Raw genomic sequence first — 57,671 nt, forward strand, 5'->3', positions numbered from 1 at the left:
CATCGGCATGACAACCTTCGGCGAATCTGCACCAGCTGGTGAGCTGTTCAAGATGTTTGGTTTCACAACTGAAAACGTAGTCAACACAGCGAAAGAGCTTCTAGCTTAATTACTTTTTGCTAAGCACATAAAATAGAAAACCGAGCCAAAGTGGCTCGGTTTATTTTTAGAAGTCCTAGTTCCTCGATTCTAGAAATATACCTTCTCTAGATATTCGGAACTCGCATCTAGGAACTCACTCAGTTACTATCTGTTACACGAAAATATTGTAAGGTGAAGGAAGCATGCTAAAGGTTGCAATCAATGGATTTGGTCGTATCGGTCGTAATGTACTGCGAGCAGTATATGAAAGCGGTAAAAGCCAACAGATTAAAGTGGTTGCGGTCAATGAGCTTGCTCAGCCTGATGCAATGGCACACCTACTGCAGTACGATACTAGTCATGGGCGCTTTGGCAAGAAAGTGACCAATGATCAAGAGCATATCTATATTCATCACGACAGTAGTGAGTTTGACTCCATTCGCATCCTTCATCTAAGTGAGATCGAGCTATTACCTTGGCGCGATTTAGAGGTTGACCTTGTTTTGGATTGTACCGGTGTGTTTGGCTCTCAAGCTGATGGGCAGGAACATATTAAAGCGGGCGCGAAGAAGGTGCTCTTTTCTCATCCTGGCGCCAGCGATCTCGACAACACTATTATCTATGGCGTTAATCACGATACACTTAAAGCTGAGCATAAAGTCGTTTCCAATGGTTCGTGTACCACTAACTGTATCGTTCCTATCATTAAAGCGCTCGATGACGCTTTTGAAATCGAATCAGGCACCATTACTACCATCCACTCGTCGATGAACGATCAACAAGTCATTGATGCTTACCATTCTGACTTAAGACGAACTCGTGCAGCGAGCCAATCCATCATTCCTGTTGATACAAAATTGCATAAAGGTATTGAAAGAATTTTTCCGAAATTTTCCAACAAATTTGAGGCTATTTCGGTTCGCGTACCGACTGTTAATGTAACTGCGATGGATTTAAGTGTCACAATTAATACAAATGTGAAAGTTAATGACGTAAATCAAACCATTGTTAACGCATCTCAGTGTACATTACAGGGCATTGTTGACTATACTGAAGCGCCGCTCGTTTCTATCGACTTTAATCACGATCCCCATAGCGCGATTGTTGATGGCACACAAACACGAGTGAGTAACGGGCATTTGGTGAAAATGCTGGTTTGGTGTGATAACGAATGGGGCTTTGCGAACCGTATGCTGGATACTGCGATCGCAATGCAAGCTGCTGAATAAGCCGTAAAGCAGCAGTGGAGAAAGATTTATTTTTAGCCTTGAAATAAATTAATTAGTTCTCCATATTAAGACCAGTTTGAAGAATTATTGAGCTTAGCAAGGGTTGCTGGGCGACTGAAAACTTTACTTATTGAATATTTGAGAGGACACATCATGTCTGTAATCAAGATGACTGACCTGGATCTAGCAGGTAAACGTGTATTTATCCGTGCGGACCTAAACGTACCAGTAAAAGAAGGCAAAGTGACTTCTGATGCACGTATCCTAGCTTCTTTACCAACCATTAAGCACTGTCTAGAAGCTGGCGCTAAAGTTATGGTTACTTCTCACCTAGGTCGTCCAACTGAAGGTGAATACGCAGAAGAGTTCTCTCTACAACCTGTTGTTAACTACTTAAACGACGCTCTAGATTGCGAAGTTAAGCTAGCAAAAGACTACCTAGATGGCCTAGAGCTAAACACTGGTGAACTTGTTGTTCTTGAAAACGTTCGTTTCAACAAAGGCGAAAAGAAGAACGAAGAAGAGCTATCTAAGAAATATGCTGCACTATGTGACATCTTCGTTATGGATGCGTTCGGTACAGCTCACCGTGCACAAGCGTCAACTCACGGTGTTGGCATGAACGCTCCTGTAGCATGTGCTGGTCCTCTTCTAGCCGCTGAACTAGAAGCACTAGGCAAAGCAATGGACAACCCAGAACGTCCACTAGTTGCTATCGTTGGTGGTTCTAAAGTTTCTACTAAACTAACAGTTCTAGAGTCTCTATCTAAAGTTGCTGACCAACTTGTTGTTGGTGGTGGTATCGCAAACACATTCATCGCGGCAGCTGGCCACAACGTAGGTAAGTCTTTATACGAAGCTGACCTAGTTGAAACTGCACAGAAGCTAATGAAAGAGTGCTCTATTCCAGTAGCCACTGATGTTGCATGTGCAAAAGCATTTGATGAGAACGCAGAAGCTGAAATCAAGAACGTTGCTGACGTAGCTGACGACGACATGATCTTCGACCTAGGTCCAGATTCAACTGCTGTTCTAGCTGAAATCATCGCTAACGCTAAGACAATCCTATGGAATGGCCCTGTAGGTGTATTCGAGTTCAAGAACTTCGAAGCAGGTACTAAAGGTATCTCTGAAGCAATCGCTCAGTCTGCAGGCTTCTCTGTAGCGGGTGGTGGTGACACACTAGCTGCTATCGATAAATTCGGTATCAAAGCTGACGTTTCTTACATCTCTACTGGCGGCGGTGCGTTCCTTGAATTCGTTGAAGGTAAAGTACTACCAGCAGTGGCGATGCTTGAAGAGCGCGCTAAGTAATTAAGTGAAAGCGGGGGAGTGATTCTCCCGCTTTCTTGTTTGCTGCACATCACATTTTTTTGCTAGAATAGCGCACGTTGTGAGCAAACGTTTGCATGAATTTAAACTTAACAAGTTTTATTTTTAAAACGACAGATAAATAGGATTACATCCATGTCTAAGATCTTCGATTTCGTAAAACCAGGTGTTATCTCTGGCGATGACGTACAGAAAGTTTTTGAAGTTGCAAAGGAAAACAACTTCGCTCTACCAGCAGTAAACGTAGTTGGTACTGACTCTGTAAACGCAGTACTGGAAGCAGCAGCTAAAGTTAAAGCTCCAGTTGTAGTTCAGTTCTCTAACGGCGGCGCAGCTTTCTTCGCTGGTAAAGGCGTTAAACTTGAAGGTCAAGGTGCACAAATCCTTGGTGCTGTAGCGGGTGCTAAATACGTTCACGCGGTAGCAGAAGCTTACGGTGTGCCAGTAATCCTACACACAGACCACGCTGCTAAGAAACTTCTACCTTGGATCGACGGTCTACTAGATGCTGGCGAAGAGTTCTTTGCTCAAACTGGTAAGCCTCTCTTTTCTTCTCACATGCTAGACCTTTCTGAAGAAACACTAGAAGAAAACATCGAAACATGTGCTAAGTACCTAGAGCGCATGGCTAAAATGAACATGACAATCGAGATCGAACTTGGTTGTACTGGTGGTGAAGAAGATGGCGTTGATAACTCTGATATGGATGCATCTGAGCTTTACACTTCTCCAGAAGATGTTGCATACGCTTACGAGAAACTAAGCGCAGTTTCACACCGTTTCACTATCGCTGCTTCTTTCGGTAACGTACACGGTGTTTACAAGCCAGGTAACGTTGTTCTTACTCCAACTATCCTACGTGATTCTCAAGCATACTGTGCAGAGAAGTTCGGTATTGCACCTAACGCTCTAAACTTCGTATTCCACGGTGGTAGTGGTTCTACAGAAGCTGAAATCCAAGAGTCTATCGGCTACGGTGTTATCAAAATGAACATCGATACTGATACACAGTGGGCAACTTGGGATGGTATCCGTCAGTACGAAGCGGAAAACCACGATTACCTACAAGGTCAAATTGGTAACCCAACGGGTGAAGATGCGCCAAACAAGAAGTACTACGATCCACGCGTATGGCTACGTGCAGGTCAAGCTTCAATGGTTGCTCGCTTAGAAAAAGCCTTCGCTGACCTTAACGCGGTAGACGTACTATAATTCGTCTTTACTGAGTTTATAGAAAACCCGCTCGTTGAGCGGGTTTTTTTATATCTGCTAATCAGAGGCTCGATTGATATTTACGGCTGTGCTCGTTTGGTACTGCTACACTAACTAGAAATCAGCAACTCCGCGAAACTTTTTCATGCTGTTCGCAAAAACAGCGCTTTAAGCGCAGTCAAAAATGGTATATCGTGCCAAAAAGCTGACATTGTTTCAGTGAATAGATTAATACTAGGACCTAATGGCAGTAGTGCGCAGTTGGGTTCATGCAGTCTTTAATTAGGATAGAGGATACATATATGTCAGGTGAGTCAGTAGGGATTGAAACCCCTTTGGTGGATGGCTTAAGCCACGCAGAAACATGGTTAACGAATAATTCAGATTTGTTAATTCAGTACGGTGTCAATATTTTCTCGGCACTGGTCATTCTGTTTATTGGTAACATTATCGTTAAAATGATTGCCAACAGCGTAGCAAAAGTGCTCGACAAAAAGAGCATGGACAAAGCCGTGGTTGAGTTTATACATGGCCTAGTGCGTTACGTGTTGTTTGTTATCGTTCTGATTGCGGCACTTGGTCGAATGGGCGTTGAAACGGCCTCTGTTGTTGCGGTTATTGGTGCGGCTGGCCTAGCCATTGGTCTTGCGCTGCAAGGTTCTCTATCAAACTTTGCCGCAGGTGTTCTGATTGTTGGTTTCCGTCCATTTAAATCAGGTGACTACGTAGAAGTGGGTGGTGTCGCTGGTAGTGTTGAAGCAATTCAAATTTTTCAAACCGTGCTAAAAACACCTGACAATAAAATGGTTGTTGTACCTAACGCGGGTGTAATTGGTGGTCCAATTACAAACTACTCTCGTCATGAAACTCGCCGTGTTGATCTTGTTATTGGTGTTTCTTATAAAGCGGATCTTAAACAAACTAAGCAAGTCATTCGCGATGTGCTAGAAAAAGATCCTCGTATCCTTAAAGATCCAGACATGACGGTTGGCGTATTGGCATTAGCTGATTCGTCAGTAAACTTTGTTGTGCGCCCTTGGGTAAAAACAGCTGACTACTGGGGTGTTTACTTCGATTCGATGCAATGCATTAAAGAAGCGCTTGATGAAGCGGGTATCGAAATCCCATTCCCACAAATGGATGTTCACTTGAACAAAGTGGAAGATTAATCCACTCAGATAGAAAAGCGAGGCTAACAGCCTCGCTTTTTACATTTCCAACACCTGATTGTCCAATTGATTTAAAACGGCGGGTAATTGAGCTGCGGGGATGGCGAACGTGACGTCCGGCTTGCCCGGTGTATAGAGTATTTCACTGTGCTGATAGAGCTGAGTATCAATAATAATATCGATTTCAGTTGGTAAGCCAAATGGGCAGACCGCCCCTGGGACACAGCCGATTTTCTCGGTCATCTCTTCATTGCTAACAATTGAGGGTCTTTTTCCTGTTCGCGCTTTCACCCCTTTGCTGTCTAAACGACTATCTTTGTCGGTAAGCAAAAGTGCATAGCCTGCGCCTTTCAACTTTAGGAATAGGCTCTTGCTATGGGTGCCGGACCAGCCCAGCTCCTTCGCAATCCTTTCATCAGTCTCAAAATCTAATATAGGTTCGTGCTGCCACTCTTGGTAATCGATGTTTAGCTGCTCAAGCAACCGTTTATTAAACTGATAAATTTCTTCTAGCTTATTCATGTTTTCCCTAAACCACTTGATTGTATAACTCTTTCGCCAACATTAAGGCAATCACAAACATCATCAAAGCGACAAGAATATCAATGCCTTGCTTCACTTTGGGTTGTGATAATGTTGGGCCTAGTTTTGCGGCGCCTATCGAGAGTGAGAAGAACCATACCAAGGATGCCATCATGGTGCCGATGGCAAAAGCGATTCGGTCTTGGCCACTGAATTGGCCGCCAATCGATCCTAAAATAACCACGGTATCTAAATAGAGATGCGGGTTTAGGACGGTAACGGCTAAAGCACCGAGAATCACGGCTCGTTTCCCTCTTTGCGTTTGTTTGCTCTTTGTCTCGTCTTGTTGTGGTGTTAGCGCACTTTTTAGCGACAGAGAGCCATAGAAACATAAAAACGCGATACCGCCAATGGTGACCAGCATAAGCAACACTTCATTCTGAGAGAGCAAAGCGCCGCCACCGAAGATGCCGAGTGAGATAAAAACAATATCCAGCATGCTGCAGATTGTCGCGGTAGTTAAATGATGGTGACGCTTAATGCCTTGATTGAGCACGTAAGCGTTTTGTGCACTAATAGGAATGATCATACTCGCCCCCAGCCCAAAGCCTTGTAGCATTAACCAAAGATTCACCTTATTTCTCCCAAATGGTTATTGATGCTTCAAGATAAAGAATCAAAATAAATAAGTATATTTAATGATTTTTATCCTATATAAGTTTGCCTTATATAGTGAGTATAGGGGCGAGTAATGCGTGGACTAGATTATCGTTGGATCGAAGCGTTGGAAGCTGTGGTTAAGTCAGGCAGTTTTGAACGTGCGGCGCAATCTTTGTATGTTTCTCAATCCGCGGTCTCGCAGCGAGTGAAACAGTTAGAGAGGTTCCTTGCACAACCAGTATTGATTCGTGAGCAGCCACCCAAGCCAACCCCGATAGGACAAAAGCTACTTGGCTTTTATCAACGAGTCCAGTTGCTGGAAAGTGAGCTAATTCCGGAGCTTAGTTATTCAGATGAAGAAAAAGTACAGCGTGTTTCTATTGCGACCAATGCCGATAGCCTAGCGACTTGGTTACTGCCCGCCCTTGCACCTGTAATGAAAGCACATCGAGTGGAGTTTAACTTTGTAGTGTTTCCCGAAGCTCGGACGCTACATAAGCTTAAAAACGGTGAAGTTGTTGGTGCGTTAAGTATGGAGCCCAAACCCATGGTGGGGTGTGAAGCGCCGTATCTTGGCCGTATGGACTATGTCTGTGTCGCCAGTCCTCAGTTTGCAAAAGCGTATTTCTCTAACGGTGTGAATAGAGCCGCACTACTGCGTGCGCCTGCGGTTTCGTTTGATCAATATGATCTCCAGCATCGTGAATTTCTGACCGAGCATTTCAATATTGATCCAGATGTGATTGTCCATCATCACGTCGCAAGCTCTGAAGCGTTTGTAAATCTTGCGCTCATGGGGTGTGCTTATTGCTTGATCCCTAAGTTGCAGATTGAGCAAGAGCTTGCAGCAGGCCAGTTGGTTGATTTGATGCCGGGCTTTTTCATGAGTTTTCGTATCTATTGGCACCATTGGCAACTTGAGACGGGTTTGTTGCAAGAAGTCACTCAAGCGATTACTTCCTATACTGCTGATTTACTGCCTAAATAGATTGAAGCTTAGATCATAGACTCAGTTAAATCTCTGTCAGAACTGGGTGATGTGTGTTGGTCTCTTGGCACTCTGTGCCTATGATGTATACAGTTAATGGCATTGGATAATTTAATATGAAAGTGATTCCTACCTTAGTTACGGCTTTAACGCTGTCGTTAAGTAGTGTTGGTGTGTTGGCCAATGGTCCCGATTTTCCTCATTTATCCACAACAGGTTATGGTGAAGTCGTTGCCACACCGGATATGGCTCAGTTTTCAGTAAAAATTGTTGAGTCAACCATGACTGCCGAACAAGCAAAACTGGCGGTAGATAAGGTGGTACAAGATTTTCTCGACGCACTGAACCAACAAGGAGTAGAGAAGCAAAATATCTCTAGCTCGAACCTCTACATTACCCCTCAATACCACTATCCCAAGAATGGCAAACCAGAACTGGTCGGCTATCGTGCCTCTCGCAGTATTAGTGTCACGGTTGACGATCTCGCCAATTTGAATCAGTACTTAGATCTGGCGTTAAACTCTGGTATTAACCAAGTCGATAATATTCAGTTGCAAGTCAAAGATCAGGCCAAGTATCAACAGCAAGCTCGCATGGCGGCGAGCAAAGACGCCAACAGCAAAGCGGAATCATTGGCACAAGGTTTTGGTAAAGATCTCCAAGGCGTGTGGCGTATTGACTACAAAATGTCGGGCCAGCAGCCTATTTTAATGCGCTCTATGGCAATGGACGCACGCAGTGAATCAAATGGCTACCAAGACTCAGCGATTATAATTCGTGATAGCGTTGATGTGATTTACAAGCTCGACTGAGTTTAAAAGCAAGAGGGATAACCATGCCTCGCGAATGCACTTTTGCGAGGCGTTGATATATTCAGATGGATGGACACTTGAAGTGAGAGAGTAAGAACGAGGATTTAAGCCGCCGCCGCTTGCTGCTCAATAACTGCATGAGTTTGCTGCCGATTGAGATCTAAATGCTCATCAAGTTTCTTTATTGCCTGTTTGGTGTCTTTGGCCAAAACAAGTTTCATAATGATCTCATAATCATCAAGAGTCGAGCTCATCTGTGTTAGGCCATTCGTCAGAGCATAGCATCGATAGCGTTTGATCTGAGTAAGCAGCGTGTTGAAGAAGTCCAACATATTAGGTGATTGAGAGCCTTCCATCAGGGCAATGAGAAATTGATGCTGGCGCTCTTCCCACTCGCGTGAGTCAACACCCTCTTTAGCATGATGCAGTCGCGATAACTTATGGTAACAAGTCAGTATCGCCAATTCCCAGCTTTCATCTTCACTTTCAATCGCTTGTTTGAGTAATACTGCGGAGACAAAACGCAAGCTTTGGTAAAGGTCATTGAGCTCATCAAGGGAGATAGAGGCAACACTGCACCCTTTTTGTGGTTGCAAGTTAACGTGCTTGCTCCAAGACAGTTGCACCAGTGCTTCTCGAATAGGTGATGCACCGACATTGTATCTCTGTTTGAGGTCAGCCACGACAAGCTTTTCATCCGGTTGAAGTAGGCCATTCAAGATATCTTGAACAATCATTTCAGAGACTTTATCTGTTAATGTCGGGCTAGGCACACTGAATTCCTTATCAATTGACGCTGCATTTTATGACCACAAAAATCCACTTAAACAGTATGTGGTACTGAGATTCTCAATGATGATACAACCTACCAATTAGCCCGGCAAGGCAAAAATAATCAAAAAAAAGAGGACCTAAGTCCTCTTTAATAGAATGCAATTGTAAGCGCGTAATTATAGTACGTGTACAGATGCAGTGTTTGTTGTACCCGAAGCAACTAGCGCGCCAGATACCATAACAACGATGTCGCCTTTCTTACCTAGGCCAGACTCTAGAGCAAGTTCTTTACCCGCTACGTAGAATGCGTCAGTGTTTTGGATAGACTCAACAACAACTGGAGTTACACCTTTAGTTAGAACTAGCTGTGCAGCAGTCTTAGTGTTAGTTGTTAGTGCTAGGATGTTTGCTGTTGGGAAGTACTTACGTACAGAACGTGCAGATTTACCACCTTCAGTTGCCACAACGATTAGAGGAGCTGCCAGCTTCTCTGCTGTGTCTACTGCGCCTTTACATACTGCTTCAGTGATGCGTAGACGTGGGCTATCTAGACGATCACCTAGCTCGGCTTTTAGTACTGAATCAGTACGTTTTGCGATTTGAGCCATGATAGTAACAGCTTCAACAGGGTATTTACCTTTTGCTGTTTCACCAGAAAGCATTACTGCATCAGTACCGTCCATTACCGCGTTAGCAACGTCGCCCGCTTCTGCACGAGTAGGACGTGGGTTGTTGATCATAGAATCAAGCATTTGCGTTGCTGTGATAACCATCTTACGTGCACGGTTACACTTCTCGATCATCATTTTCTGAGCGAAGATTACTTCTTCAGCTGGGATTTCAACACCTAGGTCACCACGAGCAACCATGATGCCGTCAGAAAGCTCTAGGATCTCGTCGAAGTTATCAACACCTTCTTGGTTTTCGATCTTAGAGATGATGTGGATGTTCTCGCCGCCGTTTGCCGCTAGAACTTCACGGATTTCTTGAACGTCAGAAGCTTTACGGATGAAAGAAGCTGCTACGAAATCAACGCCTTGCTCACAACCAAATTTAAGGTCATTTTTATCTTTTTCAGATAGTGCAGGTAGGTTTACAGATACACCAGGAAGGTTAACACCTTTGTTTTCGCCTAGAGCGCCATTGTTAAGCACTTTACACTTAACTTCAGTTTCAGAAGTTGCGATAACTTCCATCTCGATTAGACCGTCGTCTACTAGGATAGTGTTACCAACGCTTAGGTCTGCTGCGAAACCTGGGTATGTTACTGCTACTTTATCTTTGTTACCTACAACTGAAATGTCAGTTGTGAAAGTGAACTCTTGACCAGCTACTAGATCAACGTCGTCGCCGTTTTCTAGTTTGATAGTACGAATTTCTGGGCCTTTAGTGTCTAGAAGAATCGCAAGTTGCTTACCTGACTCTTCCATTACTTTGCGGAAGTTTGCGATACGTGTGCCGTGCTCTTCGTAGTCACCGTGAGAGAAGTTCAGGCGCATTACGTTCATGCCTGCGTTTACTAGTTCAGTTAACTTCTCTACTGATTCAGTTTTAGGGCCAATCGTACATACGATTTTGGTCTTTTTCATGGAAGATACTCTCCGGTCGATATAGTTACAATTTGAAAGTCGGTTGTTGCTCTGAAACCAAGGCTGTCATCTAGGCATTTTGTGCCTGCCAACTCGTGAAACAGCAATACAACTGGTTGGCTCCAGAACTGAAAGTCTTTCACTAAGTTTAGTCATTTTATGACCAACTTGATGACGTGATAGGCCGCATTTATGTGACAACACTAGGATATAATGGCTAGATTGCAAAAAAATAACGGTCAATTCTGTAATTTTTTTTCTTTTAGGGTGCGAATTCTACCACCTAATGATTTCAATATCACTGGTTAAGAATTGTCTTAGGACAAGGTTTTTGCGCTATTTATTAATTTTTTGGTTCAAAATAAATGGACATGAATCTTTCGTTTTGACTATAATTGCTTTCAGTTCGAAACTTGAATGTTTAAATTAAATGTCGAAACGAAACACTCAGATCAGAAGACACGCAATTTCCAGCCTAGTAAATGAAAAAGGTGAGGTTAGTGTTGATGCTCTATCACTGCAGTTTGAAACTTCAGAAGTAACGATTAGAAAGGATCTTGCTTCGTTAGAGAAAAATGGTCAACTGCTGCGCCGCTATGGTGGAGCGATCGCACTACCGAAAGAAGTCGTAAGTGAAGAGTTGAATGAAATTGTTTCGGTTCGGAAGAATGAATTGGCAGAAGCGGCTGCTAAGTTGATCAGAGAACACAACCGGATTGTGATTGATAGTGGTAGTACCACGGGCGCACTGATCAAGTTACTTGATGGCATGCGTGGATTGGTGGTGATGACCAACTCACTCAATGTTGCTAATGCGCTGAATGAATTAGAGAGTGAACCTACCTTGTTGATGACGGGAGGAACGTGGGATGCCCACTCTGAGTCTTTCCAAGGACAGGTTGCTGAGTCTGTTCTCCGATCTTATGACTTTGATCAGCTATTTATTGGCGCGGATGGGGTCGATTTAGAGCGTGGTACAACAACCTTCAATGAGCTGGTTGGCTTAAGCAAAGTGATGGCCGAAGTATCACGTGAAGTGATTGTGATGGTCGAGTCAGAAAAAATAGGCCGCAAAATACCCAACTTAGAACTTGCTTGGGATGCTATCGATATTTTAATTACGAATAAAGACTTGAAGCCTGAGTATAGACAAAACATTGAATCTCATGGTGTCAAAGTGCTTTGTGCATAACGTTAAACAAATCTTTTAATATTACTTATCCGAATCAGGCCTTTGCTTGCTGCCTATCGGAACCGATAACTTGGAGTTAATTATGTGTGGAATCGTCGGTGCAGTAGCACAACGTGATGTCGCTGAAATTTTGGTTGAAGGTTTACGCCGTCTAGAGTACCGCGGCTATGACTCGGCTGGTGTTGCAGTCGTAGATAGCGAATCAAACCTCACTCGTGTTCGCCGTCTAGGTAAAGTACAAGAACTGGCAGATGCGGTTGACGCTGCGAATGTTATCGGTGGAACAGGTATTGCGCATACCCGCTGGGCAACGCACGGTGAACCATCAGAAATCAACGCACACCCACATATGTCTGGTGATATTGCTGTCGTGCACAATGGCATCATTGAGAACCACGAAGAGCTACGCGAACTGCTGCAATCACGTGGTTATGTGTTTGAATCTCAAACTGACACTGAAGTTATCGCGCACATGGTCGAGTGGGAGCGTCGCACATCGGAAACCTTGCTAGAAGCGCTACAAAAGACGGCAAAACAACTTGAAGGTGCGTACGGTACCGTGGCAGTTGATCGCAATGATCCTTCGCGTATTGTCGTGGCACGTTCAGGTAGCCCGATCGTGATTGGTTTTGGTGTGGGTGAAAACTTCTTGGCATCGGATCAATTAGCACTACTGAGTGTTACTCGCCGCTTTATGTACCTAGAAGAAGGCGATGTTGCAGAGATCACCCGTCGTGACGTGACTGTATTTGATGCAACAGGTACTAAAGTTGAGCGTGAGATCGTTGAATCAAACGCGGAGCATGATGCCGGTGATAAAGGCCAGTACCGCCACTTTATGCAAAAAGAGATCTTTGAGCAGCCAACTGCGCTGATCAACACCATGGAAGGTCGTATTTCTGACAAAGCAGTGGTTACCAGTGCGATCGGTGTCAACGCGGAAGAGATCTTAAGCAAAGTGGATCACGTACAGATCATTGCTTGTGGTACTTCATACAACTCAGGTATGGCGGCGCGCTACTGGTTTGAATCTATCGCGGGTGTCAGCTGTGATGTCGAGATTGCTTCTGAGTTCCGTTACCGAGACTTTGTGGTTCGTCCAAACAGCCTATTGGTCACACTGTCTCAATCGGGTGAAACTGCAGATACGCTAGCGGCGCTGCGTTTGGCAAAAGAGAAAGGCTACATGGCCGCGATGACCATCTGTAACGTGGCTGGTTCGTCATTGGTTCGTGAGTCGGATTTTGCTTTCATGACGCGTGCAGGTACTGAAATCGGGGTTGCGTCAACTAAAGCGTTTACCACTCAACTTGCTGCAATGCTGATGATGGTAGTATCAATTGGTCGTTTACAAGGTCGTGTTGATCAAGCGCGTGAAACGGAAATTGTCAAAGCGCTGCATGAGCTGCCTTCTGCGATTGAACAGGCACTGGCATTTGATAAAGAAATTGAAGCGCTTGCTCCTGACTTTGCCGATAAACACCATACCTTGTTCCTCGGTCGTGGTGAGTACTACCCAATTGCGATGGAAGCGTCGTTGAAATTGAAAGAGATCTCTTACATTCACGCTGAGGCGTATGCGGCGGGTGAATTGAAGCATGGCCCTCTTGCCTTGATTGATGCCGATATGCCAGTAGTGGTCATCGCGCCAAGCAATGATCTACTTGAGAAACTAAAATCGAACGTGGAAGAAGTACGTGCTCGTGGTGGCTTGCTGTACGTCTTCGCGGATGCAGACGCTGGTTTCGAAGGTGATGAGAGCATGAAGATCATTAAGATGCCTCACGTTAACGAAGTGACAGCACCGATCTTCTACACAGTACCAATGCAGTTGTTGTCGTACCATGTTGCCTTAATTAAAGGTACCGATGTAGACCAACCGCGCAACCTAGCCAAAGCGGTGACGGTTGAGTAAGGCTCATTTCTATTGATAAAAAAGGTGTCGGTAGACATTAAAGTCTGAAACTGTGACACTAAAGTTTGAAACTGTGACACTAAAGTTGAAAACTTTTTAAACCCGGTTAAACTGATTAAAAGTTGACCGGGTTTTTGTTATGGCAAAATCAAAGTACGTTTTAACTGAAAAGCAAATCATCAAGCGAATAAATGAAGGCCGAGGTGCAGGAAGGCTTTCTGACTATAAGCCGTGGCTGTATGTTAATGAGGTCCCTTCGGAAGGTCGATCTCAGAGAGTCTACTCCCACCTAACGGGCCGGATTCATCATGTACTATCGGACCTTGAGTTCGCAGTCTTTCTCCTTTTAGACCATAACCCTGCGGTAACAGATATTCGTGAGCAGTTTCCACTCAACAGGGATGATACTCTCAATATTTCCAAGGAAGGTCAGCTTTGGCACCCTTCTCAAGGAGGGGTAAACCTTGTAATGTCCTCAGATTTTTTGGTTAATACCGCTTCTAAAACTCAGCCCCAGTTTGCAATTCAAGCAAAGTACTCCAAAGATTTAAAAGACCCAAGAACCATTGAAAAGCTTGAAATAGAACGCCGTTATTGGCAGCTAAAAAAAATCCCCTGGTTCCTCGTAACAGATAAAGAGATAGACAAAACAGTCGTATCTAATATTGAGTGGTTATACGGGGTTAAGGGCTACTTTGATGAAGTAATAACGGATGAGCTATCGCTTACGTTTGAGCATATCAGTGCTTATTTTGTTCAACACCCAGAAAGAAAAGTCGTTGAGCTGTGTAAAGAGTATGACATGGCATACCAGCAAGATCTTGGTCGGTCGCTTTATGATATTCGTTTAATGTGTGCAGCAAGGCTTATAACGTTCGATATTCGTTTACCATTTCATAGTTTGAAAGCGAAAGAAATTGCGTTTAGAAGCGAATCTTTGTTCGGGGGGCATTGTAATGTGGCCAGTTAACGAAACTCTAGAGTTTGACGGTAAGGCTTACCGTGTGCTTTTTACCGAGACAAGTTACTTCTATTGGATTGCTATTGAAGAGGATAAAGGTTTACCGGAAAGAGTTTATTTTGATGAATGCCGCAACTGGGTCGATGAAGGGCGTATAGACAAAATTCCTGACCCTTATTCATACCTTCAAGGAGAGTCTTGGACCAAAGAGTCAAATGCATATCAGAAAAGGCAGAACGACTTTGATTTGATTAAGCCTATCGTAGAAGGTGAAGGAGCGTTTGACAAAAGGGTTCGAGCCAAAAGGGTTAGTCATGCGGTTGCTAATTCAAATAAAACCAAATCGACCATCTATCGTTTAGTTCGGAGATATTGGCAGCGTGGGCAAATAAAAAATGCCCTAATACCAGATTACAAAAACTCAGGCGCTGCCGGAAAGAGAAGAAACTTCACAACAAATAAAGCTGGGAAGTCTAGGGTTTACGGTGTCGGTGATGGCAAACAAGTCACTGAAGAAATTAGAAAACAGTTCCGAATTATTTGTGATAAATATTTGATGAATATTGAAGGGAACTCCGTTGCTTATGCACATAGGAAGTTTTCAAAAGCATATAAGCTAAAGAACCCAGATGTTGAAGAGCATGAAATTCCAACACTCCGCCAATTTAGGTATTTCTACAAAACCGAGTATAGCAAGGTCACAAAGCTTACCGTTCAAACACCTCAAGGCAATTACAATAAAGATGTTAGGCCACTACATGGAACTGCAACCGAGCAAGCTTTAGGCCCAGGTAGTCGATATGAGATTGATGCCACCATTGCAGATATTTACTTAGTAGATGATGACGATGCAGACAAGGTTATCGGTCGGCCGACGATTTATATGGTCATTGATGTTTTTAGTCGTATGGTTGCAGGGTTTTATATTGGTTTCGATAACCCATCTTTCCCCGTTGCAATGAAAGCACTGATATGCAGCTTTAGCAGCAAAATAGAAACTTGTGCAAAATATGGTATCGATATTTCAGAAGAACAGTGGCCATGCATAGGTATTCCCGATGTGTTGCTGGCTGACCGCGGTGAATTGATGAGTCACCAAGCAAATTATTTGGTTGATGCTATTAGTGTTCGACTTGAAAGTGCTCCACCTCGAAGAGGCGATGCTAAAGGCATTGTCGAGAGATCATTTGGCACGCTACAGGCTAAGTTCAAGCCCTTTATGCCAGGTGTCGTAACTGGTAACAAGGTTAAGAAGCACGGTGAAAAAGATTATAGGGTTGAGGCTGCTGTCGCGAGATCTGACTTTGTTGAGATATTGCTTTATTCAATACTTGCTCACAACTTAAATAAACCTTTAGAAAAGTACGATCGTGCTCCTGATATGCCAGAAAGCCTTCCATCGCTCCCTATTGAGCTTTGGAGGTGGGGCCTACAGAATCGTACTGGGCGTTTACGAGCTATTGATACGGATATTGCAAAAATACTGCTGTTACCTCGTCAAAAAGTCACTGTATCTGAATTGGGCATAAAGTTATGGGGATTAACCTACACAGGAAAAGAAATTATTCAGACAGGTTGGATGCACCGTTCTTCGGAAGTATCTAGACCTAAAAAACTATTTGCAGCCTATGATCTTGGTTCTGCTAATCACATATATCTGTTTCCTGAAGAAGGCAAAAATACATTTTGGGTTTGTGATCTTTCTAGTCGAAGTAGAGAGTTCCGTGATCTAACTTGGTATCAAGTATGGGAACGTCAAGCAGCTCAAAAGCAGATTTTAGCTGAAGCTAAGTATCAATTTGCACCCGTAGAACGAGATTTTGATGATCTTCTTGAAAAGAAACTGAAGAAAGCTACAAAGAATCGTAAAACCAGTACATTGAGCAACGCGCAAAAGATAAATGACATCAAAGGCAATAAACGGAATGTTCGAGAGCAAGAGAGAAAGGAATTAGCAATACAGCCAGTTAGGGCTAAACAAGAAGAAGTCGCGTCGGTGATACCTTTAAAGGGAGAGGAGGAAAGTTATCAACTGCCTGACTTCATACCGGAGCTATTTGACGATGAGGATGATAACTGATGAAGAAAAGCCAAGATCATCGTGTAGTAGCCGTCTATCAAAGTGCTACGCTCTCAGCTTATCGAAATAACCCGTTGATAGAGGCATTACCACCGATAAATAGTTTCCTAGACGACTCGATTGCTCTGAAGGGCTCGTTAAGGTGTACCGCAGAAGATATCCATCGAAATGGCACCGAAAGAGCGCATAGTATCTGCCGTGTTATTGATGATTTTTTCCAGCCCCTCAGTCAGCACATACAGTTGCATGAACGACTTTCATTGATGATACGGCGTGGCTATGTTGGAAGAAATCCCGAAACAGGTGATTGGGCAAGACATATACAAAATGGTTACGAGCGTGTTTTATCTGGTGATTTGAAGGCGATAAAGTTCACGGAAGTTAGTTCTACAGCCCAAAGCATGACATTGATTGGATGTAGCGGAAATGGCAAAACAACGGCGATCAAGCAGCTTTTGTCGTTATACCCTCAAGTTATTTACCACCCTGACAGAAATCTTGAGCAAGTCGTTTATCTAAAAATTGACTGCTCCCATGATGGATCACTGAAAGAGCTGTGCTTGAACTTTTTTCGTGCGATGGATAGAGCATTAGGGACATCCAACTACGAAAGACAATACTCGATGAGCAAAAGACCGAGTATTGAAACACTTTTAGCTGCAATGGCTCAGGTTGCAAATGCTCATGCAGTAGGTGTTCTTATTATTGATGAAATACAGCACCTTAGCCGTTCTCGCTCTGGTGGCTCTGAGAAAATGCTTAATTTCTTTGTAACATTAGTAAATACCATTGGCCTTCCTGTGATTTTGGTTGGAACACCACGAGCCCGCGAGATATTTGAGGCTGATATGAGATCTGCAAGGCGAGGCTCTGGTCTTGGAGCGATTTTTTGGGATCCAATGGAAGAAGGAAGAGAATGGAAAGCGCTCACGGATAAGTTATGGACTCTTCAATGGCTACAAAAACGTGATGAGGTGTTGTCGGATGACATTCGTTCTCTATGGTATGAGCTAAGCCAAGGTGTCTTGGATATTGTGGTTAAGCTATATGTCTTGTGTCAGCTGAGAGCAATCGCGACAAAAGTAGAAAGGATCACACCTAAATTAATGCAACAGGTTTACAAGGATGAATTAAAACCTGTTCACCCAATGCTAGCTGCTCTTCGCTCGGGTGATGTCGAAGAAATGATTAAGTTTTCAGACCTTAAACTAAGCAACACTGATAAACGGTTACTTGAGTTGCAAAAACAGGTAGCAACAACTGTTCAGCAGACACCAGAGGAGTTTGCATATCAACAGCTCAGAACCGATGAAGAGCGACGTGTATATATGGCCCTAAAAGATGAGTTTGACTCAACGCTTTTAGCTCCTGTAATACGACAGCTATTTGATCAACATCCTGATTTGACATGGATAAGCTTACTCCCATTGGTACATGAGCAACTTGCCAATCCTGAGCCGTTAAAATCTAAAAAAGAGGCTAAGCCAAGTAAGGGCAAGAGGGCATCCGCAATCAAACAGACTCAGTGGCATACCCTTGATAGTGAGGATTTGAGGTTTGTTCACTCTCAATCTGATTCTGATAATGAAGTGTACACAGCAATGTCAAAGTCGGGTTTGATTCTAGACATTCAGTCACTGTTAGAAAAGGTGGTTTAATATTGCACTGCTTCCCTGTCCCTTATCCAGATGAATTAATCTATAGCTTGGTGGCTAGAGCTGGAATTCGCAGTGCGATTACAAGTTCTAAACAGCTACTAGATGAAGTGTATGGTGACAGAAAAGTGATTGCGACAATTGATCTGCCTAGTCATTTGTCTTCGATATCAGAGCAGCTAGTTAACACGGGACGATTTGACGTCCAACAGCTTATTTATGAACATACAATGTTCCCGATTTACGCTCCTTTTGTTGATGAAAGCATTAGGATTAGAGCGATGGAGCGAATGGAACATTGCGCTAAGGGCTCTGTTCATCTAATGCTAGGAGCCCCAGCTTCTATTGTAAAAACGTCGGATAACTTTTGTGTTTGCCCAGCTTGTGTCGCGGAACAAAAGCAAAAATATGGGGAAAGTTATTGGTCTAGATTGTGGTTTTTGCCATCTTTACCTCACTGCCCTAAGCATGGACTTCTAAGTCAATCGACAGCCTCTTACCATGATAGTAGGCACACGTACCATGCATGTGGCCGAATACAATGTCAGCCCCTTTTAAGTAATACCACGGATAAAGCGGAGCAGCAGGTTGCTTATTTGGCCAACAAAGCTAAAGAGGTAATGTGCTTACCAGCCCAAGACTCTCCGACTCAGCGTCAATGGAGTCTTTTCTACAATCATCTAGCACTCGACTTCGGGTGTAGAAAAGGTACTAAACAGATAGCACACGATAAGATTGCAGATTTAGTTGTAAGTAAAATCGTTACCCCTGAGTTAACTATCAATTCTGATAGAGATACTAACTGGCTTCGAACGATATTTCGCCGCCATCGTACAGCTTTTAGCTATCTACAGCACTTAACGGTTTGGTCTGCTTTTATTCCTGAAATATCGGCTAGTGAAATCATTAAAGAAGTTAAATCAAAAGAGAAAGTGACGATATCCTTCCCTAAGGACAATGCTCACCTTACGCCAAATTCAAATGAGGAAAAACGTAAGCAGTGGCGTTATTTAATAGACAAGACTTCGATTAAGAAAGCACGCAAACTTCCAGGTGGTGGTGCACTGTATGCTTGGCTGTACCGAAATGATAGAGATTGGCTATTAGCTTTCAATCGAATCCATCAATCCCAATCTCATGTAAGGCAGAAAAAAGTAGATTGGAGCGCAAGAGACCGATCACTAACTAAGCAGCTTATTAGGATTGTCGAACGATTAGATACCGTTATTGATGGCTCTCGAAGAAGCAAAAATTTCTTACTTAAGCAGCTAGATGATTACGGCTCGGTGAGCAAAAAACTGAACTTATTACCCTTGCTATCTCTTACTTTGAACCGTTATCAAGAAAGCGTCTTTGAGTTTCAAGCTCGTCGGCTAGTCATGGCAGTAATCGCAAAATCAAAAACAGGTTCAGGAATGAGTCGCTGGCAATTGATGCGTTCAGCAAGCCTTCCCGACGAAAGAATAATGCCAGTTATCGCAGATTTACTTGGCTGGGTAACTACAGGATCAGATTACAAATAAGGACATGATATGGGAGCTAGGTTTTACAAGTGTGACGATGATGTACGTATAGTCCATACAGGTAAAGTATTAGTACCAATAAGTGATTCGTCTTACCGGCCTTCAATTGAAGTTTGGTGCTATCCCCCACAGCAGAAAAATAAATTTCATGCTACTGCATTTTCTAACGTTCCTGCTTTGTATCGAGGAAAAATAATTAATCAAAGAGGGTTATCAGAAAGTTACGCTAAACGAGGGCGTCACAAATTTAGAAGTAATGAGTTCCTTCGATACAGTAGCTTGAGTGAGTTCCCCGACTCAGAGTCAGCAGAATCTTTGAGAAAGAAAGAGTCAGAGCAACATGCATTTATATTAGACCGAGGCGCTGTCCCTACACTGGTTATTCCGCAGCTTGAGCTAGCAAGGGTTCTATTTTATGCCAGCTCGTACTTATCGCGAGCGTCATTAATGTCTTCTCGTTTGCTTACAGACTTTAAGGTCGAAGTAAACACCAAGGAGGACCATGCCAATATCGAAGTGTTGCAAACATCAAACTTTCCTCCTTCGGCATTCAATGATTCAGCAACGAGAGCAATGTTGAGCTGGTTGCTTATTGATAGCAATGCAAAGCGTTCATTTGAGTCGATTTTTAGATATTTCAACATCGAAAAGGAACGAGATGTGTCTGCGGGGTATAAGCGTTGGCTATTTCACTTTGACCCGCCGCAAATGTCTGGGTGGTCTTTCTCATATGACGGCAGACTTGATACGAGTGGTCGCTACTTTCTGGTTGAAAAGATCACGGATATTGAAATTAATGCTCAAATGCCGTCTAGGGTCTATTTCCATAACCCTTCTTTTACGCATCCAGATGAAGGACAAGAGCCAACCACTGGTGGAAAATGTCCTGAACCATACGAGCGCCCAGAAGAACATATTATCGATGATGATCGTGAGGCTTCCGATGCTAACCATGCTTTCTTACTAGGTGAAAATACCTGCTCTGTAAGGTTTAAAAATCGTTTTTCAACGTCGAAAGCAACAACGCCCAAAAGGAGTCATCGGCCAGATAGAGGCAAGATGCTGCTAAGAAAGCTGGTGATAAGGTCAGTACCAATGAGCCTGGCAATAATGGTGAAATACCTTGTGCAGATATGGGCGGGGGTATACAAGATTGTACTGATAGATCAGAGGAGTATGCCTCTCGTTTTACGGCTTTTAACATGATGGTGCAAATGCTAGAGGAAAAATATGCCTGCACAATCATCGATTCTTATACTCATGAATTAGACCAAGTTGGACGCAGTAAGTGTCACTTGATTGACTCTGGTGCAAAGAGAACGATACGTTGCGTTGTCGTGGAACGAAATGGGCATGTGAATTACTTACTTGAAATTGACGTAACAGGGCTGAATAAATGGATCTCAACCAAATGCGTGCGACAGATTGATACACGAAACTGGAAAGAGCAGTTTTCTCTAATCAAAAAAGGTGTGGTGACAAAGTCTCTGGGATGGCCAACACAAGAAATGGACGCCATGTTTGGTTTTAAGAAGCATATTGGTATTTCTCACCCAAAATCGATCGAAGGAGAGTCTACGGGAATCCCTAAAGAGTCGATATTGGATTGGGCAGCCAGAGTAGTGTCCAAACTTTGATTGAGATATAGGTGATTGCTTAACCTGGTGTCTATGTCTAAATGATGATAAAATACCTTACAAAATAACGATGTAGATACATTAAGATCTTTATCATTCACTTAATTTGAGTTCGACCTAAATGCCTTTAACAGTACATGACAAAACAATTATCAATAAAATCAAGGCTTACTCATTAGCAGATGACTCGTACTGGTCTTTCAAAGGTCGTTCAAGTCGACAACACTGCCATGCTCTTATTCAATACCCAGCGATGATGGTTCCTCAAATGCAGGGCGAGCTTATTGATGCGATTTGTAGTGAAGATAATGATATTAAGACTGTATTTGACCCATTTGTGGGTTCCGGCACCACATTAGGTGAAGCGATGATGCGTGGGCTTGATTTTGTGGGCCATGATATAAACCCTCTCGCAATCTTAGCTTGTGAAGTTAAAAGTGGCCCTCTATACATCAAAAAGCTTCAAGAGAAAGTAGCTAACCTTCTTTTCACTATTGAAACAAGCAAAGCAGATGTTGTTGCCGTAAATTTCACAGGTATAGATAAATGGTTCTTACCGAATGTTCAAATTGAACTGAGTACGATCTATTTGGCAATTAAAGCCGAACCTTCAAAATGGGCGCGTAAGATCTTCTGGCTAGCACTTAGTAACACAGTTCGCTCTACGTGTAACTCCAGAAGCTCAACATATAAGCTTCATATTAAATCTGAAGAACAAATTGAAAAGATTGGATCGCCTGAAGAAATCTTCAAACGTAATGTTCTGAAAAGTGTTGAAAACATCAAAGCTCAAAAGCAACTGCTTGGTGACAACGGACATTTAGTCCGTTCAAAAGGTGTAAGCAAAGTTAGCATTAAGAATGTCGATGCAAAAGCTCGCACGCGCTCTAAAACGAAATACGACCTGCTAATTAGTTCACCACCATATGGTGATAATGCTACTACAGTGACATATGGCCAGTTTTCATATTTACCATTGCAATGGATAGATATGAACGACATTAATGAAAGTACCCAACCGCAGCTGCTGAGCCAACAAAACACGATTGATAGTTCTAGTTTAGGTGGTTCGTTGAAAGAGTCAGCGGAGAAGCATGAAGCACTTAAAGATAAGTCCCCTTCATTAAATCAATGCATCGAGACTATTCATCTAGTGAATCCAGACAATACAAAAAAGCTCATTAGCTTTGTTTATGATCTCTCTCTAGCTCTTGAAAATGCAGTTGATGAACTGCGTGATAATGCATATATGATTTGGACCCTAGGCAATCGAAGAATCTCAAATATTGAAGTACCACTAGACAAAATTATGCGTGAAGTACTTGAAAGTTTTGGCTGTAAATTTGTTTACCAGCTTGAAAGAGACATACCCGCTAAACGAATGCCTTCAAGAAACAAAGTCGCGACAACGATGGGCAAAGAAACTGTCCTGATAATGCGGAGATAATATGGCAACAACGTCAGAAAAAGAAAAAAAAACAGACCCACTAAAGCTTAAAATCGATGCTCATGTCATTCAGCAACTAGGTGCTGAGTTAATCAGTGGCCCAGATATAGCTCTAGTCGAACTTATTAAAAACTCGCACGATGCTGATGCGAGTTTTTGCTATATAGAAGTTGATACTGGATATACCGAAACCGTTGAACACATCACAATGGTTGAGGGTAAAGAAGTAAAAGAGAAGAAGGTTTATAAAGGTCGAATTTCTGTAAAAGACAATGGTCACGGTATGAACAGAAACCGGATAGATCGCTCTTGGCTTACAGTTAGTTACTCAGAAAAAAAGGCAGCAAAAGAACAAGGGGTTGTAACCAAAAAATACGATCGAACTTTAGTCGGTGACAAAGGCTTAGGTCGATTAGGTTCTATGCAACTAGGTTCTCTATGCCGAATTTCAACGCACGATCAAGCTAACCAACCTGGTATTGCCGTTTCGTTTAATTGGGACGACTTCTCTCACGGTAAAACCATCGACACAATTCATATTGAAGAAAAAACTCTTGTACCAAAGCCATCAAGTGGAACGACTATAGAAGCGATTGGGCTTAGAGATGTAGATTTCTGGGAAAGCCAAGAATCAAACTCTGTAAAGAACAAGATAGCTTCTATGGTATCCCCTCACGGTCAAATTTCAGATTTCAAAACATTTTATGTCTGTAATGGAGTCAACGAAGAATTAGAAGTCGTTTCGAATAAACTACTAGAGCAGGCGTCCAGTATATTTGATTTTGAAGTTACTGAAGCCGAGGCAATTGTAAAGGGCAAGATAGACCTTCTACCTTATAAGCCTAAGTCAACTGATGATCGAAGATCCCCTTTTGACAATCACGTTCTATCAGATAACGGAATTGCACTTCTAGACTACATAAAAAAACAACCTCGCTTACAAGACTATGAGTGCACTCACTCTGAAAGTAAGTATTTCCTGAATTTTGAACACAGGATTTCGTTTGATGAACTGAGTACAGCTTTAATAACAGAAAGTTTTCCTGGTATTTTTAAGGCAAAAATATTCAATTTTGTATTAGATAAAGAAGCTCTCAATGTCGAAGAAATTTCTCTCAAAGCAATGCGAGAATCAATAAAAGCGATTTCTGGTGATATCTCCGTTTATCGCGATGGCTTTAAAGTTGGGTCCGGTGATAAAGACTGGCTTGGATTGTCGAAAGACATGACATCGGGTGCAGGTGCCTATTCTTTAAGACCTGCAAACGTCACAGGATATGTCAACTTAAGCTGGTATGACAATAAACTCTTAATCGAAAAATCTGACCGTGAAAGCTTTGTAGATAACCCTCAATATCGTGCTTTTTATGTTCTCTGTCGTCATTTCATTGAGACAGTGAACCATTTTTTAAACAACAGTAGAAGAAGTACACACAAGTTCTTAGATGAAATGATTCTAGAAGATGCTGGTAAGCCCAAAGGCTACTCGGCAAAACAAGCGACTGTTGAGCTCGATAATATTGTCAAAAAGAGTATAAAGCTTCAGCCGAAGGTGACTAAATCTACTTCACGCATTCAGAAAACATTTACCGAAAAGCGCGCTGAGATTGATAAAGCGATAGATGAAAACCAGCAAGATATGTTTAGTGATCCTATCTTAGCGGAGAAACTAGCGTCCATTAAAGATCTGGTGACATCTTTAGAGTCTGAAGTAAATTCGAGTTTAAAGCAGTACAAAGCCTTTACTGATGACTTAGCTAGCCACATTCACTCGACTACAAAAGTTATTGGGGAAATTAAAAGCTACGAGAATCAAATTAAGAACTTTTATGATCACGTAGCAATTGGTTTATCTGCACAAACATTGGCTCACGAAGCTAATGAGCAGATCAGAAATACGCGATTACACCTAAATGCAGCCAAAAAACGAGTAGAAGATTTAGGTATTAAAGATGTTCCATTGACCAAAGAACTTAACGGTATTAGGGGGGACACTCAAGTTCTGTCAAAAGCTATTTCATCACTTAACCCTCTAGTAAAAGCTCAACGACAAGTAATGGAAGAAATTAGTATCTCTGATTTCGTTCATGACTATTTTGAGTTACGAGAGAGTTACTTTTCAAGTAAAGGGCTTGAAATAAAATTAGACGATAAGAAAAATTCCAAATCAGTATCATATAACCGAGGTAAGCTATACCAAATCATCGATAACATTGTGCGAAACTCTGAGCACTGGTTAACGGTGTATAAAGCTCACTACCCTCAAGACGAACATTCAATAACGATTTCTGTAGACAATAGCATCATCACAATTTGGGATAGTGCTAAAGGCGTTAGACCTGCATTGGAAGACGTGTTATTTGATATGTTCGCATCAGATAAAGAGTATGGCCAAGGCTTAGGACTATATATTGTACAGACTCTCCTAAAAGAAAGAGGGTGCTCTATCAAATTATTAGAAGAAAGAAATAAGTTTGGTAGAAGATATAAGTTTGAAGTTAATTTAATCGAGGCGTTGGTGTAATGGCTGTAGAACAATTTAAACAAAGCGTTTTCGACGCAATTAAACTAGATAATGTCATTTGGGTGGATGATAGATTTGCCCCTAATAGTGGTGACTTTAAAGATGAATTTTTAGCAGAAGTTAAAAACCACTATGAAGTCGCCCCAACTTTGGTTCAGGAATATGAACCTTTTTCAACTATAGCAGAGTTACAATCGAATTCTCCTTTTGATATATGGCAAGACCAGTTACCAGAAGATGAGGATAGTATTGAAAAGTTCTACAAATATATCGAGAAAGATCTTCCCGATTTCACTCCAGAAGAATTTCAAAAGCTCAAAGATATATTTGAAGATCACACAAATAAAAGAGTACACACATTAAGTAATAAAAAATGGCAACAAGAAAAAGAATTTTGGCTTAATAATTCTGATGAAAACCTTTTCCTCATTGACTATGATTTCTCTCGTGAAAACCTTCCTAAAGATCATGGTAAATTAATCGTACTTGATGTACTTAATAGCGAGTTAAGTAATGTTTATTGTGTTTTATTTACCAGCGAAACAAAAAACGGTTCAGAAGAAGAAAATGAGCGATTTAAAATAACAAAAGAAATACCAAATCATATTAATTCTCAATACTTTTCTGTTCTATCCAAAGACATCATGGAAGATGACAAAAAGATATGTATTAAATTTAAAGCATCTGAGTTTGTAAAACGAATATTTCTTAGAAAATTAAGCTCCGAAATGGTTGAAAGTGTTTCGGAGAAACTTATTGAATCAATTAACAATTTAAAATCAGATTTGAGTCAACAATCTATTTATGAAGTTGATTCTTCAATTTTTAAGAGTTCACTTGATGAAGGTGCTTCTGAAATTGATTTACTACATCGATTATTTTCAATTAAGCAGTATGAAGCTATTAGTCAATATTTGAATGAACAGAACTCTATCCTAGAAAAGATAGTGGCTTACCGTTCTGTACAAACCTCTCCTATTTTGAGGGATGAAGCGTATGTGGAATATTTAAAAGGATTAATTTTACCCAATAACAACTTTTCTAAACTTCGTCACCAAGAAGTTTTTGATGAAACAATAAACATCACACATACACCTATACGTTCTGGTGATATATTCGATATAGGTTCGCAGAAATACATTCTCTTGGAACAAGCCTGTGACCTAATGGTAAGGGGAAAACCGGATGAATTGGGGGAACGGTCAGTTAATGAAGTGTTATTAATTCCATTTAAAACTGAATTAGTTAGTAATACAAAGAAGCGTAAGGATGCTCATGAGCGTCAATTGAATTCACGTGAGAGTTGTGACTTTATAGTTCTACCTAAAGATAGTAATAATAATATTTACTATACATTCAATTTTGGTAAAGCGATTTCTGCAAATATCAATTGGTTAGACTTGTGTGTATTTAATTCATCCGGCCTTATTAGTTTTGATTATAACCAGGAATTACCGCCGTTAGTATTCCTACCAGGGTGGATCAAAAAGTTTAACCAACTCAAAGAAGCTCTCAGAATGGCAAAGAGTGCTCAAGTAGAACCCTCTCATTATTCTCCAGTCGCTCCATGTGTTTTAACCAACGAGCCATTAAGTGAAATAATAGTTCAACAATATTCTTCATTTACATTGAGTAACGCTCAGAACTTTGATATCAAGGTACTCAGCAACAAACTGTTAATGAACGGTCAACGTGTGTCCCACCTTCGTGAAACCTTCTCCAATAAGTTGCTTAGAAGTTATTTCGTAGGATACAAAGCACGTATTGCACTTGAGAAAGATTTTTCAATTTAACTATTTTGTATAATACGTTTGCAAAATTATTGGTTTTGGGTTGAGTCTGATGACGATGATTTAAACTTGTAGCGAGGTATATATGCCTATCTTTGACAAGTACCTAGGTAGGGACAAAGTCCTTGAGCGTATTGAGTAGATCTGATCTTTTGAAAGTCTCAAACTTTATTGTCATACATGCAGCCTTTAGAAGGTAGTGAGTTTGACTTAGTTTCAAACTTTATTGTCACATCAGTCTCTATTTTGTTACCTAATGATAAGGTCTATAGGAAAGAAAAGTTTTAAACTTTAATGTCCATCGACAAAAGGCGGTTCACGAGATGCGTGACCGCCTTTTTTCTTATCTCTTATTGGTGCTTTATCCTTGCTTCAAGGCAAGATTACTGTGTCTGCTGCCTGATCTAGCTTAAGGTCAAATCAGGCACTGTCGGCATTTTTTTACTCTGGACTAAAAACAGTTCATCACAGGCCAATGCATCGCTTGCCGCAGAGTGTGATAGATAACCTGGAAGATTATAGTGGCGGCGCAAGTCATCCAATTGATAGCTAATATAAGCACCACTTTTACCCGCATAACTCAACGGCTTTGCGACTCTCAGACTATCAATATAGTAGGCAGGCAGTTCATCAGTGCCATAGCGGGACGCCACATAGGCATCAATAAAAGCTTTCTCAATACAACAGCCGTGGGCGAGAATAATTTTGCCTCGTATCCTCTCAAGTAAGTGATCCATTCCTTCATCGAGTGGCAAGCCAGCTGCCAAGTCTTGTGGTTTTAAGCCGTTGATTTGGGCTGACTCAGGTTTAATAAACTTGCCATGGTTAATGTACTACTCTTCAATGCCGAGATGAATCTTGGGCTTTTCTGAATGCAATGATGAAGGTATTGCTGAATTTGGTCGACAAACTCGCGGTTGCCGTGAATAGCACGCACTTCGAGGAAGGCGCTGATACTCACTAGTTTGTCGTATTCTGTATTGGCAAGCCATTTCTGATAGTAGTCTTTCCAACACTGAACTGGCTGACACCATTTCGGATTCGCAGCCATACATTTGCCATCACACAGCGGGAAACTGCAGGCCGCTAAACCATTGCAGACACGCATTACCAGATGAGTAAAGTAGAGCAGCCCTCTTCAGTGGCGCCGTAAGAAAGAACAATCGCGCGTCTTGGTCTTACAGCATGTGGACTTCATTGCTCGCATGAGATCCAGCAACCATCCATAATCACACTGAGATGGGCCAAGCTGCTCTTAACATCGTATGTCACAGGATTAGGGGGGGGGATTCATTTAGCCGCAGGTGACTATTTCAACGCGGGTTATCTCGCAAAACTTATTTTAGGCGGAGAGCTTGCTGAGTCTGCGCTGGCGGGTCACACTGTGGCTGGTACTCTTATTCAATATCGTGGATGTAATCATCCCAAGCGACGCGATGCCTACTATTTAAGGAACGATGAAATGAAAGATCTGAATCAACAACTTTCTGAGATTAAAGTAGTCCCTGTGATTGCGATCAAAGATGCCAGCAAGGCAGTTAAGCTTGCTCAAGTATTGATTGAAAATGGCCTACCTTGTGCAGAAGTTACTTTCCGTACTGAAGAGGCCTCACTAGCGATCAAAAACATACGTGAAGCTTACCCAGAGATGCTGATTGGCGCAGGTACTGTTTTGACAAGTGCTCAAGTTGATGAGGCAATTGACGCAGGTGTTGACTTTATTGTTAGCCCTGGCTTTAACCCAACCACAGTGAAGTATTGTCAACAGCGTAACGTTACCATCGTTCCGGGTGTTAACACCCCAAGCCTAGTAGAGCAAGCTATGGAAATGGGTCTAAGTACGCTTAAATTCTTCCCTGCAGAGCCATCAGGTGGCGTGTCAATGCTCAAAGCACTAACAGCGGTTTACCCAGTGAAATTCATGCCAACAGGTGGCGTGAGCCCAAGTAATGTTAAAGATTACTTGTCAATTCCTTCAGTCTTAGCGTGTGGCGGTACTTGGATGGTGCCTGGCGATTTGATTGATAATGAGCAATGGGATTACTTAGCTAAGCTAGTTCGTGAAGTTGCGAGAATTATTGAATAATTCCTAGCTCGGTTAGCACCGATTAATGTCTAGTTAGTCGAAAGATTTTGAGCATTTTGCCAACGCCAACTGCTTCATGTAGTCGTTCTATGTCTAAGTTTTCACCTAACCTGCCAATGAATAGGGGAAATGAAAGCATCATCCGATTGGCTTTAAAGGCCCTCTTAAAGGAGGCTGGATGAATCAAAGGAGGCTGGATGAATCAATCGTTCGTGCTGAACTTACCTTAAATTTACTGATTAGCTTGTTGTCACTTTTGCTTGGTTTAAGCAGGAACAAACTGAACAATAAAATGATGCCACCAATCGCTTTGCCGTAGCGCTAAGAGCACCTTCTAGTGCTACCAGCGCTATGAGAAGCTATCTAATATCTCGATCACTTGGTGTAAATTGTCGAGTTGAATAATCCTATCTTGCCACTCTGGCAGCGGCGGTAATAAATCCGGGATCATCACAGCGTGGCAGCCAGCAGTGAGGGCGGCGCGAATACCGTTATTTGAGTCTTCTAACACCAAACACTCATCGGGTGCCAAACCTAATCTTTTGCATGCCTTCTGATAGCCTTCTGGGTGTGGTTTGCTTCTTACGACATCTTCAGCACTGATGACGAGTTCAAACTGGCTCAGATAGTCGGTAGGGGAAAAGTTGAATTTGACGTCGACCAAAGGGGAGGAAGTCACTAGCGCTGTTCTAAGACCTCGTTGTTTGATAAATGCCAATAACGCTGCAAAGCCCGGTTTTATTGCGATGCCTTGCTGGCGAAGCTGTTGATAGTGCGCATCTCTGGTTGTTCTATAGCGTTCAATATCAAGGGCACTCTGAAAATGCTTAACCAATAAGCGCTCACAGTCTGGATCTTGTACACCGATAAACTGCTGATAGAAGCCGTCGCTAATGGTGAGGTGTTGTTCTGTAGCGGCATATTGCCAACTCTGCTTATAAACGGACTCGGTATCAAAGATCAGTCCATCCATATCAAAAAGTATCGCTTTGAGCATATTACTCACTTTTACCGTTGTGGTTTAGCGCCTCTAGTTTAACGTCAAAATAGACCGAAATTCTTTTGTAATTTTATTACACTTAGTGGTTGGAAATAAAATTAAGGCTATTTGTTGACCCAATATCGAGCGCTTTATGAACTGTTTTGGTGAGGTTATTACGTTTATATTTCGCAAATGTGATTCTTATCACTAATTATTTTTTATTTCCTAATTATTAATTGTGACCAAAGTCACTACTGATTGATAATCATTTTCACTAAATTGCGTTTGTAATTTACATACAGTCCATTTGTGTGAAATTGGTCACTCAAAAAATGAAGTGTTAATTCTTTGTGTGTGATTTTTGTCACTAAATCTAGGGTTGGAGTGCGTTTTCGATTTGTTGTGATACATTTTAATCGACTTTTAAACAAACATTTTGGGCCAGATTGGCCATCCAATAAAACTGAGGTCTCCCTATGTTATCACCAGAAGCTAAGATCAAAGTGCAAAACTTTGGTCGTTTTCTATCCAACATGGTAATGCCTAACATCGGTGCATTTATTGCCTGGGGTTTCATTACCGCACTATTTATTCCAACCGGTTGGTTGCCAAACGAGACGTTGGCATCACTTGTTGGACCAATGATCAAATTCTTGCTGCCACTACTGATCGGTTATACCGGTGGTAAAATGGTGGGTGGAGACCGCGGTGCGGTTGTTGGTGCCATCACAACCATGGGTGTGATTGTCGGTACTGATATCCCAATGTTTATGGGCGCGATGATCGTAGGTCCACTTGGCGGTTACGCAATCAAGAAATTCGATGAGTCTGTTCACGGTAAAGTGAAGAGCGGCTTTGAGATGCTAGTGAACAACTTCTCTGCCGGTATCATCGGTATGATTCTAGCTATCTTAGCTTTCTTCATCATCGGCCCAGCAGTGAAAGTGCTTTCAAGTGCATTGGCAGCAGGCGTTAACGTGATGGTTGAAACAGGCGCGTTGCCACTGGCTTCTATCTTTGTTGAACCAGCAAAAATCCTGTTCCTAAACAATGCGATTAACCACGGTATCTTCTCGCCATTAGGTATTCAACAGTCTGAAGAGCTAGGCCGCTCAATCTTCTTCCTAATCGAAGCGAACCCAGGTCCTGGTCTAGGTCTACTACTTGCGTACATGGCATTTGGTAAAGGTAACGCTAAGCAATCTGCTGCGGGCGCTTCTATCATCCACTTCCTCGGTGGTATTCACGAAATTTACTTCCCATACGTGCTAATGAACCCACGTCTAATCCTTGCGGTAATTGCAGGTGGTATGACTGGTGTGTTCACTAACGTAATGTTCAGCTCAGGTCTAATTTCTCCAGCGTCTCCTGGTTCTATCTTTGCTGTACTTCTGATGACACCTAAAGGTTCTTATCTAGGCGTGGTGCTATCTGTTATCGCTTCAGCAGCTGTTTCGTTCCTTGTTGCTTCAGTGTTATTGAAAACATCGAAAGCAACGGGTGGTGACGAAGAGTCTCTAGAGAAAGCGTCAGCAGCAATGCACGACATGAAAGCAGCATCAAAAGGCCAAGCAGCGGCGCAAGTTAACCTAGCTGACGTAAGCGCAATCTATGTGGCATGTGATGCAGGTATGGGGTCAAGCGCAATGGGTGCAGGCTTACTACGCAAGAAAGTTCAAGCGGCTGGTCTAGACATCGATGTCTCTAACCTTGCGATTAACAATCTACCTGGTGATTCTCAAATCGTAGTCACCCACAAAGACCTAACCGATCGTGCACGTACCCATGCACAAGGTGCGATGCATATTTCACTAAGTAACTTCCTAGATGGCGGTGTATACGACAACCTAGTCGAGCAGCTTCTTCAAGCAAGGAGTGGCGAGGCAAAAAAGCCTGAAGCACCTGCAGCGCAAGCCGAGGAAAAGGACTCAACACTGACGTTAACTAGTGACAGTGTGTTCCTCGGGTTAAAAGCCAACTCCAAGGAAGAGGCGATTAAGTTTGCAGGTGAGCAACTGGTTAAATTAGGTAATGTTTCACCTGAATATGTTGACGGTATGTTTGCTCGTGAAGAGCTTGTCTCTACCTACCTAGGTGAGTCAATCGCAGTACCGCATGGCACCATCGAAGCAAAACAATACGTTATGAAAACAGGCATAGTGTTCTGCCAATACCCAGAGGGTATTCAATGGGGCGAAGATGAAGATGATGTAGCAAAAATGGTCATCGGCATCGCTGCTCAAGGTGATGAACACAATATGGTTTTGATGGCGATTACAAATTCACTTGATGACGAAGAGGCGGTTGAGCGTTTACAGAACACATCAGACCCACAAGATGTTCTGAATATCCTCAATGCCTAGTAGTACTTTTGTCTAGCTCCTGAGTGAACGAGGCCAGCAGTCCCCCCTCTGGCCTCATTTTTAGTCTGGATAGCTGAATGCTTAGGCGTGTGTAGTAAAGCCCTCAGCTATACAGATTCAACATTTGAAAGGTTACTATTATGAAAGCGTTACATTTTGGTGCAGGTAATATTGGTCGTGGTTTTATCGGTAAATTGCTCTCCGATGCAGGCATGGAAGTAACATTTGCAGACGTTAACGAAACCGTTGTGTCTGAACTTCAAAAGCGCAACCAATACCCAGTAAAAGTGGTAGGCGAAGAGTGTGTTGTTGAAACCGTAAACAATGTAACGGCGGTGAACTCGGCAACGGATGCGGTTGTAGATTGTATTGCTGAGGCTGATCTTATCACCACGGCAGTCGGCCCTACGGTGCTAAAAATCATCTCTGGTTCAATCGCAAAAGGTATCGCCAAGCGAGCGGCAGCAAACAACGTTAAGCCGCTCAATGTGATTGCTGCTGAGAACATGGTTCGAGGCACGACTCAGCTGAAAGAAGCGGTTTATGAGCATTTGACTGACGAGCTTAAAGCGTTTAGTGACCAACACATCGGCTTTGTCGATTCTGCGGTTGACCGTATCGTGCCACCGGCAGAAGCAGGCGAGACCGATCCTCTGGCGGTAACAGTTGAAACCTTCAGCGAGTGGATTGTTGACCAAACCCAATTCAAAGGTGACATTCCAAACGTCCCGGGTATGGAGTGTACTGATAATCTAATGGCGTTTGTTGAGCGCAAGCTGTTTACCCTCAATACAGGTCACCTTATTACTGCTTACCTTGGCGTATTAGCAGGCCATGAAACGATTAAAGATTCGATTGAAGACCCGGCGATTCGCGCCCAAGTAAAGGCAGCAATGGAAGAAAGCGGTGCGGTGCTGATTAAACGTTACGGTTTCGAACCACAAGCACATGCGGCATACATCGAGAAAATCCTCGGCCGTTTTGCGAATCCGTACCTGCGTGACGAAGTTGATCGTGTTGGTCGCCAGCCTATTCGTAAACTGAGTCCACAAGATCGTCTTATTAAGCCATTAAATGGTACCTTAGAGTACGGCCTGCCCAACGCTCACCTGATTAAAGGTATCGCCGCAGCATTTCATTACAAAAATGATGATGACCCTCAAGCGGTGGAATTACAGGCAATGTTCGCCGAAAAAGGCTTCGCGCAAACTTTGGCGCACTATTCAGAGCTGAATGTTGATTCAGAAGTTGTTAAACTCGCCGAACAAGCGTATAAAGCAATCAACTAATGTTAGTTCCACAAAGTGCCACCGATGTGGCACTTTATCCTTTTGAAGAAAACATGCCGATACATTCAAGCCACGAAGCAGAGCTATTAGAAGAACTTGCGGAATCAGCCAACGCGGCTGAGTGCTTACTGTGTGCTTATGATGTGTTGGAAGATATGCTCGATGCGATACTAAAAAGCATCTTTCACAAAGACGACTATGCAGTGAAGTTTGTCGTTGACCCGCTGTTAACCAACGATGGCCCACTCGGGGAGATCTTGGTTCGCACCAAATTGCTGCTTGGCTTAGGTGTTATCAGCAAACAGACTTACGATGACATTGACGTGTTTGTCACACTGAAAGAGTGGGTGAAAGTTCAAGAGGGTAAGCTAGATTTTTGGGATCGAGATATTGTGTTTGAACTCAATAGAGTCAACGCGATACGCAAAATCATGCCGATCGAATACTCTCCCGAACTGATCGAAGGCTTGAATGAAGAGATGAAAACGATGTTCTTGGAACGTCATTTTCAAAAGGTGCGTTCAACCATTGTACTAGCGGTTAATGATATCCATCAGCAATTGTCACGCGACAATGCGCTCACCTCTTAACGTTATCACCGCTTCACTACCGTCGCCTTGTCGACTTTCAACTTGTTGCTATGCGGCTTTTAAGTCGACCTTTTCTACTCTTTCCATCCACTTATCACACTGACTTAATAGCTGTTGCAAAAATGGCACGGGTTGCGCGATTTTCTCGCCGCCTTTAATTGGCGCGTCGGTTAGCTGCCAGAATTGCTGAGTGATGAGATTTCGTTTAGAGACGAAGTCACTTATCTCTGCAACCGACATTGGCAGTTCGTCATTCAGCATATTGTGCAGCGGTTGTAGCCTTAGCGTGACATCAGCCGATGTGCCTTGCAGAAATTGATTGGCCGTCAGACGGCTTAACGCGCGAAGGTCACGATTCGGATGCTGCTTACAGAGCGGTTGGATAGCTTTATATAGCGCAAAATCGACTTTTTGCACTGCAATTAATGCCTCGCCCAGCAGTGGCATAAGATCCTGTTGGAGTGCGGTTTTATATTCTGTGGTGATAGTCATGGTTGGAGAGTTCACTCATTAATGTTACAGGCTATTCGAATAAGCACAGCGCGTCTTCACGGCTCAGTTGGTTGGCATCAAAAATGATGTAATCGCCGCGGCGGGTTTGCGTGCATTGGGCTATGCCTTTGAAGCCGATACTGGTGAGCTTTTTCATCACTAGATGGCTCGCGTTGGCGTAGATGACATCGAGAAAAGGTAACTGGTTTGAATGCACCGCCCCCTTTTGATTGAAGATGTCCATTGCTTGGGACAGGTGGTCAGAGTCAGTAAATTCAATGATTTGGGCAATATCATTTAACAACATGTGTTTCCATACGTAAATTGTGGTTAACTCGGGCAGTACTTTACTGGGTTCATCTTGAACGCGCCAGTACGATATAGGCTTAGATATAAAAAACCACTTCTTTTAGAAGTGGTTTTTTGTTTAAACACCGAAAATAGCGTTTAATTAAAGATCTTGAATGTTCTCTTTTTCAAGCTCTTGGAAGTAACGTAGTGTTTTCACTTTAAGCTCTTGCTGTGCAGGCTCGTCTGCAACAATCACAGCCTTACGGTGCATTTGTAGCGCAGTGACTGTCCACATGTGGTTTACGCTGCCTTCGATCGCCATTTGCAGTGCCAACGCTTTATTGTGGCCTAGAGAAAGGATCATCACTTCTTCTGCATCTAATAGTGTCGCAACACCAATAGTCAGTGCGTATTTTGGCACTTGGTTGATATCGTTATCGAAGAAACGAGAGTTTGCGATACGTGTATCTTCTGTCAGCGTTTTGATACGAGTGCGTGACGATAGAGAAGATCCTGGTTCATTGAACGCGATATGACCATCAATACCAACGCCACCCATGAATAGGTTGATCTTGCCGTAAGACTGAATCTTTTCTTCATACGCTGCGCAGTGTGCATCAATATCGTCTGCTTGGCCGTCAAGCAGGTTGATGTTCTCTTCTTGAATGTCTACGTGGTTGAAAAAGTTAGTGTACATGAATGTACGGTATGACTCAGGGTGGTTAGGGTCGATACCCACATACTCATCCATGTTGAAAGTCACGACATGTTTGAAGCTCACTTCGCCAGCTTCATACAGTGCAATAAGCTCTTTGTACGTTGTTAGTGGTGTGCCACCTGTAGGAAGACCAAGTACAAATGGACGGTCCGCAGTTGGTTCAAATGCGTTGATCTTGTTTGCAATGTGACGAGCAGCCCATTTACCTACTTGTGCAGCGTTTTTTAGAGGAATCAGTCTCATTTGTCTTTTCCTATAGAAGGTTATTTAATGAATTGGTTTCTTAATTTGCATTGTAAAATAAGATGGCGAGGAGCGCCAGTTATTTGGAGAAAAAAATCGGCATATTGTCGTAATCTAGATCAAGTTTTTATAGTTTAGTCGCAAACAGAGTGATTGTGTGAAGGGTTATTTATTGATGTGAAAAATGCACGCAAAGCGATCATTTACGTGCATTGTTTAAACGTGGCTATTTACTGGTATCTAAGTAGGCTTTCGAGGAAATGTCTGTCCAAGCTCGCACTTTAGCTAAGTACTGCTCCTGAGATTGGATGATCTCTTTTGCCAGAGCGTCGCTATTGGCTTGATCTTCAAGCAGCTCGGTTGTCGCGGCTTTCATTGCTTGTAGTACCTCTGGCGGAAAATCTCTTACTTTGATATCTGGGTATTCAGCGCTCATGGTTGACCAACTATTCGCATTCGCGTCGACGGATTGAGTGTACATATCAAACGCAGTGACTCGGAATGCGGTTTCTAAGATAGATTGGAGATCGTGAGGTAATGACTCCCATTTCTTTTTGTTGACCAAGAATTGGGTTTCTGAGCCAGGTTCATGCCAAGCGGTGTAGTAGTAAGGTGCGATTTTTTGAAAACCCATACGCAAATCAAATGCAGGTCCAACCCATTCAAGTGCATCAATCGTTCCGCGCTCTAGCGAAGTGTATAACTCACCGGGAGCGATATTGGTCGGTTTTGCGCCAACCTTAGCCATCACCTCACCCGCAAAGCCAGGAATACGGATCTTAAGTCCTTTCAAATCTTCGATAGAGTTGATCTCTTTTTTAAACCAGCCGCCCATTTGAATATCTGAGTTGCCACCAGGGAAAGAGAGTAGGTTATGGGGAGAGTAGACTTTCTCCATTAGCTCCATACCGCCGCCACGATAGAACCAAGCGTATTGCTCTGCGGGAACCATGCCAAAAGGCATTGACGAGAAGTAGAGCGTATTGGGGACTTTTCCTTTCCAGTAGTATGAGCTGGAGTGACCGAGATCGTATTGACCAGATTTGACCATATCGAAGACACCGAGTGGCGCTTTATGCTTATTGGCTGAATCAATACGAATTTGTAAGCGGCCGTTCGACATCTCTTCAGCAAGCTTAGCCATGTTTTTGGTCGCATCACCTAAGATAGGTGTGTTGGGTCCCCAGGTTTCGGCGAGTTTCAAACGATATACTTTCTCTGCGGCCAGAGCAGAAAAAGAGCTAAGTGCAAGCGACAGGGTAAGCGTTCCTGCTAAGAGTGAGCGTAGTTTGTATTTTGATGGCAACATGACTAGGCGACTTCCTTATTTGTTATGTTTGTTGTCGTAGCTAGCTTTTATCTTGCCGTTTTTTTCGTCAATCTTATTTTTACCTAGCCACAAGCAATAGGTTGGGCTTTCACACTGTTTTTAATCTTTCATTTAGTCAGTAATACTGACTTCGGATTGGAATGCGCACAAGATGGCAAGCAGTACTCGGTGTTTTAAGTACATAATCTTGATAGTAAAAGTGCTGCCTTGGTCACGCAGCACTTTATTGATGTTTGGCAAGCCGATCAGATTGGTGATTTAACGGATAGCATTATGTTTGATCAAATAGCGTTCCGCTTGATTTGTTCCCATATATCGCGCCAAAGTTTTTAGTGGCACGTTTCTGAGATCGACCATGATCAGGCCATCTAAGGCATTGTTGAACGCGGGATCAACATTGAAGGAGACCAGCTTTCCGTTCAGGCCAAGGTATTGCCTCAGTAGTACTGGAACGCCTTTGCCTTCATCAATTCTGGCAATGACGCGTGAGAGTAGTTGTAAGTCTGCCAGTGCGGTTAGCATGCTTGTATTCCAGCTTTGATTCGCATTGGGGAGCGGGTTGGAAGGGGTGACAAATTCCGCTTTTTCAGAGTCATAGTGATGGAGTGTCATGGTTTCAGCCAGCAATTGTCTTGCTTGATCGCTGTAATCGTTGCTTATACTGACGGGGCCGAATAAATGCGTGTATTCAGGGTGCTTGTCAACATATGCCGCAATTCCTTTCCACAGTAGAAGCAGTGGTGCCATGCTTTTTTGGTATTTTTCATCAATTACGGAGCGACCCATTTCGATAGCCTTGCCCATACTTTTGATGAAGGGTTGGTCAAAATTGAATAAGGTTCGTGAATAAAGACCAGAGATGCCATGTTGATCAACAAGCTGATCAACCAAGCCCAATCGGTACGAACCGACCAAAGCACGATGGTTACGATCCCAGATAAACAAATGTAGATAGTCTCGATCAAACTCATCAAGGTCGATAGCTAGACCAGTACCCTCACCAACTTGTCGGAAGTTATGCTCACGTAGGCGCCCAATTTCATGCATTAGAGAGGGGATATGGTCTGCGGTTGTGCAATACACGTCAAACTCGCCACTTGAAAGCATAAGATGATCATCAGGCAAGGCATTGAGATCATCTTCAAGATCGCTAGTTGGTAAAGGATCTGAGATCGGAAGTTGGGAGGTGCTACCAGTGGCTTGTTGCTGCACATGTGCACGGTTTTGCAGTAGATAAGTATTGAGACGTAAGTAGTTGACGATCTGAGTATCACTTAACCCATTTACTTCTTTATATTTAATGGCAGTACCGATGGAGAGTTTAATTTTCTGGCTTGATTTGTTAAGCAGCTCTCGGCCTAACATCAAGGTGCGAAGTAAAGGATGGACTTTGCCTGCAAGATAGAAACGCTGTGAGTTTTGACCATCAATATAAACGGGCACCGTCGTTGCTCGTGATTTACGAATGAGGCTACTCACTGAGCGGCTCCACTCTTTATCTTCGAGGCGTTGCGCTTTTCTATCGACGAGTTGCGAGACTTCTCCGGCTGGAAATAGCAATAGAAGACCACCCTGATCAAGATGTTGATGCGCGTTTCTCAGCGCTTTGAGATTAGCCTTGTGCGCGTTTTGTCCGTCAAATACATCAACACCAATAAAGAGTTCGTCGAGCTCAGGGACTGTTTTCAGGTATTGATTTGCTAAGATCTGCACATCACTTCTGACTTGCAGGAGCAGCTCAGCGAGAATCACGCCTTCAACGCAACCTAATGGATGATTGGCGACCACAATTGTTGGGCCCGATTGTGGAATATCAGCTAGCGAACCTCGACATAGCTGATAGTCAATGCCAAGCACTTCGAGAGTGAAACGAAGAAATGCGGCTGTGTCGCAACCTGCTGGGCGCTGTGCATAAAACTTATCAAGCTGATTAAGACCTGTGGCCCATTCAGTTAAGCTTTCTCCTAAGCGAAATGGGGTCTTTTTCGGTAAACGAAACGGACTAGAAACTTCCATAGCATCCTCAATATGGTGTTAAGTCAACTTGAGGCTAATCAATCGATGTTGCAGAGAGGCTTCAGCTCGATGAGAGTTTGATGATGATAGTGTGACGTTTTGATGACGAAAAATAGCTTCGAGAGTGTGTGTTTCTTTTTAATGCAACAATGACTTAATTAATTTAAATAAAAAATAGGTTGCTCACAAAATATACTAATTTTGTATCTCAGCGTAAGTATTGTTGCTAACGTCTAACTGCGGGTAAGGATGTTTCAAGTACGAGCAACAGACTCAAGCGGGAGCATCTGCCAATTTACCTTCGTTTAATGCTGATCTGGAAAGACCTCTTTATATTAAAGAGGAAAACGGGAACCTTCTGGTTCCCGTTATTGCATTTGATTAACTCTGGTGGCCGATGAGTTAGCTGGTTCGATGGACGGACATGTGGGCTAACGTAACCAATGCCTGCTTATATTCCGATGGTTGCAAAACGCTTAGTTCGGCAATCGCTTTATCCGCTTCTTCATATGCTTTTTGACGAGTGTACTCAAGAGAGCCAGTTTGGTTCATCGCGTCGAGAATCTCATTTAAGCGATCCATACCGTTGGCCTTTTCAATCGCTTCGCGAATCATAGCGGCTTGTTCTGGAGTACCGTTACGCATCGCGTAAAGGAGCGGCAGGGTAGGCTTGCCTTCAGCGAGGTCATCGCCGACGTTTTTACCCATCTCTTGACCATCAGAAGTGTAATCCATCACATCATCGATCAGTTGGAACGCCGTCCCTAGGTACTTGCCATAGTTTTGCAATGCGGTTTCTACTTCTTCAGACGCGTCATTTAAAATCGCGCCAATTTGTGTCGCGGCTTCAAACAAACGGGCAGTTTTCGAGTAGATAACCTGCATGTAGCTCTCTTCGGTAGTATCCGGATCATTACAGTTCATTAACTGCTGGACTTCACCTTCCGCAATCACGTTAACCGCATCACTCATCAACTTGAGGATCTTTAATGATCCTAGCTCGGTCATCATTTGGAACGATCGCGTATAAATGAAATCCCCAACCAACACGCTAGCGGCATTACCAAACGCTGCATTCGCCGTCGCTTTACCACGGCGCATGTCTGATTCATCGACGACATCATCGTGCAGTAGAGTCGCTGTATGAATAAATTCAATAAAGGCAGCGGCTGTGGTGTGAGCCTCTCCTTTATAGCCGAGTGCTCTGGCTGATATTACGGCTAAAAGAGGGCGGATACGCTTACCACCGCCACTTACAATATAGAAACCCAGTTGATTGATTAAAGAGACATCAGAGTTGAGTTGCGCGTGAATTGTTTCATTCACTTTTGCCATGTCATCGGCGGTGAGTGCTTGGATAGCTTGAAAATCCATGGTTAATCCGGCTGAAGTTAGAACGAGTAAGGTATTCTTATCTGTTTTAATTGCTGAATAATACACTAAAAAACGTTGATTAATACACGCTTAAAGGGCATCATCTGGGCACTTTTCATTGGCGATTAGCTTTTCGCCAATTTTTTCAAAATATGGCTTGTCATAGGTGCGACCTTTCTGTAGAATCTGCGCCCTATTGATGATTAGTTTAGCGCACACCCTTGATGCTCAAATAGCATACGGCTGTGCGGAAAAAGCGGAGTAAGATATGTACGCTGTTTTCCAATCTGGTGGTAAACAACACCGTGTAAGCGAAGGTCAAACTCTTCGTTTAGAGAAATTAGACGTTGAAACTGGTGCAACTGTTGAATTTGATAAAGTTCTTCTTGTTGCTAACGGTGAAGACATTAAAGTTGGTGCTCCTCTAGTAGAGGGCGGCAAAGTAGTTGCAGAAGTGGTACAACACGGTCGTGGCGATAAAGTAAAAATCGTTAAATTCCGTCGTCGTAAGCACTCTCGCAAACAAGCTGGTCACCGTCAGTGGTTCACAGAAGTGAAAATCACTGGTATCAACGCTTAATCGATTAGGAGAGTTTAACAATGGCACACAAAAAAGCTGGTGGTTCTACTCGTAACGGCCGCGATTCAGAAAGCAAACGTCTAGGTGTTAAGCGTTTCGGTGGTGAGTCTGTTCTTGCAGGTAACATCATTGTTCGTCAACGTGGTACTAAGTTCCACGCTGGTACTAACGTAGGTATCGGTAAAGACCACACTCTATTCGCTCTTACTGAAGGTAAAGTGAAGTTCGAAGTGAAAGGTCCTAAAAACCGTAAATTCGTTAGCATCGAAGCTGAGTAATTTAAACCTAGTTTAAAACACTCATTAGCTTTCAAGCTGAATTCAAAAGCCCTGCCGATTCGGCGGGGTTTTTTATTTATGCGAACAAGACCATCGCATAGAGAAGGAATAAATACTAAGGCACTTTGAAAAAAGTCCCTCATTATGTATTCCAATACCAATCGGGATAAATAGGTGATCAGATAGTTGCGCAGGAAAAATCGCTTAGAGCAAGGCATAGATTGCAGCTAGCTAGTTGACCTACCTACAAAATCTATAACGCTGCTATCAGCGATTTTAACCAGTAAGATTGACCAGATATTTATTCTGGTTGGTATCAGTGGCAGAACGATCGAAGATCAAGGTGATCGATCTGAAAATGGAATCTGCTAGAATTTGTATCATTCACTCTGTTTAACAGAGCTGAGATGATATTTGCAACGCGGCTACCTGATGTAGCACAAGGGCGGAGTAAGAGATGAAATTCGTTGATGAAGCGGTAGTAAAAGTTCAAGCCGGCGACGGCGGTAACGGTGTAGTGAGTTTCTGGCGTGAGAAGTTCGTTGCGAAAGGTGGCCCAGATGGTGGTGACGGCGGTGACGGCGGTGATGTTTATATCCAGGCTGATGAAAACCTCAATACACTAATTGATTATCGCTTCCAGCGCTTCTATGAAGCAGAGCGCGGTGAAAATGGCCGTGGCGGTAACTGTACCGGTAAGCGCGGTAAAGACAAAGTGTTACGTGTGCCAGTGGGTACTCGTGCTGTTGATATCCACACCAATGAAATTGTTGCTGAAGTTGCTGAGCATGGCAAAAAAGTGATGGTGGCAAAAGGTGGTTGGCACGGTTTAGGCAACACGCGTTTCAAATCATCGGTCAACCGTGCACCTCGTCAAAAGACGCTGGGTACTAAAGGTGAAATCCGCGAAGTACGTCTAGAACTATTGCTTCTGGCTGATGTGGGTATGCTTGGTTTGCCTAATGCAGGTAAATCGACCTTTATTCGTGCGGTTTCTGCGGCAAAACCAAAGGTAGCAGACTACCCATTCACGACCTTGATCCCAAGCTTAGGTGTTGTGAGTGTTGTTCCTGAGAAGAGCTTTGTTGTTGCTGATATTCCAGGGCTAATCGAAGGCGCAGCAGACGGTGCTGGTCTTGGTATTCGTTTCTTGAAGCACTTAGAGCGCTGTCGTGTTCTATTGCACATGATCGATATCATGCCGATTGATCAAAGTGATCCGGTGCAAAATGCTCTCACGATCATTGATGAACTTGAGCAGTACAGCGAGAAGTTGGCGGGTAAGCCACGCTGGTTGATCTTCAACAAAGTTGATCTGATGCCTGAAGAAGAAGCCAATGAAGTGATTCAAAACATTCTTGATGCTTTAGGTTGGGAAGAGGATTACTACAAGATTTCCGCTGTGAACAGGCAAGGTACTAAAGAACTTTGCTATAAGCTGGCTGACTTTATGGAAAATCTACCGCGTGAAGAAGAAGATATCTCAGAAGAAGAGAAAGTCGACTTTATGTGGGATGATTACCACAAAGATGCAATGGCTGGTAAAGATGTTATCACTGAAGATGATGACGACTGGGACGATGAAGAAGATGACGGCCACGTTGTCTACGTCCGCGAATAACAGTAAATTATATTCTGAGCCGCAATATCAATTGCGGCTTTTTTGTGTCTAAATCAATTCATCTATTTCTGTTTCGATTCAAAATAGCAAGATTCTAAGGGAGTAGGGTAGAAATATGGCATCTAAGCAACGAGCCGTTTCTCGTTTAATTGCCCAAGCTGGGCAAATGCTTTTAGCGCATGGTGCGGAAAGCACCTTGGTTGGCGATCTTATGCGTCGCTTTGGTATTGCTGCAGGTATGGACGAAGTTGAAGTATCACTGTCAGCAAGTTCTCTGGTCGTCACTACGGTTTACCAAGAGCATTGCATTACCACAGCTCGTCGTTGTCCAGATCGCGGTATCAATATGCGCGCGATTACTCAGGTTCAGCGTATCTGCATAATGCTCGAGCGGGGGATTATTGATTATTCACTGGCTCAGCATCACCTCGATAAGATCAGCCCTGAGCGGTACAATCGCTGGTTAGTGGTGTTCATGATTGGCCTATCTTGTGCTGCTTTCAGTCGTTTAGCTGGAGGGGATTGGACGGTTTTCGCTATGACCTTTTTTGCCTCGGCCGTGGGTATGGTGGTTAGACAAGAGATTGGCCATCGCCACTTTAATCCGATGATGAACTTTGCGGCAACAGCGTTTGTAACGACGGTGATCTCTGCACAAGCGGTCAATTACGAACTCGGTAACTCTCCCTCGTTGGTTATGGCTTCTTCAGTGTTGATGTTAGTGCCCGGCTTTCCTTTGATTAACTCAGTAGCAGATATGCTCAAAGGGTACATCAATATGGGTATCGCTCGCTTTGCTATGGCAAGTTTACTGACTTTAGCGACAAGCCTAGGGATTGTCGCGGCAATGAGCCTAGTTGGTGTTTTAGGGTGGGTAGTATGATGTTGTTCGATCTCTTACTTGCCTTACTCAATGATATGCTTTTTGCAGCAATTCCAGCGGTTGGTTTTGCTTTGGTGTTTAACGTGCCACAGAAAGCGCTGGTTTATTGTGCCTTAGGCGGTGCTATTGGTCACGGCTCTCGCTACTTAATGATGCACTTCGGGGTACCGATTGAGTGGGCAACCTTCTTTGCGGCAATGATCGTTAGTATGGTGGGAATCCACTGGTCAGCTCGTTTCTTAGCGCACCCAAAAGTATTTACTGTGGCAGCATTGATTCCAATGGTTCCAGGGGTATTTGCCTTCAAAGCTATGATTGCACTGGTTGAGCTCAACCACCTTGGCTACTCTCCTGAGCTGGTTGCTATGCTAATGGAAAACTTTCTCAAAGCGATGTTCATTATTGCCGGTCTGGCTGTTGGCTTAGCCATGCCGGGCTTGCTATTCTATCGCCGCAAACCCATTGTATAAATCCCGAGGAGAAAGGAATGATCGTTAGTATGATCGCGGCTATGGCGCAAGATCGAGTTATTGGTAAAGACAATCAGATGCCATGGCACCTTCCTGCCGATTTTGCTTGGTTTAAGCGTTGTACATTGGGCAAACCTGTGGTGATGGGACGCAAAACGTATGAATCCATTGGTCGTCCATTACCTGGGCGTCACAATATCGTTATCAGCCGAGATGCGACATTAACGATTGAGGGTGTCACCACGGTAACCTCGATTGATGAGGCGTTGCAATCCGCTGGCGATGCTGAGGAAGTAATGATTATTGGTGGAGGGACGATTTACCAAGCGTGCCTGCCACAAGCCAATAAACTGTACGTTACCTATATTGATGCACAGATTGAAGGGGATACACAGTTCCCTGAGTGGGGAGCAAGTTTTCAGGAAACTTACTCAGAAAACTATGCTGCTGATGAAAAAAATGACTATGATATGCGTTTTGTTGTGTTGGAAAGAAACCTTTAAGTTTCTTTGAACAACACGCATTGGTATGCTTTAAGAGAACTAGGTAGCCATAGATTTATATAACCTATTAAACCTAGTTCTTTAGCGCTTGCTGAGTAAAATACTGCTTATCTTCCCAGCGAAGCATGGTTAGACTTCCGCCCCACACACAGCCAGTATCCAGCCCAATAACCTCTTTCCCAGCATAACCTTCAAGCGCAGCCCAGTGGCCAAATAGCACTGTCTTATTCAATTTTTTCCGCTGCTGGACGTCAAACCAAGGAACGAGATCGGCGTTATTGACGGCTCGGGGGGGAAGTTTGCACTCCATATCGAGCCGTCCATCTGAATAACAGAAACGCATTCGGGTAAAGGCATTAATGATGTAGCGATAGCGATCAATACCTTGTAAAGAGTCTGACCACAGATCGGGTTGATTAGCGTACATGTTTTCAATTAACCATGGCCATTTTTCACTGCTGAGCAGAGCTTCTATTTCTTGAGCGGCAGCGCGAGCTTGTTTTAAAGTCCATTGTGGTGAGATTCCTGCGTGGCACATGACAAATTCTTCATGCTCAGCAAGAAGAGGTTGGTTTCTTAACCAATTCAGCAGTTCTTTTCGATCTTTCGCCGCGAAAATAGCCGCGGTTTTGTCTTTGTTTTTAACTTTAAACAATCCCAGAGAAACCGCTAGTAAGTGCAGATCATGGTTGCCGAGTACGACTTTGGCACTGTTGCCTAATGAACGGATAAAGCGCAGTACTTCGAGTGATTTGGGCCCTCTAGCCACGAGATCCCCTGCGACCCAAAGAGTGTCATGTTTTGCATCGAATTTGACGCGATCAAGCAGTAAAAGTAGCTCATCAAGGCAGCCTTGAAGATCTCCCACAATGTATGTTGCCACAGCATTACCTTAATTAAGAATATTCGGAATCGCCAACCTAAAAGGTTCGATTTTAGCAATGAACTCCTCGCCACGCTCGTCGTGCATTATGTACTGGCCTTGCATTACACCAACTGGGGTCTCAATGACAGTCCCACTGTTGTAGGTGTATTCATCGTTCGCTGCAATATGCGGTTGCTGACCGACGACACCTTCGCCTTCTACGGTCATCTGTTTGCCATTCGCATCGGTAATCAACCAGCGGCGACTAATAAGCTGTACAGTTTGTGGGCTAAGATTTTTTATTGTGATGATGTATGCGAAGACGTAACGTTTTGCGTCAGGCTGGGATTGATCGGGAATGTACTTAGTGTGAACTTGGACTTTTATACAAGGGGTAGCTTCCATGTAAACTCCTATGCAAAGCCAAAAAGAGTGATAAATCTATGACTTATCACTCTTAATTTATAGCGCTTATTTGTGGTTGGCGTCTAGCCAGTTTGCCATATCAACAAATTGTTCTAGCGTGAGATTTTCAGGGCGCATACCCGGATTCACACCTAACTGTTCAAGCTGTTCTGCACTGAGTAGGGCTTTATAACAGTTACGAACTGTTTTACGACGTTGGTTGAAGCCTTCACGACACACTCGATCAAGCCACTTTAAACTAGTTACTGGATGCGGAACCTCTTCGTAAGGAACGAGCCTGACGACAGCAGAGTCTACTTTTGGCGGTGGTACAAAGGCGGTCGGTGGCACTTCGAGTACGGGCACCACTTTACAGAAGTACTGCGCCATAACGGTGAGTCGACCGTATGCTTTGGTTCCTGGCCCTGCTGCTAATCGGTTAACCACTTCCTTTTGTAGCATAAAGTGCATATCTTGGATGTCTTTATGGAACTCAAACAGGTGGAACATCAATGGCGTAGAGATGTTGTATGGTAAGTTGCCAAAAATGCGTAGCTTGTTGTTTGGTTTTACCAGTTGCTGAAAGTCGAAGCGCATAGCATCGCCTTCGTGAATAGTCAGCTTTTCACCAAGTTCAGGATGATTACGTAGACGTTCGGCAAGATCTCGGTCAAGCTCGATAACAGTAAACTTGTCGACTTCTTTACCTACTGGCTCTGTAATTGCCCCAAGTCCAGGACCGATTTCGACTAAGTTCTGACCTGGCTTCGGATTGATTGCAGATACAATCCCATCAATGATGTAGGGATCGTTAAGGAAGTTTTGACCAAAGCGCTTTCTTGCTTTGTGTCCTAAGTGGACATCGTTTCTCATAGTATTCTCAAGTTAATTCGATTTCTTATCGACCAGCTCAATGGCATGAGCTAAAGCCGTTCTAAAGCTTCCTGTGTCCGCACTGCCCGTCCCAGCGAGGTCTAGCGCGGTGCCGTGATCAACGGAGGTCCTAATGAACGGCAAACCAAGGGTAATATTTACCGAGCGGCCAAAGCCTTTATATTTTAATACAGGAAGTACCTGATCGTGGTACATTCCCAATACTGCGTCAGCATCTTGCAAGTATTTTTCATTGAAAATGGTGTCTGCAGGTAAGGGGCCGATAAGATCAATCCCTTTTTCTTCACGCAGTTTATTCAATGTTGGTGTGATGGTTTCAATTTCTTCCATACCAAGACACCCATCTTCACCTGCATGAGGATTGAGTCCGCATACATAAATTTTTGGTGAGGAAATCGCAAATTTCTCCAGCAAATCCTTATGTAGGATATCGATGATCTTTTCTAAACGCTCTTCTGTGACCGCTTTTGAAACATATGCTAGTGGAATATGTGTTGTTACTAGTGCAACTCGAAGCCCTTCTGTTGCTAACATCATCACCACTAAAGGTGTATTGGACTTCTCCGCAAAAAACTCAGTATGACCACTAAAAGCGACACCAGAGCGGTTTATTACCCCTTTGTGTACAGGGCCGGTGACAATAGCATCAAATTCATCATTCATACAGCCCAAAGCGGCTCTTTCTAATGTTTTTAAAACGTATTGACCGTTCGCTTCATTCAGTACACCCGCAACGGCCGGGGCGGCTAATGGTATATGCTCTACAATCAGAGTACCTGCTCGTTGAGCTAAGGCGGGTCTATCTACTTGATAATCAATAAGCTCTACTGAAATACCCAGTTGCTCAGCACGCTTGGCAAGCATTTGTTTGTCGGCGCACACCACAATTTGGTGGCTCCAATTTTCAGTTGCAAGCGCGAGAACTAAATCTGGGCCAATACCTGCTGGTTCACCTGCAGTAACAATAATGCGTTTAACTGTCATTCCTGCTCGTTTTCCTCAACAATTTCCACGAAAGCACTGGCGCGTATTTCTTGTAGCCATGCGCTGGCTTCTTCGTTGAACTTACGGTTAAACAGAATTCGATAAGCCTTGTTTTTTAATGCAGAGTCGGTGCGGTCAACTTCACGGCGATCCATTACTTCAACGATGTGCCAACCATGAACGGTTTTAAACGGTTCACTGATCTGCCCAGTAGGAAGGGTATCAACTTGGTGTTTGAATTCTGGTACATAAAGATCAGATGTTTGGTAGCCAAGTTCGCCATCTTGCGCCGCAGAGCCGGGATCTTGGCTGTATTGTTGCGCCATTTCACCAAAGGTTGTCTCACCTGATTTGATGCGACGAATGATTTCGTTGAGATCTTTTTGTACTCCTTCATCGCTGAGAATGACCGTTGGTTTAATTAATATATGACGAGCCTTAACTTCAGTAACAGCGACAGTTTCTAGGCCTTTGACATCTTCAATCTTTAGGATGTGGAAACCAACACCGCTTCTGAATGGGCCAATGATGCTGCCTTTATTTTGTAGGTTGATTTGGTCAGCAAAGATGGTTGGCATCTCTTCTTTTCGCATCCAGCCCCAGTCTCCTCCTTGCAGTGCTTTAGGCCCTTTCGAGTAGGTATAAGCCATAGTGCTAAAGTCCGCGCCATTATTTAGTTTGGCGACCAGTTCTTTTGCTTCTGCTTCGATAGCCGCTTTGTTATCGCCATCATCGACGCGCAATTGAATGTGACCGATTTTGTATTGAACTGTCGCATTGGTTTCTGTGGCAAGAATGCTAGCTAGGTTGTCTACTTCCGCTGGGAGGATATTAATGCGGCGACGGACTAAAGCATTACGTGCCTCACTCGCGGCTATTTCCTTACGGATTTGTTCACGAAACTCGCTGTAGCTTAAACCTTCTTCTGCAATTGATGCGCTGAGTTCATCAATCGTTTGATTGTTGTTTTTTGCAATGTCGGCAATCGCTTCATTGAGACGGTTGTCGTCGATTCGTACACCGATACGTTCCGCTTCTTGCTGTTGAATCGTATCTACAATGAGCTTCTCCGTCACTTGGTCAATTAAGATGCTTTGTTCTGGAAGTTGCTGACCACTCTTTTTCGCGTTGGCTTTTAACGTTTTGAGTGACACATCAATATCACTTTGTAGAACTACGCCTTCATTAACGATGACTGCGACTTTATCCAATGGAACTGGCTTCGCTTGTACTGTGCACATCGCACTTGTCGTTACCAAAGCAAGTAAAGTGTGTTTCCAAAGTTTCATTGAAAATCCTATAAAAAATGGTTTGCTCGCAATGATTAGACTGCGAGCATAGAAATTAGTTGTTTAAGAAGAACGGGCGACCATAACCAAGTGAGTTACCAGCGCTATCCAACCCTGCAAGTCCGGAGCCAGCACCGATAGTCGTTCCAAAACCCACAATACCGAAGTTAAAGCTAAAATTGTTTTCGTATTTTGGTGTTGCCGTTGGGTAACTACTGAAGTTTGGGTTCCATGAGCGTAGACGGTTACTGTAAGTAAAGCCTATGTACCAACAGTCTGAGGTATAGTTAAGTCTCGCGAGCCACTCTAATGAGTTCTCTGTGGTTAAGTCGTAAAAGTATTGTGCACTTGCATTCCAGTTACGCGTGATTTCATAACCAGCCAATAAACCTGCTTGAGAAATCCCTTCTTCAGTAATCGAGTCTAAATCACCAATGCTGTCGCCCAAGGTACTCTCTATGTACTTCCTTGTCACATAGCGGTAGTTCCCTTGAATATAGCCTCCACCGAAACGGTATTCTAAAGTGCTATTCCCGAGTTGTAGTTCGCTCGAATCAATATCATATTGAATCCCTCCGTGATAGAACAAGTAGTCAGCGAAGTTGAAGTCCATCTCTACTGCCCAAGCAGAATAGTTGGATGGTTTGGTATCATTGTCGAGCGAAGATTGCGTTTTTGTATCCTTGTTAAGATAAAAAATTTGGCCAAACGAAATATTAAGGCGCTCTTTATAATCTTCATCGAAGAAGCGTGTTGATGCGCCGTAGCTAAATTGATTTGCTGCTGCGATTTCATCAACACCGCTGTACTTTCTACTGCGGAATAAGCCATAGTAGTCCGTTTGCAAGAGTGTTGTATCGTATTTACCAATATTGTTTTGATTCTTTTCTGGAACGTATAAATATTGGACTTGCGGTTCAAGCGTTTGAGTATAGTTATCAAGTACAACCGTATCACGTTCAAGGACAATTGCGGCATGTGAACGAAATTCTGGAATTAGCCGAGATACGCTTTCTTCAAGTCCATAATATGGGTTGTTTGAACTGTCACTGAGAGTGGTAGAGGTAGTGTCTACACCATCAAGTTCCTGCTGATAGTAAGTGCCTAATAACCGCGCTTCTGTTGTCCAGGCACCCCAGGTGGTGCCTATAGGAATTGTGATACCTGGCTCTATGTGCACGCGAGTAGCGGATGGTTGGCCTTCGCCGTCAGTGTCAAAACGAGAAATATGGCTAATTACATCAAAGTCTAAATAGCGCATTAGCTCGGGGGCATAATAATTGAACTCAATCTGAGGCAGTAAGCGATAAGGCGTTGTACCTGAGGAAAGCACTTGGAAATCTCTTGCAAGTATCGACGCATCCCAATTTTCTGAACGATAAGAGGCTTGGCCCTCTTGAATTAGCTGGCCATCTTCTTGTTTACCGATACTTGAGTCCATATCGGAGAAATAGCGAATATCACTCACCTTTGAATAATCAGCTTCAAACTTCCAGTTTTGCTGATAAATACCGGAATGCTGCCATTGGAATCCCCAACGATCGCCATATTCTGGGTATTTTTTGTCATCAGCAAGGTACTCTGATTTGATGGTGCTGTAACCCAAATCTGAAAGGTAACGGAACTCGCTATTGAGCTGAGTTCCACGTTCTTGCATATATTTAAAGGTGGTTTCTAAATCGTAGTTTGGGGCTAAGTTCCAGTAAATAGGAACTTCCATTTCGAAGCCATCGCTAGAACCGTAAGAGACCGTTGGATACAGAAAGCCTGTTTTTCGAGTATCACCGATTGGGACGGTTAAAAATGGCAGATAGAAAATAGGTACGTTACCAACCTCAAAACGTGGGTTGTAAAAGGTGGCTTCTTCTTCATTTTGGTCAATATCGATGCTTGAGGCACGCATACGCCAAGAATTATCACCTTCAGGACACGATGTGATACTGCCATCTTCTATTTCGTAAACCGCTTTGCCTGTTTTCGCGACATAAACCGCTTCGCCGCGCCCTGGTTCACACAGGAACTGGTAGTTGGTGTTTTCGAGAGTGACTTCTTCTGTATTTAAATTATTGGTTGCTTTGTCTGAGATGGTTTTGACTTCACCGTCGCTAAATGTCACGTTTCCTTCTGCAACGACAATATTATCTTGCTGGTGCATGGTGACATTATCAGCCAGCATGCGTTTTTTACCTTGCACGACCACCACGTTTCCGCGATAGGTCGCTTTATCGCCATTTATTGCTTCTAAGCTGTCAGCTTCAACATTAACTGGCAACTGATTTGGATTTTCTGCTTCAGGTTCGTTGATCAAGCATTGATCTATAATGGGCAATTCCTGCACACTATCATCTGATATCGTTTCTGCTTGAGTCTGAGGCACTATAAAAGCAGCACTGATTGAAGCGGCTAGCAAGGTACGGGGAAAACGTAACATCGAGTTTTACTATCCTGTTGAACTTGATATATCCGGTGAATAGAGACCGAATCTAAAATAAATCGGACTTTATCATAAAGTAATTTAGAGCTTACGGCACTATCAGACCGCTTTGCGAAGAAAAAATTCAGAGATTGAGAGCACATAATGCACATTTTTGGCAAAATTCTCGGCACATTTTTTGGCTTCCTATTAGGGGGGCCATTTGGTGCAGTGTTTGGTTTATTTATCGGTCATCAATTTGACAAAGCGAGGCGGCTGCGTCTTGCTGGGTTTAACTCAAGCTTTGGCTCCGGACCGAGCCAAGCAGAGCGACAAGAAGAGTTCTTTAAAGCCGCATTTTCTGTGATGGGGCATGTTGCTAAGGCGAAAGGGCAAGTGACCCGCGAAGAGATCCAGCTTGCGACCGCGATGATGGAGCGCATGAACTTACATGGAGAGCAACGTAGAGCCGCGCAAGATGCATTTCGTCAAGGTAAAGAGAGTGATTTCCCTCTCGAAACTGTGCTGGATCGAGTCCGTATTTCGTCTGGTAGCCGATTTGACCTAATGCAATTTTTCTTGGAACTCCAGATTTCTGCGGCGTTTGCGGATGGCGAACTGCATCCAAGCGAACGCAATGTGTTACACAAAATAGCGCGTGGATTAGGTTTCTCGTCAGAACAGCTAGAACAGCGTTTGCGAATGCAAGAAGCCGCATTTCGTTTCCAGCAAGGGGGCTTTGGTGGTCAAGCTGGCGGTGGGTATTCTCATCAATCTAACGGTAATTGGCAGCAGACGTCGACAGTCGATCAGCTTAACGACGCGTACAAGTTGTTAGGGGTTGATAGTAGTGCTGATGCTAAAGCGGTGAAACGTGCTTATCGCAAGCTCATGAACGAGCACCACCCAGACAAACTAATGGCAAAAGGTTTGCCGCCGGAAATGATGAACGTGGCTAAAGAAAAAGCCCAAGAAATTCAAAATGCGTACGATGTGATTAAAAAGGCGAAAGGTTTTTAGTCAACGGTCTTTTTAGCTGTCATGAGTACTTATAGAGAGAGCGTAGAAAAAGGCTCTCTCTGTGCATTCAAGCGATTAATCATCCCCCATTTTTTAGCCATGCAATTAAACTGACGTGTGTCTTGCTCAGCTTTGTGCTGGATCAATCTAATATCGAAATCCCTCTCTCATAAGTGGTATAGAAAGAGTATCTGCATCTACACTTATCAATAATGTTTTTGAGAGTGATTTGCGGCGATGGAAACGACCTCACGAAAAGCTGAGGCACTAGGAATGTGTCAACATGATCTCAATCATCAATTAGCTGAAATTCAGCAACGAATTAAAGTCCAACTGCCAAGTTTAGACAAAATCAGCTTTGCCCTTTATGACACTCGTGAGCACTTGCTTAGAAGCTATGCTGACAGTTCGTCTACGTCGCTCAGCACCACTCATTATGAAGCGCCACTTTGTGCGCTACCTTATCTCAAACAGTGCATTGAAAGTCGTTCACCCGCTTGCTTGTCAGAGATAAGTTCTTTACGCCCGTCTCCACATATAACGGCTCTATTGGCTAAGGGTTATCACTCTTCAGTGGCGATTCCGACCTTCAATGGACAAGTCTTCAGAGGCTTTATCTTTCTCAATTCACACCAAGCTAATGCATTTAACCCAGCGGATATCGAGCAGGTTAAACCTTATCTACAAATGCTTGAATCAAGGATATTTTTTGAGTATCAAATTGTCCAGTCCATTATAGAAAAAGCCAATACCTTGGTAGCGCGCTCGCCAGTTTATCAGAGGGAATCGGTCAGCCATAAGCAGAGAGTTTCTAGCTACACCAATATTATTGCTTTGGCGCTTGCAGACAGGTACGACTTTGATGATGAGTTTGTTGAGCACCTGACGCTGTTTTCTCAATTTCATGATTTGGGCAAGGTCAAAATTTCACCGGAGTTACTATGTAAACAACGATCTCTGACGGCGGATGAAACGTATGCGCTGCGCAAACATATCTCGTATGGAGAAGAACTGGTTGATGATATCACCAAAGAGCTTAATGCCGCTGATCATCCTAGTGCGCAGCTTCTACGAGAGGTTGTTTCCTGTCACTATGAGTTTCTTGATGGAAGTGGCTATCCACGCCACCTAACCCGTGGCGCTATTCCAATCAGTGCGCGGATTGTTTGTGTGGCGAATATATTTGACGCACTAACAACGCATAAACCTTATAAGCAAGCGTGTTCAGTGCCGTACGCGTTACTTGAGTTGGAAAAAATGGTCAGCGATGGCAAGCTAGATTCCGACTGTGTCAATGTACTTCGAGAGCATCAGCATCAGCTTAAAGCCATTATTCATCGGTATCCTGAAAGAGATCCGATGGATGGTTGCTATTAGTTGTTTTAGTGCAACGACAGAAAAGTAAAAAGGCGTATGAATTTCTTCATACGCCTTTTTAAAAATGGTGGCCCCTCGCAGACTTGAACTGCGGACCAATCGATTATGAGTCGACTGCTCTAACCACTGAGCTAAGGGGCCGTGTAGGGCAATGATTATAGGGGATGCGGATCTGGCTGTCTAGACGCTATCTAGGGTAAATGCGCTTAGATTTTATCCACTTAAATCGCATAGAGATAAAAAAGGTGAGCTAGTGCTCACCTTTTAGTCATTTTTAGCAATAACACTAGTGTTATTCGTCTAGGAAGCTGCGCAGAGTTTCTGAGCGGCTAGGGTGACGTAGTTTACGTAGCGCCTTCGCTTCAATCTGACGGATACGTTCACGCGTTACATCAAACTGCTTACCCACTTCTTCTAAAGTGTGGTCCGTGTTCATATCGATACCAAAGCGCATACGCAGGACTTTTGCTTCACGAGGTGTTAGACCCGCAAGTACATCCTTAGTTGCCACCTTAAGACTGCCTGCAGTTGCAGAATCTAATGGTAGCTCTAGCGTTGTATCTTCAATGAAATCACCTAGATGCGAATCTTCATCGTCACCAATAGGTGTTTCCATTGAGATTGGCTCTTTAGCAATTTTCAGTACTTTGCGAATCTTGTCTTCAGGCATCTGCATACGCTCTGCCAGCTCTTCCGGTAGCGGCTCACGACCCATCTCTTGTAGCATCTGACGAGAGATACGGTTGAGCTTGTTGATCGTTTCGATCATGTGCACTGGAATACGAATCGTACGAGCTTGGTCGGCGATAGAGCGAGTAATCGCCTGACGGATCCACCATGTCGCGTAGGTAGAGAACTTGTAACCACGACGGTATTCAAATTTATCGACCGCTTTCATCAAACCGATATTACCTTCTTGAATCAGATCCAAGAACTGTAGACCACGGTTGGTGTATTTCTTCGCGATAGAGATTACAAGACGCAAGTTTGCTTCAACCATCTCTTTCTTCGCTCGGCGAGCTTTCGCTTCACCGATAGACATACGACGGCTGATGTCTTTGATATTTTGCACAGTCAGAGACGTCTCTTCTTCGATCATTTTTAGCTTAGTGATCGAACGACGGATGTCATCTTCGCTGCGGCGAATCTTTTCAGCGTATGGCTTATCTGATGATAAGATTTCATCGAGCCATGCTTCGCTTGATTCATTGCCCGTAAATAAGGTAATAAACGATTTTTTCGGCATTTTTCCGTATTCAACCGACGCTTTCATAATTAAGCGTTCTTGAGTACGCACACGCTCCATGGAAGTACGCAATTCTTCAACTAGGTAGTCAAATTGCTTTGGAGTCAGGCGGAACTCTTTGAATACATCAAGAACAAGTTCGTGAGCGATCTGCGCTTTTGGACTTTCGTTGCCGTATTCGTTACAAGCAAGCTGGAAGTTTTGGAAAGTATTACGTAACGCCGTGAACTTCTCTAACGCAAGTTCAGGGTCGATACCTGTATCTTCCTCTTCTTCCTCATCGTCTTCAGACTCGTCTTCGTCCTCATCTTCTGCATCTTCATCTTCAAGATCAGATTCAGCCAGTTCAGAGCCGATGTGAGTGGCTGTTGGCGCGGCAGTCTCATCAGCATCAGGATCGACAAAGCCTGTGATTAGGTCAGTAAGGCGCAGCTCTTCAGCTTGAACTTTATCAAATTGCTCAAGAATGTATGGAATGGTGCCTGGATACTCAGCCACTGCGTGTTGAACTTGGTTAATACCATCTTCAATACGTTTGGCAATATCGATCTCGCCTTCACGAGTCAATAGCTCAACGGTACCCATTTCACGCATATACATACGGACTGGGTCAGTAGTGCGGCCGATTTCATTCTCAACGCTTGAAAGCGCAGCAGCAGCAGCTTCGGCTGCGTCTTCATCGGTGATTGTATCATCATCATTCAGTGCAAGGTCATCAGCATCTGGAGCAGTTTCTACTACTCGAATGCCCATATCGTTGATCATCTGAATGATATCTTCGACCTGCTCTGAATCGACGATTTCTGCTGGCAGGTGGTCGTTTACTTCTGCGTAGGTCAGATAGCCTTGTTCCTTGCCTTTAATGACAAGTTGTTTCAGCTGTGACTGCGGATTTTGATCCATAGACGGTATCCAACTTAGTATCTGGTGAAGGAATTAGTATGCGAGTTGCAAACCACACATCTTAACAAATTTATTTAGTGCTGACTATTCGAACAGGGTTACGCTTTTAAATCTAGCATCAAGGCTAGCAGCTCCCTTCTTTCTTCGGTTGATAAACCGACACTTCTTTCTTTGGCCTGCAGATTTTCAATTTGCTTTTCGACACACTGGGCAAGAATTTTATCCAGTGAATCTAAAAATATATCTTTTTCATTATCTTCATCGAGGGGGATTTCCCACCCTGCAAGACGAGATAAGAGCGCCTCGTGGCGACTGTCACGCCAGCGTTCTAATAACTGACCCGTAGTGATATTGGGGTGCAGATGGCAATAATCAAGCACCTCAACAAATAAACTTAGCCCTGGTACCGATAACTCTCTCACCGTTGATAGGTCTGGTACCATTTCAGCATAGCTCGGATTTTGAATAAGCAAAGCGATCACTTCGCGCATTGGCGTACGTTTGATCTCTTTATGCGGTTGAGGTCGAGTTTCGCTGCTCTTCTTACGTGTCTGGCGCAGTCGGTTGTCAAAACCTGTTCGTTCGTCTAATAACTTCTCTAACAGTTCCTGAAAATAGGGATCTGGGATCTTATCGATCAATGCACTTGCATGGGCGCGTAGAGCGGATTTACCTTCATTACTGCCTAAATTGAGCTGATGAATCTCAATCAAGTTATCAAACAAATAGCTAGATAATGGCGTCGCCTGTTCAATCTGCTGTTCGAACGCTTCTTTACCGTGCTTGCGTACGTAGCTGTCTGGATCCTCACCATCAGGCAAGAATAAAAACTTGAGGGTATTACCGGTTTTCAGATACTGAAGAGCATTTTCAAGTGCACGCCAAGCGGCCTCTTTCCCCGCTCTGTCACCATCGTAGCAACAAACTACGGTATGAGTTTGGCGGAATAAAAGTTGAATATGATCGCCAGTGGTCGATGTACCTAGTGAGGCAACGGAATAATCGACACCGTATTGCGCTAGAGCGACCACATCCATATAGCCTTCGACGACTAAGATTTGTGCTGGCTCTCGG

General features: G+C 43.4%; 49 protein-coding genes, 1 tRNA gene and 2 pseudogenes (1 of these 52 running past the window's edge). 30 read left to right on the top strand and 22 right to left on the bottom strand.

Going from position 1 to position 57,671, the window contains the following annotated elements; translation table 11 throughout:
- The first annotated feature begins 284 nt into the window (after positions 1-284).
- The 4 genes from epd to mscS all read left to right on the top strand — a co-directional run bounded on the left by epd (position 285) and on the right by mscS (position 5,023).
- Positions 285-1,310 (top strand): erythrose-4-phosphate dehydrogenase, encoded by a 1,026-nt coding sequence (gene epd, locus TW81_RS07125; RefSeq protein ID WP_045955024.1) that lies wholly within the window; start codon positions 285-287, stop codon positions 1,308-1,310.
- Positions 1,311-1,463: 153 nt separating this feature from the next.
- Positions 1,464-2,624 carry a phosphoglycerate kinase gene (locus TW81_RS07130; protein WP_045955025.1) on the top strand — a complete coding sequence of 387 codons (1,161 nt, stop codon included), beginning with the start codon at positions 1,464-1,466 and terminating at the stop codon, positions 2,622-2,624.
- 153 nt (positions 2,625-2,777) lie between these two features.
- Entirely contained in the window at positions 2,778-3,854 is a 1,077-nt protein-coding gene (fbaA, locus tag TW81_RS07135) for a class II fructose-bisphosphate aldolase (RefSeq protein WP_045955026.1), read from the top strand.
- Positions 3,855-4,156: 302 nt separating this feature from the next.
- Positions 4,157-5,023: a small-conductance mechanosensitive channel MscS gene (gene mscS / locus TW81_RS07140; RefSeq protein ID WP_045955027.1), complete on the top strand. Its 867-nt coding sequence runs from the start codon at positions 4,157-4,159 to the stop codon at positions 5,021-5,023.
- 39 nt (positions 5,024-5,062) lie between these two features.
- On the opposite strand, the gene TW81_RS07145 is transcribed toward mscS, so the two are convergent.
- On the bottom strand, positions 5,063-5,545 hold the full coding sequence (locus TW81_RS07145) for a YbaK/EbsC family protein (RefSeq protein ID WP_045955028.1): 483 nt from the start codon (positions 5,543-5,545) through the stop codon (positions 5,063-5,065).
- Positions 5,546-5,552: 7 nt separating this feature from the next.
- Positions 5,553-6,164 carry a LysE/ArgO family amino acid transporter gene (locus tag TW81_RS07150; protein WP_420835059.1) on the bottom strand — a complete coding sequence of 204 codons (612 nt, stop codon included), beginning with the start codon at positions 6,162-6,164 and terminating at the stop codon, positions 5,553-5,555.
- Between the two features lie 132 nt (positions 6,165-6,296).
- Here TW81_RS07150 and TW81_RS07155 point away from each other — a divergent pair, with 132 nt between their 5' ends.
- Positions 6,297-7,193, top strand: coding sequence for a LysR family transcriptional regulator ArgP (locus tag TW81_RS07155; protein WP_045955030.1), 897 nt, complete (start codon positions 6,297-6,299; stop codon positions 7,191-7,193).
- A gap of 116 nt (positions 7,194-7,309) precedes the next feature.
- Positions 7,310-8,005 carry an oxidative stress defense protein gene (locus TW81_RS07160; protein ID WP_045955031.1) on the top strand — a complete coding sequence of 232 codons (696 nt, stop codon included), beginning with the start codon at positions 7,310-7,312 and terminating at the stop codon, positions 8,003-8,005.
- A gap of 104 nt (positions 8,006-8,109) precedes the next feature.
- On the opposite strand, the gene TW81_RS07165 is transcribed toward TW81_RS07160, so the two are convergent.
- Positions 8,110-8,778, bottom strand: a complete 669-nt coding sequence (locus tag TW81_RS07165) for a GntR family transcriptional regulator (RefSeq protein WP_084715830.1) — start codon at positions 8,776-8,778, stop codon at positions 8,110-8,112.
- Between the two features lie 177 nt (positions 8,779-8,955).
- The gene (gene pykF, locus TW81_RS07170; RefSeq protein ID WP_045955032.1) at positions 8,956-10,368 is read right to left on the bottom strand and encodes a pyruvate kinase PykF; all 1,413 of its coding nucleotides are present in this window, start codon (positions 10,366-10,368) and stop codon (positions 8,956-8,958) included.
- Positions 10,369-10,798: 430 nt separating this feature from the next.
- Between pykF and TW81_RS07175 the strand changes: the two genes are divergently transcribed.
- The 11 genes from TW81_RS07175 (at position 10,799) to TW81_RS07225 (ending at position 27,095) form a co-directional block, all read left to right on the top strand.
- Positions 10,799-11,560 carry a DeoR/GlpR family DNA-binding transcription regulator gene (locus TW81_RS07175; protein WP_045955033.1) on the top strand — a complete coding sequence of 254 codons (762 nt, stop codon included), beginning with the start codon at positions 10,799-10,801 and terminating at the stop codon, positions 11,558-11,560.
- Positions 11,561-11,642: 82 nt separating this feature from the next.
- The gene (gene glmS / locus TW81_RS07180; protein ID WP_045955034.1) at positions 11,643-13,475 is read left to right on the top strand and encodes a glutamine--fructose-6-phosphate transaminase (isomerizing); all 1,833 of its coding nucleotides are present in this window, start codon (positions 11,643-11,645) and stop codon (positions 13,473-13,475) included.
- Between the two features lie 139 nt (positions 13,476-13,614).
- Positions 13,615-14,445 carry a heteromeric transposase endonuclease subunit TnsA gene (locus TW81_RS07185; RefSeq protein WP_045955035.1) on the top strand — a complete coding sequence of 277 codons (831 nt, stop codon included), beginning with the start codon at positions 13,615-13,617 and terminating at the stop codon, positions 14,443-14,445.
- Positions 14,432-16,516 (top strand): DDE-type integrase/transposase/recombinase, encoded by a 2,085-nt coding sequence (locus tag TW81_RS07190; protein WP_045955036.1) that lies wholly within the window; start codon positions 14,432-14,434, stop codon positions 16,514-16,516. The genes TW81_RS07185 and TW81_RS07190 overlap by 14 nt, the downstream gene beginning before the upstream one ends.
- Positions 16,516-18,174 carry an AAA family ATPase gene (locus tag TW81_RS07195; RefSeq protein WP_045955037.1) on the top strand — a complete coding sequence of 553 codons (1,659 nt, stop codon included), beginning with the start codon at positions 16,516-16,518 and terminating at the stop codon, positions 18,172-18,174. Before TW81_RS07190 ends, TW81_RS07195 begins: the two co-directional genes overlap by 1 nt.
- 2 nt (positions 18,175-18,176) lie before the next feature.
- A complete protein-coding gene (locus TW81_RS07200) occupies positions 18,177-19,694 on the top strand; it encodes a TnsD family Tn7-like transposition protein (RefSeq protein ID WP_045955038.1) in 1,518 nt (505 codons plus the stop codon).
- Between the two features lie 9 nt (positions 19,695-19,703).
- Positions 19,704-20,900: a hypothetical protein gene (locus TW81_RS07205; RefSeq protein WP_045955039.1), complete on the top strand. Its 1,197-nt coding sequence runs from the start codon at positions 19,704-19,706 to the stop codon at positions 20,898-20,900.
- The gene (locus TW81_RS19540) at positions 20,897-21,331 is read left to right on the top strand and encodes a Tn7-like element transposition protein TnsE (RefSeq protein WP_045955040.1); all 435 of its coding nucleotides are present in this window, start codon (positions 20,897-20,899) and stop codon (positions 21,329-21,331) included. The genes TW81_RS07205 and TW81_RS19540 overlap by 4 nt, the downstream gene beginning before the upstream one ends.
- Before the next feature lie 121 nt (positions 21,332-21,452).
- On the top strand, positions 21,453-22,778 hold the full coding sequence (locus TW81_RS07215) for a DNA methyltransferase (RefSeq protein ID WP_045955041.1): 1,326 nt from the start codon (positions 21,453-21,455) through the stop codon (positions 22,776-22,778).
- 1 nt (position 22,779) lies between these two features.
- Positions 22,780-25,302 carry a sensor histidine kinase gene (locus TW81_RS07220; protein ID WP_045955042.1) on the top strand — a complete coding sequence of 841 codons (2,523 nt, stop codon included), beginning with the start codon at positions 22,780-22,782 and terminating at the stop codon, positions 25,300-25,302.
- Positions 25,302-27,095 (top strand): hypothetical protein, encoded by a 1,794-nt coding sequence (locus TW81_RS07225; RefSeq protein ID WP_045955043.1) that lies wholly within the window; start codon positions 25,302-25,304, stop codon positions 27,093-27,095. The genes TW81_RS07220 and TW81_RS07225 overlap by 1 nt, the downstream gene beginning before the upstream one ends.
- 401 nt (positions 27,096-27,496) lie before the next feature.
- On the opposite strand, the gene TW81_RS07230 is transcribed toward TW81_RS07225, so the two are convergent.
- Positions 27,497-27,922 (bottom strand): 3'-5' exonuclease, encoded by a 426-nt coding sequence (locus tag TW81_RS07230; RefSeq protein ID WP_338061729.1) that lies wholly within the window; start codon positions 27,920-27,922, stop codon positions 27,497-27,499.
- 11 nt (positions 27,923-27,933) lie between these two features.
- Positions 27,934-28,318, bottom strand: a pseudogene (locus TW81_RS19030) (DUF294 nucleotidyltransferase-like domain-containing protein); the annotation flags it as partial.
- Between the two features lie 62 nt (positions 28,319-28,380).
- On the opposite strand from TW81_RS19030, the pseudogene TW81_RS19655 reads away from it, so the two are divergent.
- Positions 28,381-28,506: pseudogene (locus tag TW81_RS19655) on the top strand (PfkB family carbohydrate kinase); the annotation flags it as partial.
- Positions 28,507-28,554: 48 nt separating this feature from the next.
- Complete coding sequence (locus TW81_RS07235; protein WP_045955044.1) at positions 28,555-29,178, top strand: bifunctional 4-hydroxy-2-oxoglutarate aldolase/2-dehydro-3-deoxy-phosphogluconate aldolase; 624 nt, start codon at positions 28,555-28,557, stop codon at positions 29,176-29,178.
- A gap of 349 nt (positions 29,179-29,527) precedes the next feature.
- On the opposite strand, the gene TW81_RS07240 is transcribed toward TW81_RS07235, so the two are convergent.
- Entirely contained in the window at positions 29,528-30,175 is a 648-nt protein-coding gene (locus tag TW81_RS07240) for an HAD family hydrolase (RefSeq protein WP_045955045.1), read from the bottom strand.
- A 461-nt stretch (positions 30,176-30,636) separates the two neighbouring features.
- Between TW81_RS07240 and TW81_RS07245 the strand changes: the two genes are divergently transcribed.
- From TW81_RS07245 to TW81_RS07255, 3 genes are all read left to right on the top strand, one after another.
- Complete coding sequence (locus TW81_RS07245) at positions 30,637-32,523, top strand: PTS mannitol transporter subunit IICBA (RefSeq protein ID WP_045955046.1); 1,887 nt, start codon at positions 30,637-30,639, stop codon at positions 32,521-32,523.
- A 140-nt stretch (positions 32,524-32,663) separates the two neighbouring features.
- The gene (locus TW81_RS07250; protein ID WP_045955047.1) at positions 32,664-33,812 is read left to right on the top strand and encodes a mannitol-1-phosphate 5-dehydrogenase; all 1,149 of its coding nucleotides are present in this window, start codon (positions 32,664-32,666) and stop codon (positions 33,810-33,812) included.
- Between the two features lie 53 nt (positions 33,813-33,865).
- A complete protein-coding gene (locus tag TW81_RS07255; protein WP_084715833.1) occupies positions 33,866-34,402 on the top strand; it encodes an MltR family transcriptional regulator in 537 nt (178 codons plus the stop codon).
- A gap of 48 nt (positions 34,403-34,450) precedes the next feature.
- On the opposite strand, the gene TW81_RS07260 is transcribed toward TW81_RS07255, so the two are convergent.
- The 6 genes from TW81_RS07260 to ispB all read right to left on the bottom strand — a co-directional run bounded on the left by TW81_RS07260 (position 34,451) and on the right by ispB (position 40,866).
- Positions 34,451-34,894 (bottom strand): hypothetical protein, encoded by a 444-nt coding sequence (locus tag TW81_RS07260; RefSeq protein WP_045955049.1) that lies wholly within the window; start codon positions 34,892-34,894, stop codon positions 34,451-34,453.
- 31 nt (positions 34,895-34,925) lie between these two features.
- Positions 34,926-35,201 (bottom strand): hypothetical protein, encoded by a 276-nt coding sequence (locus TW81_RS07265; protein ID WP_045955050.1) that lies wholly within the window; start codon positions 35,199-35,201, stop codon positions 34,926-34,928.
- 144 nt (positions 35,202-35,345) lie between these two features.
- Positions 35,346-36,146, bottom strand: coding sequence for a glucosamine-6-phosphate deaminase (gene nagB, locus TW81_RS07270; protein WP_045955051.1), 801 nt, complete (start codon positions 36,144-36,146; stop codon positions 35,346-35,348).
- Positions 36,147-36,372: 226 nt separating this feature from the next.
- Entirely contained in the window at positions 36,373-37,455 is a 1,083-nt protein-coding gene (locus TW81_RS07275; protein ID WP_045955052.1) for a TRAP transporter substrate-binding protein, read from the bottom strand.
- Positions 37,456-37,734: 279 nt separating this feature from the next.
- A complete protein-coding gene (locus TW81_RS07280; RefSeq protein WP_045955053.1) occupies positions 37,735-39,492 on the bottom strand; it encodes a lysophospholipid acyltransferase family protein in 1,758 nt (585 codons plus the stop codon).
- A 402-nt stretch (positions 39,493-39,894) separates the two neighbouring features.
- Positions 39,895-40,866 (bottom strand): octaprenyl diphosphate synthase, encoded by a 972-nt coding sequence (gene ispB, locus TW81_RS07285; RefSeq protein ID WP_045955054.1) that lies wholly within the window; start codon positions 40,864-40,866, stop codon positions 39,895-39,897.
- 268 nt (positions 40,867-41,134) lie between these two features.
- Between ispB and rplU the strand changes: the two genes are divergently transcribed.
- The 6 genes from rplU to folA all read left to right on the top strand — a co-directional run bounded on the left by rplU (position 41,135) and on the right by folA (position 45,201).
- Positions 41,135-41,446 (top strand): 50S ribosomal protein L21, encoded by a 312-nt coding sequence (gene rplU, locus TW81_RS07290; RefSeq protein WP_038207969.1) that lies wholly within the window; start codon positions 41,135-41,137, stop codon positions 41,444-41,446.
- Positions 41,447-41,466: 20 nt separating this feature from the next.
- Positions 41,467-41,724: a 50S ribosomal protein L27 gene (gene rpmA / locus TW81_RS07295; protein ID WP_004409945.1), complete on the top strand. Its 258-nt coding sequence runs from the start codon at positions 41,467-41,469 to the stop codon at positions 41,722-41,724.
- Positions 41,725-42,181: 457 nt separating this feature from the next.
- Positions 42,182-43,345 (top strand): Obg family GTPase CgtA, encoded by a 1,164-nt coding sequence (cgtA, locus tag TW81_RS07300; protein WP_045955055.1) that lies wholly within the window; start codon positions 42,182-42,184, stop codon positions 43,343-43,345.
- Between the two features lie 115 nt (positions 43,346-43,460).
- The gene (locus tag TW81_RS07305; protein WP_045955056.1) at positions 43,461-44,228 is read left to right on the top strand and encodes a threonine/serine exporter family protein; all 768 of its coding nucleotides are present in this window, start codon (positions 43,461-43,463) and stop codon (positions 44,226-44,228) included.
- On the top strand, positions 44,225-44,698 hold the full coding sequence (locus TW81_RS07310; RefSeq protein ID WP_045955057.1) for a threonine/serine exporter family protein: 474 nt from the start codon (positions 44,225-44,227) through the stop codon (positions 44,696-44,698). Before TW81_RS07305 ends, TW81_RS07310 begins: the two co-directional genes overlap by 4 nt.
- A gap of 17 nt (positions 44,699-44,715) precedes the next feature.
- Positions 44,716-45,201 (top strand): type 3 dihydrofolate reductase, encoded by a 486-nt coding sequence (gene folA, locus TW81_RS07315; protein ID WP_045955058.1) that lies wholly within the window; start codon positions 44,716-44,718, stop codon positions 45,199-45,201.
- A 73-nt stretch (positions 45,202-45,274) separates the two neighbouring features.
- Here folA and apaH read toward each other — a convergent pair whose 3' ends face one another.
- From apaH to lptD, 6 genes are all read right to left on the bottom strand, one after another.
- Positions 45,275-46,084, bottom strand: coding sequence for a bis(5'-nucleosyl)-tetraphosphatase (symmetrical) ApaH (apaH, locus tag TW81_RS07320; RefSeq protein ID WP_045955059.1), 810 nt, complete (start codon positions 46,082-46,084; stop codon positions 45,275-45,277).
- Positions 46,085-46,093: 9 nt separating this feature from the next.
- The gene (gene apaG / locus TW81_RS07325; RefSeq protein ID WP_045955060.1) at positions 46,094-46,471 is read right to left on the bottom strand and encodes a Co2+/Mg2+ efflux protein ApaG; all 378 of its coding nucleotides are present in this window, start codon (positions 46,469-46,471) and stop codon (positions 46,094-46,096) included.
- A gap of 66 nt (positions 46,472-46,537) precedes the next feature.
- Positions 46,538-47,344 (bottom strand): 16S rRNA (adenine(1518)-N(6)/adenine(1519)-N(6))-dimethyltransferase RsmA, encoded by an 807-nt coding sequence (gene rsmA, locus TW81_RS07330; RefSeq protein WP_045955061.1) that lies wholly within the window; start codon positions 47,342-47,344, stop codon positions 46,538-46,540.
- A gap of 12 nt (positions 47,345-47,356) precedes the next feature.
- Positions 47,357-48,349, bottom strand: coding sequence for a 4-hydroxythreonine-4-phosphate dehydrogenase PdxA (gene pdxA, locus TW81_RS07335; RefSeq protein WP_045955062.1), 993 nt, complete (start codon positions 48,347-48,349; stop codon positions 47,357-47,359).
- Positions 48,346-49,638, bottom strand: coding sequence for a peptidylprolyl isomerase SurA (gene surA / locus TW81_RS07340; protein WP_045955063.1), 1,293 nt, complete (start codon positions 49,636-49,638; stop codon positions 48,346-48,348). The genes pdxA and surA overlap by 4 nt, the downstream gene beginning before the upstream one ends.
- A 55-nt stretch (positions 49,639-49,693) precedes the next feature.
- A complete protein-coding gene (gene lptD, locus TW81_RS07345) occupies positions 49,694-52,069 on the bottom strand; it encodes an LPS assembly protein LptD (protein WP_045955064.1) in 2,376 nt (791 codons plus the stop codon).
- Between the two features lie 147 nt (positions 52,070-52,216).
- Here lptD and djlA point away from each other — a divergent pair, with 147 nt between their 5' ends.
- Complete coding sequence (gene djlA, locus TW81_RS07350; RefSeq protein WP_045955065.1) at positions 52,217-53,071, top strand: co-chaperone DjlA; 855 nt, start codon at positions 52,217-52,219, stop codon at positions 53,069-53,071.
- Between the two features lie 273 nt (positions 53,072-53,344).
- Positions 53,345-54,448 carry an HD domain-containing phosphohydrolase gene (locus TW81_RS07355; protein ID WP_239424305.1) on the top strand — a complete coding sequence of 368 codons (1,104 nt, stop codon included), beginning with the start codon at positions 53,345-53,347 and terminating at the stop codon, positions 54,446-54,448.
- Positions 54,449-54,513: 65 nt separating this feature from the next.
- On the opposite strand, the gene TW81_RS07360 is transcribed toward TW81_RS07355, so the two are convergent.
- The 3 genes from TW81_RS07360 to dnaG all read right to left on the bottom strand — a co-directional run.
- Positions 54,514-54,589, bottom strand: a tRNA-Ile gene (locus TW81_RS07360).
- Positions 54,590-54,740: 151 nt separating this feature from the next.
- On the bottom strand, positions 54,741-56,597 hold the full coding sequence (gene rpoD, locus TW81_RS07365; protein ID WP_045955067.1) for an RNA polymerase sigma factor RpoD: 1,857 nt from the start codon (positions 56,595-56,597) through the stop codon (positions 54,741-54,743).
- A gap of 98 nt (positions 56,598-56,695) precedes the next feature.
- Positions 56,696-57,671 carry the 3' portion of a DNA primase gene (dnaG, locus tag TW81_RS07370; RefSeq protein WP_045955068.1) on the bottom strand. It continues 782 nt past the right edge of the window, so the window shows 976 of its 1,758 coding nt (coding positions 783-1,758); its start codon lies off the right edge, out of view — the gene reads right to left on this strand; it ends in the stop codon at positions 56,696-56,698.

The organism is Vibrio galatheae (assembly GCF_000967545.1).
Lineage (GTDB): Bacteria > Pseudomonadota > Gammaproteobacteria > Enterobacterales > Vibrionaceae > Vibrio > Vibrio galatheae.

Coding starts and splice junctions, on each gene's coding strand:
- epd (WP_045955024.1), top strand. CDS start 285: ATGCTAAAGGTTGCAATCAATGGATTTGGTCGTATCGGTCGTAATGTA.
- TW81_RS07130 (WP_045955025.1), top strand. CDS start 1,464: ATGTCTGTAATCAAGATGACTGACCTGGATCTAGCAGGTAAACGTGTA.
- fbaA (WP_045955026.1), top strand. CDS start 2,778: ATGTCTAAGATCTTCGATTTCGTAAAACCAGGTGTTATCTCTGGCGAT.
- mscS (WP_045955027.1), top strand. CDS start 4,157: ATGTCAGGTGAGTCAGTAGGGATTGAAACCCCTTTGGTGGATGGCTTA.
- TW81_RS07145 (WP_045955028.1), bottom strand. CDS start 5,545: ATGAATAAGCTAGAAGAAATTTATCAGTTTAATAAACGGTTGCTTGAG.
- TW81_RS07150 (WP_420835059.1), bottom strand. CDS start 6,164: ATGCTACAAGGCTTTGGGCTGGGGGCGAGTATGATCATTCCTATTAGT.
- TW81_RS07155 (WP_045955030.1), top strand. CDS start 6,297: ATGCGTGGACTAGATTATCGTTGGATCGAAGCGTTGGAAGCTGTGGTT.
- TW81_RS07160 (WP_045955031.1), top strand. CDS start 7,310: ATGAAAGTGATTCCTACCTTAGTTACGGCTTTAACGCTGTCGTTAAGT.
- pykF (WP_045955032.1), bottom strand. CDS start 10,368: ATGAAAAAGACCAAAATCGTATGTACGATTGGCCCTAAAACTGAATCA.
- TW81_RS07175 (WP_045955033.1), top strand. CDS start 10,799: ATGTCGAAACGAAACACTCAGATCAGAAGACACGCAATTTCCAGCCTA.
- glmS (WP_045955034.1), top strand. CDS start 11,643: ATGTGTGGAATCGTCGGTGCAGTAGCACAACGTGATGTCGCTGAAATT.
- TW81_RS07185 (WP_045955035.1), top strand. CDS start 13,615: ATGGCAAAATCAAAGTACGTTTTAACTGAAAAGCAAATCATCAAGCGA.
- TW81_RS07190 (WP_045955036.1), top strand. CDS start 14,432: ATGTGGCCAGTTAACGAAACTCTAGAGTTTGACGGTAAGGCTTACCGT.
- TW81_RS07195 (WP_045955037.1), top strand. CDS start 16,516: ATGAAGAAAAGCCAAGATCATCGTGTAGTAGCCGTCTATCAAAGTGCT.
- TW81_RS07205 (WP_045955039.1), top strand. CDS start 19,704: ATGGGAGCTAGGTTTTACAAGTGTGACGATGATGTACGTATAGTCCAT.
- TW81_RS19540 (WP_045955040.1), top strand. CDS start 20,897: ATGATGGTGCAAATGCTAGAGGAAAAATATGCCTGCACAATCATCGAT.
- TW81_RS07215 (WP_045955041.1), top strand. CDS start 21,453: ATGCCTTTAACAGTACATGACAAAACAATTATCAATAAAATCAAGGCT.
- TW81_RS07220 (WP_045955042.1), top strand. CDS start 22,780: ATGGCAACAACGTCAGAAAAAGAAAAAAAAACAGACCCACTAAAGCTT.
- TW81_RS07225 (WP_045955043.1), top strand. CDS start 25,302: ATGGCTGTAGAACAATTTAAACAAAGCGTTTTCGACGCAATTAAACTA.
- TW81_RS07235 (WP_045955044.1), top strand. CDS start 28,555: ATGAAAGATCTGAATCAACAACTTTCTGAGATTAAAGTAGTCCCTGTG.
- TW81_RS07240 (WP_045955045.1), bottom strand. CDS start 30,175: ATGCTCAAAGCGATACTTTTTGATATGGATGGACTGATCTTTGATACC.
- TW81_RS07245 (WP_045955046.1), top strand. CDS start 30,637: ATGTTATCACCAGAAGCTAAGATCAAAGTGCAAAACTTTGGTCGTTTT.
- TW81_RS07250 (WP_045955047.1), top strand. CDS start 32,664: ATGAAAGCGTTACATTTTGGTGCAGGTAATATTGGTCGTGGTTTTATC.
- TW81_RS07255 (WP_084715833.1), top strand. CDS start 33,866: ATGCCGATACATTCAAGCCACGAAGCAGAGCTATTAGAAGAACTTGCG.
- TW81_RS07260 (WP_045955049.1), bottom strand. CDS start 34,894: ATGACTATCACCACAGAATATAAAACCGCACTCCAACAGGATCTTATG.
- TW81_RS07265 (WP_045955050.1), bottom strand. CDS start 35,201: ATGTTGTTAAATGATATTGCCCAAATCATTGAATTTACTGACTCTGAC.
- nagB (WP_045955051.1), bottom strand. CDS start 36,146: ATGAGACTGATTCCTCTAAAAAACGCTGCACAAGTAGGTAAATGGGCT.
- TW81_RS07275 (WP_045955052.1), bottom strand. CDS start 37,455: ATGTTGCCATCAAAATACAAACTACGCTCACTCTTAGCAGGAACGCTT.
- TW81_RS07280 (WP_045955053.1), bottom strand. CDS start 39,492: ATGGAAGTTTCTAGTCCGTTTCGTTTACCGAAAAAGACCCCATTTCGC.
- ispB (WP_045955054.1), bottom strand. CDS start 40,866: ATGGATTTTCAAGCTATCCAAGCACTCACCGCCGATGACATGGCAAAA.
- rplU (WP_038207969.1), top strand. CDS start 41,135: ATGTACGCTGTTTTCCAATCTGGTGGTAAACAACACCGTGTAAGCGAA.
- rpmA (WP_004409945.1), top strand. CDS start 41,467: ATGGCACACAAAAAAGCTGGTGGTTCTACTCGTAACGGCCGCGATTCA.
- cgtA (WP_045955055.1), top strand. CDS start 42,182: ATGAAATTCGTTGATGAAGCGGTAGTAAAAGTTCAAGCCGGCGACGGC.
- TW81_RS07305 (WP_045955056.1), top strand. CDS start 43,461: ATGGCATCTAAGCAACGAGCCGTTTCTCGTTTAATTGCCCAAGCTGGG.
- TW81_RS07310 (WP_045955057.1), top strand. CDS start 44,225: ATGATGTTGTTCGATCTCTTACTTGCCTTACTCAATGATATGCTTTTT.
- folA (WP_045955058.1), top strand. CDS start 44,716: ATGATCGTTAGTATGATCGCGGCTATGGCGCAAGATCGAGTTATTGGT.
- apaG (WP_045955060.1), bottom strand. CDS start 46,471: ATGGAAGCTACCCCTTGTATAAAAGTCCAAGTTCACACTAAGTACATT.
- rsmA (WP_045955061.1), bottom strand. CDS start 47,344: ATGAGAAACGATGTCCACTTAGGACACAAAGCAAGAAAGCGCTTTGGT.
- pdxA (WP_045955062.1), bottom strand. CDS start 48,349: ATGACAGTTAAACGCATTATTGTTACTGCAGGTGAACCAGCAGGTATT.
- surA (WP_045955063.1), bottom strand. CDS start 49,638: ATGAAACTTTGGAAACACACTTTACTTGCTTTGGTAACGACAAGTGCG.
- lptD (WP_045955064.1), bottom strand. CDS start 52,069: ATGTTACGTTTTCCCCGTACCTTGCTAGCCGCTTCAATCAGTGCTGCT.
- djlA (WP_045955065.1), top strand. CDS start 52,217: ATGCACATTTTTGGCAAAATTCTCGGCACATTTTTTGGCTTCCTATTA.
- TW81_RS07355 (WP_239424305.1), top strand. CDS start 53,345: ATGTGTCAACATGATCTCAATCATCAATTAGCTGAAATTCAGCAACGA.
- rpoD (WP_045955067.1), bottom strand. CDS start 56,597: ATGGATCAAAATCCGCAGTCACAGCTGAAACAACTTGTCATTAAAGGC.